50 protein-coding genes and 1 riboswitch (2 of these 51 only partly in view) are annotated in these 56951 nt (G+C 74.1%); of the genes, 30 read left to right on the top strand and 20 right to left on the bottom strand.

The window, feature by feature from the left end:
* Both N5875_RS29815 and N5875_RS29810 read left to right on the top strand, forming a co-directional pair.
* A protein-coding gene (locus N5875_RS29815; protein ID WP_318207109.1) for a neutral zinc metallopeptidase crosses the window boundary here: on the top strand, positions 1-242 show its end. 649 nt of this gene lie to the left of the window's left edge; only the last 242 of its 891 coding nucleotides appear in the window; the start codon falls outside the window, past its left edge; the stop codon is at positions 240-242.
* Between the two features lie 67 nt (positions 243-309).
* Positions 310-711 (top strand): VOC family protein, encoded by a 402-nt coding sequence (locus N5875_RS29810; protein WP_318207110.1) that lies wholly within the window; start codon positions 310-312, stop codon positions 709-711.
* 49 nt (positions 712-760) lie between these two features.
* Here N5875_RS29810 and N5875_RS29805 read toward each other — a convergent pair whose 3' ends face one another.
* Positions 761-2107 carry a hypothetical protein gene (locus N5875_RS29805; RefSeq protein ID WP_338499304.1) on the bottom strand — a complete coding sequence of 449 codons (1347 nt, stop codon included), beginning with the start codon at positions 2105-2107 and terminating at the stop codon, positions 761-763.
* 168 nt (positions 2108-2275) lie between these two features.
* Entirely contained in the window at positions 2276-3403 is a 1128-nt protein-coding gene (locus N5875_RS29800) for a hypothetical protein (RefSeq protein ID WP_318207111.1), read from the bottom strand.
* 443 nt (positions 3404-3846) lie between these two features.
* Between N5875_RS29800 and N5875_RS29795 the strand changes: the two genes are divergently transcribed.
* The 7 genes from N5875_RS29795 (at position 3847) to N5875_RS29765 (ending at position 12301) form a co-directional block, all read left to right on the top strand.
* A complete protein-coding gene (locus N5875_RS29795) occupies positions 3847-5127 on the top strand; it encodes an inorganic phosphate transporter (RefSeq protein ID WP_338497266.1) in 1281 nt (426 codons plus the stop codon).
* Between the two features lie 12 nt (positions 5128-5139).
* Positions 5140-5361: a hypothetical protein gene (locus tag N5875_RS29790; RefSeq protein ID WP_266890427.1), complete on the top strand. Its 222-nt coding sequence runs from the start codon at positions 5140-5142 to the stop codon at positions 5359-5361.
* 122 nt (positions 5362-5483) lie between these two features.
* A riboswitch (cobalamin riboswitch) is annotated at positions 5484-5616 on the top strand.
* 33 nt (positions 5617-5649) lie between these two features.
* A complete protein-coding gene (locus tag N5875_RS29785; RefSeq protein WP_338497261.1) occupies positions 5650-6624 on the top strand; it encodes a cobalamin biosynthesis protein in 975 nt (324 codons plus the stop codon).
* Positions 6621-8129 (top strand): cobyric acid synthase, encoded by a 1509-nt coding sequence (locus N5875_RS29780; protein WP_318207114.1) that lies wholly within the window; start codon positions 6621-6623, stop codon positions 8127-8129. The genes N5875_RS29785 and N5875_RS29780 overlap by 4 nt, the downstream gene beginning before the upstream one ends.
* 46 nt (positions 8130-8175) lie before the next feature.
* Positions 8176-10287: a putative cobaltochelatase gene (locus N5875_RS29775; RefSeq protein ID WP_318207115.1), complete on the top strand. Its 2112-nt coding sequence runs from the start codon at positions 8176-8178 to the stop codon at positions 10285-10287.
* Positions 10287-10895 (top strand): cob(I)yrinic acid a,c-diamide adenosyltransferase, encoded by a 609-nt coding sequence (gene cobO / locus N5875_RS29770; protein WP_318207116.1) that lies wholly within the window; start codon positions 10287-10289, stop codon positions 10893-10895. The genes N5875_RS29775 and cobO overlap by 1 nt, the downstream gene beginning before the upstream one ends.
* Entirely contained in the window at positions 10889-12301 is a 1413-nt protein-coding gene (locus N5875_RS29765) for a cobyrinate a,c-diamide synthase (protein ID WP_338497259.1), read from the top strand. Before cobO ends, N5875_RS29765 begins: the two co-directional genes overlap by 7 nt.
* 2 nt (positions 12302-12303) lie before the next feature.
* Here N5875_RS29765 and N5875_RS29760 read toward each other — a convergent pair whose 3' ends face one another.
* Entirely contained in the window at positions 12304-13032 is a 729-nt protein-coding gene (locus tag N5875_RS29760; RefSeq protein WP_318207118.1) for a ZIP family metal transporter, read from the bottom strand.
* A gap of 21 nt (positions 13033-13053) precedes the next feature.
* Here N5875_RS29760 and cobC point away from each other — a divergent pair, with 21 nt between their 5' ends.
* Positions 13054-14610, top strand: coding sequence for an Rv2231c family pyridoxal phosphate-dependent protein CobC (gene cobC, locus N5875_RS29755; RefSeq protein ID WP_338497257.1), 1557 nt, complete (start codon positions 13054-13056; stop codon positions 14608-14610).
* 138 nt (positions 14611-14748) lie between these two features.
* Here the strand turns inward: cobC and N5875_RS29750 are convergent, their stop codons facing one another.
* Both N5875_RS29750 and N5875_RS29745 read right to left on the bottom strand, forming a co-directional pair.
* Positions 14749-15759 carry an SCO1860 family LAETG-anchored protein gene (locus tag N5875_RS29750; RefSeq protein ID WP_318207120.1) on the bottom strand — a complete coding sequence of 337 codons (1011 nt, stop codon included), beginning with the start codon at positions 15757-15759 and terminating at the stop codon, positions 14749-14751.
* A 321-nt stretch (positions 15760-16080) separates the two neighbouring features.
* Positions 16081-16800: a siderophore-interacting protein gene (locus N5875_RS29745; protein WP_318207121.1), complete on the bottom strand. Its 720-nt coding sequence runs from the start codon at positions 16798-16800 to the stop codon at positions 16081-16083.
* 69 nt (positions 16801-16869) lie between these two features.
* On the opposite strand from N5875_RS29745, the gene N5875_RS29740 reads away from it, so the two are divergent.
* On the top strand, positions 16870-19140 hold the full coding sequence (locus N5875_RS29740; protein ID WP_338497255.1) for a penicillin acylase family protein: 2271 nt from the start codon (positions 16870-16872) through the stop codon (positions 19138-19140).
* Positions 19137-19706: a GNAT family N-acetyltransferase gene (locus tag N5875_RS29735; RefSeq protein ID WP_318207122.1), complete on the top strand. Its 570-nt coding sequence runs from the start codon at positions 19137-19139 to the stop codon at positions 19704-19706. Before N5875_RS29740 ends, N5875_RS29735 begins: the two co-directional genes overlap by 4 nt.
* Before the next feature lie 22 nt (positions 19707-19728).
* Here N5875_RS29735 and N5875_RS29730 read toward each other — a convergent pair whose 3' ends face one another.
* On the bottom strand, positions 19729-20814 hold the full coding sequence (locus N5875_RS29730) for an amidohydrolase family protein (protein ID WP_318207123.1): 1086 nt from the start codon (positions 20812-20814) through the stop codon (positions 19729-19731).
* A gap of 106 nt (positions 20815-20920) precedes the next feature.
* Here N5875_RS29730 and N5875_RS29725 point away from each other — a divergent pair, with 106 nt between their 5' ends.
* On the top strand, positions 20921-22024 hold the full coding sequence (locus N5875_RS29725) for an aminotransferase class V-fold PLP-dependent enzyme (protein ID WP_318207384.1): 1104 nt from the start codon (positions 20921-20923) through the stop codon (positions 22022-22024).
* A 136-nt stretch (positions 22025-22160) separates the two neighbouring features.
* On the opposite strand, the gene N5875_RS29720 is transcribed toward N5875_RS29725, so the two are convergent.
* From N5875_RS29720 to N5875_RS29705, 4 genes are all read right to left on the bottom strand, one after another.
* Positions 22161-23219 (bottom strand): aminotransferase class V-fold PLP-dependent enzyme, encoded by a 1059-nt coding sequence (locus N5875_RS29720; protein ID WP_318207124.1) that lies wholly within the window; start codon positions 23217-23219, stop codon positions 22161-22163.
* A gap of 102 nt (positions 23220-23321) precedes the next feature.
* Positions 23322-24029: a DsbA family oxidoreductase gene (locus N5875_RS29715; protein ID WP_338497254.1), complete on the bottom strand. Its 708-nt coding sequence runs from the start codon at positions 24027-24029 to the stop codon at positions 23322-23324.
* A gap of 73 nt (positions 24030-24102) precedes the next feature.
* Positions 24103-24579 carry a GNAT family N-acetyltransferase gene (locus N5875_RS29710; protein ID WP_318207126.1) on the bottom strand — a complete coding sequence of 159 codons (477 nt, stop codon included), beginning with the start codon at positions 24577-24579 and terminating at the stop codon, positions 24103-24105.
* Between the two features lie 6 nt (positions 24580-24585).
* Positions 24586-25665 (bottom strand): helix-turn-helix domain-containing protein, encoded by a 1080-nt coding sequence (locus tag N5875_RS29705; protein WP_338497253.1) that lies wholly within the window; start codon positions 25663-25665, stop codon positions 24586-24588.
* A gap of 72 nt (positions 25666-25737) precedes the next feature.
* On the opposite strand from N5875_RS29705, the gene N5875_RS29700 reads away from it, so the two are divergent.
* Positions 25738-27105, top strand: a complete 1368-nt coding sequence (locus N5875_RS29700) for an MFS transporter (RefSeq protein ID WP_338497251.1) — start codon at positions 25738-25740, stop codon at positions 27103-27105.
* 43 nt (positions 27106-27148) lie between these two features.
* Here the strand turns inward: N5875_RS29700 and N5875_RS29695 are convergent, their stop codons facing one another.
* Positions 27149-28063, bottom strand: coding sequence for an AraC family transcriptional regulator (locus tag N5875_RS29695; protein ID WP_338499303.1), 915 nt, complete (start codon positions 28061-28063; stop codon positions 27149-27151).
* A gap of 101 nt (positions 28064-28164) precedes the next feature.
* Between N5875_RS29695 and N5875_RS29690 the strand changes: the two genes are divergently transcribed.
* Positions 28165-29205 carry a zinc-dependent alcohol dehydrogenase family protein gene (locus N5875_RS29690; RefSeq protein WP_338497250.1) on the top strand — a complete coding sequence of 347 codons (1041 nt, stop codon included), beginning with the start codon at positions 28165-28167 and terminating at the stop codon, positions 29203-29205.
* Positions 29206-29217: 12 nt separating this feature from the next.
* Here N5875_RS29690 and N5875_RS29685 read toward each other — a convergent pair whose 3' ends face one another.
* A complete protein-coding gene (locus tag N5875_RS29685; protein WP_338499302.1) occupies positions 29218-30702 on the bottom strand; it encodes an aldehyde dehydrogenase (NADP(+)) in 1485 nt (494 codons plus the stop codon).
* A gap of 165 nt (positions 30703-30867) precedes the next feature.
* Between N5875_RS29685 and N5875_RS29680 the strand changes: the two genes are divergently transcribed.
* Positions 30868-31638 carry an IclR family transcriptional regulator gene (locus N5875_RS29680; protein WP_338497248.1) on the top strand — a complete coding sequence of 257 codons (771 nt, stop codon included), beginning with the start codon at positions 30868-30870 and terminating at the stop codon, positions 31636-31638.
* Positions 31639-31743: 105 nt separating this feature from the next.
* Here the strand turns inward: N5875_RS29680 and N5875_RS29675 are convergent, their stop codons facing one another.
* Positions 31744-32241: a cupin domain-containing protein gene (locus N5875_RS29675; RefSeq protein ID WP_338497247.1), complete on the bottom strand. Its 498-nt coding sequence runs from the start codon at positions 32239-32241 to the stop codon at positions 31744-31746.
* Positions 32242-32450: 209 nt separating this feature from the next.
* On the opposite strand from N5875_RS29675, the gene N5875_RS29670 reads away from it, so the two are divergent.
* The 10 genes from N5875_RS29670 to N5875_RS29625 all read left to right on the top strand — a co-directional run bounded on the left by N5875_RS29670 (position 32451) and on the right by N5875_RS29625 (position 45940).
* Positions 32451-33458: a hypothetical protein gene (locus tag N5875_RS29670; RefSeq protein ID WP_338497246.1), complete on the top strand. Its 1008-nt coding sequence runs from the start codon at positions 32451-32453 to the stop codon at positions 33456-33458.
* Positions 33455-34750: a histidine kinase gene (locus N5875_RS29665; RefSeq protein WP_338497243.1), complete on the top strand. Its 1296-nt coding sequence runs from the start codon at positions 33455-33457 to the stop codon at positions 34748-34750. Before N5875_RS29670 ends, N5875_RS29665 begins: the two co-directional genes overlap by 4 nt.
* Positions 34747-35406: a response regulator transcription factor gene (locus N5875_RS29660; protein ID WP_318207134.1), complete on the top strand. Its 660-nt coding sequence runs from the start codon at positions 34747-34749 to the stop codon at positions 35404-35406. Before N5875_RS29665 ends, N5875_RS29660 begins: the two co-directional genes overlap by 4 nt.
* Before the next feature lie 128 nt (positions 35407-35534).
* Positions 35535-36992 (top strand): penicillin-binding protein 2, encoded by a 1458-nt coding sequence (locus tag N5875_RS29655; protein ID WP_338497241.1) that lies wholly within the window; start codon positions 35535-35537, stop codon positions 36990-36992.
* 142 nt (positions 36993-37134) lie between these two features.
* Positions 37135-37566 (top strand): hypothetical protein, encoded by a 432-nt coding sequence (locus N5875_RS29650; protein ID WP_338497240.1) that lies wholly within the window; start codon positions 37135-37137, stop codon positions 37564-37566.
* Positions 37567-37632: 66 nt separating this feature from the next.
* Positions 37633-38829: an MFS transporter gene (locus tag N5875_RS29645; RefSeq protein WP_338497238.1), complete on the top strand. Its 1197-nt coding sequence runs from the start codon at positions 37633-37635 to the stop codon at positions 38827-38829.
* Positions 38830-38923: 94 nt separating this feature from the next.
* The gene (locus N5875_RS29640) at positions 38924-40990 is read left to right on the top strand and encodes a SpoIIE family protein phosphatase (protein WP_338497235.1); all 2067 of its coding nucleotides are present in this window, start codon (positions 38924-38926) and stop codon (positions 40988-40990) included.
* The gene (locus N5875_RS29635; RefSeq protein WP_318207139.1) at positions 40987-43797 is read left to right on the top strand and encodes a SpoIIE family protein phosphatase; all 2811 of its coding nucleotides are present in this window, start codon (positions 40987-40989) and stop codon (positions 43795-43797) included. Before N5875_RS29640 ends, N5875_RS29635 begins: the two co-directional genes overlap by 4 nt.
* Before the next feature lie 150 nt (positions 43798-43947).
* Positions 43948-45174 carry an amidohydrolase gene (locus N5875_RS29630; protein ID WP_338497233.1) on the top strand — a complete coding sequence of 409 codons (1227 nt, stop codon included), beginning with the start codon at positions 43948-43950 and terminating at the stop codon, positions 45172-45174.
* Between the two features lie 70 nt (positions 45175-45244).
* A complete protein-coding gene (locus tag N5875_RS29625; RefSeq protein ID WP_318207141.1) occupies positions 45245-45940 on the top strand; it encodes a GntR family transcriptional regulator in 696 nt (231 codons plus the stop codon).
* Positions 45941-46015: 75 nt separating this feature from the next.
* Here the strand turns inward: N5875_RS29625 and N5875_RS29620 are convergent, their stop codons facing one another.
* Both N5875_RS29620 and N5875_RS29615 read right to left on the bottom strand, forming a co-directional pair.
* Complete coding sequence (locus N5875_RS29620; protein WP_318207387.1) at positions 46016-47149, bottom strand: hypothetical protein; 1134 nt, start codon at positions 47147-47149, stop codon at positions 46016-46018.
* Between the two features lie 95 nt (positions 47150-47244).
* Positions 47245-48177, bottom strand: coding sequence for a 5-dehydro-4-deoxyglucarate dehydratase (locus N5875_RS29615; protein ID WP_318207142.1), 933 nt, complete (start codon positions 48175-48177; stop codon positions 47245-47247).
* Positions 48178-48474: 297 nt separating this feature from the next.
* On the opposite strand from N5875_RS29615, the gene N5875_RS29610 reads away from it, so the two are divergent.
* Positions 48475-49284 carry an NAD(P)-dependent oxidoreductase gene (locus tag N5875_RS29610; RefSeq protein WP_318207388.1) on the top strand — a complete coding sequence of 270 codons (810 nt, stop codon included), beginning with the start codon at positions 48475-48477 and terminating at the stop codon, positions 49282-49284.
* 20 nt (positions 49285-49304) lie between these two features.
* Positions 49305-50063: an SDR family oxidoreductase gene (locus N5875_RS29605; RefSeq protein WP_318207143.1), complete on the top strand. Its 759-nt coding sequence runs from the start codon at positions 49305-49307 to the stop codon at positions 50061-50063.
* 313 nt (positions 50064-50376) lie between these two features.
* Here N5875_RS29605 and N5875_RS29600 read toward each other — a convergent pair whose 3' ends face one another.
* Positions 50377-51312, bottom strand: coding sequence for an AraC family transcriptional regulator (locus tag N5875_RS29600; RefSeq protein ID WP_318207144.1), 936 nt, complete (start codon positions 51310-51312; stop codon positions 50377-50379).
* 148 nt (positions 51313-51460) lie between these two features.
* Between N5875_RS29600 and N5875_RS29595 the strand changes: the two genes are divergently transcribed.
* Together N5875_RS29595 and N5875_RS29590 are read left to right on the top strand one after the other, a co-directional pair.
* On the top strand, positions 51461-51688 hold the full coding sequence (locus N5875_RS29595) for a hypothetical protein (RefSeq protein WP_318207145.1): 228 nt from the start codon (positions 51461-51463) through the stop codon (positions 51686-51688).
* 64 nt (positions 51689-51752) lie between these two features.
* Positions 51753-53000: a TerD family protein gene (locus N5875_RS29590; protein WP_318207146.1), complete on the top strand. Its 1248-nt coding sequence runs from the start codon at positions 51753-51755 to the stop codon at positions 52998-53000.
* Positions 53001-53046: 46 nt separating this feature from the next.
* Here the strand turns inward: N5875_RS29590 and N5875_RS29585 are convergent, their stop codons facing one another.
* The 4 genes from N5875_RS29585 to N5875_RS29570 all read right to left on the bottom strand — a co-directional run.
* Positions 53047-54063, bottom strand: a complete 1017-nt coding sequence (locus tag N5875_RS29585; protein ID WP_318207147.1) for a 1-aminocyclopropane-1-carboxylate deaminase — start codon at positions 54061-54063, stop codon at positions 53047-53049.
* 123 nt (positions 54064-54186) lie between these two features.
* On the bottom strand, positions 54187-54894 hold the full coding sequence (locus N5875_RS29580) for a GntR family transcriptional regulator (protein WP_318207148.1): 708 nt from the start codon (positions 54892-54894) through the stop codon (positions 54187-54189).
* Between the two features lie 66 nt (positions 54895-54960).
* On the bottom strand, positions 54961-56427 hold the full coding sequence (locus tag N5875_RS29575) for an alkaline phosphatase PhoX (protein ID WP_338497229.1): 1467 nt from the start codon (positions 56425-56427) through the stop codon (positions 54961-54963).
* A gap of 252 nt (positions 56428-56679) precedes the next feature.
* Positions 56680-56951 carry the end of a hypothetical protein gene (locus tag N5875_RS29570; protein WP_338497228.1) on the bottom strand. The gene runs 1183 nt beyond the window's last position, so only the last 272 of its 1455 coding nucleotides appear in the window; the start codon falls outside the window, past its right edge; it ends in the stop codon at positions 56680-56682.

Genomic DNA, 56951 nt, shown 5'->3' with positions numbered 1-56951 from the left:
GGCACGCCACGACCACGCCCGACGACCGCACGGGCCGGCCGCTGCTCACCCGGCTGACGGACGCGGACATCCGGGACGGCCTGGACGCGGCGGCCGCGGTGGGCGACGACCGGATCCAGGAGAGGTTCCAGGGCCGGGTGACCCCGGAGGACTGGACCCATGGCTCCGCGGCCCAGCGCCAGCAGTGGTTCTACGAGGGCTACCGGACGGGCGACATGGCCCGGTGCAACACCTTCCGCTGATTGCCGGTGGGGACTGCCAGACTGAGACGCGGATCACGTTCGACCGGATCGAGAGGAAGTGATCGGGATGGCTGAGGCACCCCACATCTGTCCGACGCTGACGTACGAGGACGCGAAGGCGGCGATCAGCCTGCTCACGGAGGGCTTCGGCTTCCGTGCCGACGCCGTGTACGAGGCCGAGGACGGGCGCGTGGCGCACGCCGAGCTGTCGTACGGGAACGGCATGGTGATGCTGGGCAGCAAGGGCACCGGCAGCGAGTTCGACAAGCTGATGACCGACGCCGGCCCGGTCGGTGTGTTCGTGCACGTGGACGACGTCGACGAGCACCACGCGAGGGCGGTGGCCCACGGCGTGGAGATCGTGATGCCGCCCAAGGACCAGGAGTACGGCTCGCGGGACTACATGGCGCGCGACGCCGAGGGCAACATCTGGAGCTTCGGGACGTACACCCCCGGCGCCGCGGAGTAGCCGGGCGCCGGGGAGGTCTCCCCCTCGGGATCCCCGGGCGGGGATCCCGTCACGCGCCCCCGGTGTGGACCTGGAAGGCGGCCCGGCGGACGGCCTTGGCCAGAGCCGGGTCCGGGTGGGCGGCGGCGAGGGCGACCAGGACCTGGACGGTACGGGGGTGGCCGACGGCCCTGATCTCGTCGAGGAGCGCCGGGACGGTGCCCTGCACGGCGGAGTCGAGGTGCCGGACGAGCAGTTCGCTCTCCCCGTGGTCGGCGACGGCGGCGGCCGTGTCCACCCAGAGCCAGGTGGACTCCTCGCGGGTGAGGACCTCCTGGGCGTCGTCGGGGTCGGCGCCCTCGTACTCGGCGAGCCAGAGCAGTGCGTACGGCCGCAGGGAGGGTTCGGCGACGGTGGCCCGTACCTCGGCCTCGGCGGGGGCGCCGACGACCCGGAGCGCCTCGAAGGCGAGCCCGCGCAGCAGCGCGTCCTCGCCGCGGGCCACGGTGAGGAGTTCGGTCACCGCGCTGGAGAGGGTGCGGGCCGCGAGCCAGGCGCGGTATTCGGCGCGGGCGGGGCCGGGGGTGAGCCGGGCGCAGCCGCGGAGCATGTCCTCGGCGGACTGCTCGATGTTTCCGGCGGGGCTCTGCGCGGCGACGCAGATCTGCTCCAGCTTGACCCAGACCGCCCAGTTGCCGAGCGGGGTCAGGGTGGCGTGACGCCCCTCCGCTCCGGGGTCGAGGGTGAGCGCGCCGACGGCCGCCAGGCCTTCGAGCGCCCAGTCGAGCAGGGCCGGCAGCCCGTCGGTGCCGTGCACCACGGGTGCGTCGGAGGTCGCGGCGGCCTCCGTGGCCTCGGGGGCCTGCTCGGCGCCCGGGACCTCGCAGCGCTCCTCGCGCAGCTCCTCGACGCGCTGGCCGAGCAGATCGAGCAGGGCGGGGACGAGGACCGGGCCCTGGGAGAGCTGAAGCAGTGACAGGACCTGCGGGAGGGCCTCGACGACCTCGGCGACGGCGCTCGGCTCGACGCCCTCGGGGGCCGGGTGCACCAGGGACCAGGCGTCGAAGAGGGCGACCCAGCCGCGCAGTACGGCGGAGTCGTCACGGTCCCAGGCGTGCAGCCGCCAGCCGGGGCGGGCGGTGTCACCGTGCAGCTCGACGAGACCGGCGAGCCGGGCGCGGTCCCAGCCGGCCCGGATCTGGCCGGGCGTCAGGTTCAGTGCGGCGGCGGCCCGTTCCTGGGCGGGGGCGGCTCCGGGGCCGCTGCGGGGTGCGGCTGTGGCGCCGCTCTCGACGGCGGCCCAGCGGGCGATCCGTACGGCGTCGGCGAGGACGTGGCGGGCCTGGCGGGCGAGCTCCGCACGGGGCGGAGTGCCCTCGGGCGGCCGCGGCGCCGGCCGGGTGCGCCGGGTCGTCACGGCCCGTCGGGCGGTGGCCAGCGCCCGCGGGCGGACGAGTCGGAGTCTGGAGTTGCGCGCCAATGGTTCATCGGGCTTTCGAGACGTCACGGGGGCAGTCTTCCCGCTGACGGCCCGAAAGCCCAATCGGAATCGGCCGTGCCGTCCTCGCCGCCCGCTGCCGGGCCCCTAGAGGAGCGGGGTGAGGAAGCGGCGCAGGGCCTCCTCGTAGCGGACCGGGTCGGCGTTCCACATCGCCGCGTGCGGGGCGTACCGGACGGTCTGGAGGGTGACCAGATCGGGGCGGCGGGCGGCGAGTTCGACGGACGGCTCCCAGGGGGCGATGGTGTCGTCGGGGCCGTGGAAGAGGAGCACGGGGACGCGCAGCGCGCCCGGTTCGGCGGCGGCCTCCAGGAGGTCGCCGTGCGGCCCGGTCCTGCCCTGGGCGGCACGGACGGCGAGCGGGAGCAGGGGGGTGGGGACGTGGCGGGCCGCGGCGAGGTTGCGGAGGGTGGCCTCCCAGTCCAGGACGGGCGAGTCGAGGACGAGGCCGCTGATCCGGTCGCGTACGCCCGACTCGGCGGCGGCGCGCAGGGCCATCGAGGCCCCGGTCCCCCAGCCGTGCAGCACGATCTTGGAAGCGCCCCGGTGGACGGCGTAGCGGATGGCGGCGTCGACGTCGCGCCACTCGGAGTCGCCGAGGTGGGCGAGGCCGTCCGGGGAGGCGGGTGCCCCCTCGTCGCCGCGGTAGGCGGGGACGAGGACGGGGATCTTGCGGCGGTTGAAGAAGGGGACGACGTTCAGCGGGTGCTCGCGGGTGGTGCCGAGCCCGTGCAGGGCGATCACCCAGGTGGTGCGGGGCGCGGCCACCAGCCAGGCCGGCAGCGGGCCGAGCTCGCCGGGGATCTCGACGTCTTCGTGGGCGAGCCCGAGGGCGCTGATCGGCGTGCCGATGTGCAGCTGGGGGGTGAGGCGGACGCGGGAGCCGGGACCGAGCACCCCGCGTTCGACGCGTTCGAGGCGCCGGACGACGGTGTCCGCGGTGTGCGGGACCCGGTCGAGGACGGGGCCGACGACGGCGTGCTGGCCGTGCCCCTCCATTCCGTACGTCCCGGGGCGCAGCGAGGCGAGGCTGCGGGTGAGGGTGATCCGTTCGGGGCCCGTGGCGTGCACGGTGAGTTTGGGATCCCCGGGCAGGGGACGTCCGGACGGCGCCTTGAGGGCGACGTCGCTGGCGTACCGGCCGACCGCGAACGCGGCCGCGCCGACACCGAGCAGAGTGGTGACGGCCGCTGCCGTCGCTGTAGCCGGGCGCACGCTCCCAGTCTCGGCAGGGTGGGGGCGGACTGCCACCGGTGGGACCCGTACGGCCCCGGCCGGGGGGCCGGAGGGGAGGCCGGGAGGGGAGGTGCGGGCGGGGTCTTCGCGCACGGGGCGTGCCGTGGCCCGCCGGGGCCCGCGGGCCCTCCGGGAGAGTGACATGGGTCTCGTCCGCGGGGTCCCCCGGTCGGATGGTTCCGTCCAGGGGTCGGAACCGGGTGGCGGAGGAGGAACCGGGGCAGGTCGCATGTGCCCGGTGATAGCCGGTATTACCCGGGGTTGCGGGGTGACCGCATCGTGGACAGCCGACGGGCCGGAGCCGTAAACGGAATCCCTTGACGCCGGTTTGAGACACCACAACGCCCGACCCAGTTCACCTTCCGTTCACTCAGGTTGCTTACGTTCGTCCAGCCACTGACCTCAAACGATTGCCTGGGTAAATGGAACACATCACGCTGCTGCTCGCCATTGTGGTCGTGACAGCTCTCGTGTTCGATTTCACGAACGGTTTCCACGACACCGCGAACGCGATGGCGACGACCATCTCGACCGGTGCTCTCAAGCCGAAGACGGCGGTGGCCATGTCCGCCGTGCTGAACCTCGTCGGCGCGTTCCTGTCCGTGGAGGTCGCCAAGACGATCTCCGGCGGGATCATCAACGAAGAGGGCATTCGTACAGAGGTGATCTTCGCGGCGCTGGTCGGCGCGATCCTCTGGAATCTCCTGACCTGGCTGCTCGGACTTCCGTCCAGCTCCTCCCACGCCCTCTTCGGCGGTCTCATCGGTGCCGCGGTCATGTCGGCCGGCTGGTCGGCCGTGAACGGCTCCACCATCGTCACCAAGGTCCTCATCCCGGCCGTCGCCGCGCCGCTCGTCGCCGGCCTCGCCGCGATGCTGGCCACCCGGCTGACGTACAAGATCGGCGCCAAGACCGACGAGAAGCACACCGCCAAGGGCTACCGGGTCGGCCAGATCGCCTCCGCCGGTCTCGTCTCCCTCGCCCACGGCACCAACGACGCCCAGAAGACGATGGGCATCATCACCCTGGCCCTGGTCACCGGCGGCGTCCTCGCCCCCGGCTCCAACCCGCCGATGTGGGTCATCGTCTCCGCCGGTGTCGCGATCGCCCTGGGCACCTACCTCGGTGGCTGGCGCATCATCCGCACCATGGGCAAGGGCCTCACCGACCTCCGGCCGCAGCAGGGCTTCGCCGCCCAGACCAGCGCCGCCACGGTCATCCTGGCCTCCTCGAACCTCGGCTTCTCCCTCTCCACCACCCAGTCCTGCTCGGGTGCCGTGATGGGCGCCGGTCTCGGCCGCAAGGGCGGTGTCGTCCGCTGGTCGACCGCGACCCGGATGTTCGTCGCCTGGGGTCTGACCCTGCCCGCCGCGGGCCTGGTCGCCGCCGGTGCCGAGTTCCTCACCAAGCAGGGCCCCTGGGGCATCGCCGCCGTCGCGGTCCTGCTCGTCGCCGGCTCGGGCGTCATCTGGTCACTGTCCCGCCGCAAGCCGGTCGACCACAACAACGTGAACGCCGCCGCCGACGGCGACGACACTGCCGCCGAGCCCGCGGGTGTGGTGACCACCGCGATCGCGGCCGTCACCCCGCCGCCGGCCGCCGGTTCCGTCGCCGCCGTCGCGGACGAGGAGCTCAAGACCACCATCCCCGCACCGGCTCCCACCGACCCGGCCGCGCCCCCCGCCCCCGCCGCAGCGGTGTAAGGAACGAACGACATGAAGATCGACTGGGCAGCTCTCGGCTCCGTCTTCGGAGTCAGCCTCGTGGCGACCGTCGCCCTGGTGGGCCTCTTCACCCTCGGCATCATCGGCCTCTCCAAGCAGGAGCAGGCCGCCGCCCAGGGAGGCTCCGCCACCCTGGCCCGCACCGGCGCCTACGCCTGCTTCGCCCTGTGCCTCTCGGCCGTGGCGTACGGCATCTACCTGATCGTCGTCTGACGGTCCGAGCGTGACCGGCGGGGCGGTCCGTACCTTCGGGGTGCGGACCGCCCCGCCGCCGTGTTTGTGGTGCTTCGCACAGTGACCCGGTGCAGGTCAAGAGTGAGTTGACGGGTGTTCTCGGGCCGTGGTGGACTGCCGAGGCCATTACGGCGGCAGTAGAGGAAGTCCGGTGCGAATCCGGCGCGGTCCCGCCACTGTGACCGGATCCGAAGGGTCCGGGAGCCAGGAACTCTCGCCGCCGGTCACGTCGATCCAGGGCGCGGACCCTGAGTGAGGACATGCGCCATGCCCGGCCGCAGCAGTACCAGCCGCCTGTCCCCGGACGGATTCGCGTACGGAGCGGCCGCGGGTCTCGCCGTCGATCTGCTCGTCGGCGATCCACGCCGCGGACATCCCGTCGCCGCGTTCGGCCGGGCGGCCGCCGCGGTCGAGAACCGCCTCCACCACGACCACCGCGGCTGGGGTGCCCTGCACACCGCCGTCTGCGCCGGCTCCACCGTCGCCCTCGGAGCGCTCGCCGCCCGGGCCGTACGGAACCGGCCGGCCGCCGCCGTCGCCCTGACCGCCGCCTCCGTGTGGGCGGTCGTCGGCGGTACGACCCTGGGCCGGGAGGCCCGCGCGATCGGCGGCGCGCTCGCCGCCGGGGACCTGGACGTCGCCCGGGAGCGGCTGCCGCATCTCTGCGGGCGCGACCCGCAGTCCCTGGACGGACCCGCGATGGCCCGCGCGGTCGTCGAATCGGTCGCCGAGAACACCTCCGACGCCGTGGTCGGCGCCCTCTTCTGGGGCGCGGTCGCGGGCGTACCCGGCCTCGTCGGCTTCCGGGCCGTCAACACCCTCGACGCGATGGTCGGCCACAAGTCGCCGCGCCACCGCCGCTTCGGCTGGGCCTCGGCCCGGCTCGACGACGTGGCCGGCTGGCCCGGGGCCCGGCTGACGGCCGTCCTCGCGACCGTCGCCGGCGGAAACCCGCGCGGTGCGCTCAACGCCTGGCGAACCGACGCGGCGAAGCACCCCAGCCCCAACGCGGGCCCCGTCGAGGCCTCCTTCGCGGGCGCCCTCGGCGTACGCCTCGGGGGCACCCTGTCGTACGCCGGACGGGTCGAGCACCGGCCCGTGCTCAACGGGACCGGGCGGGCCGTCGAGGTGGCCGACATCGACCGGGCGGTCCGGCTCTCCCGCCGGATCACCGGACTGACCCTGGCCGCCTGCGTGGGCGGCCGGACCATCGTGAGCGCGCTGAAGCGGAGGAACGCATGAGGGGTGGGGGGCTGCTCGTCGCCGGGACCACGTCCGACGCCGGCAAGAGCGTCGTGACGGCCGGCATCTGCCGCTGGCTGGTCCGCAAGGGCCTGAAGGTGGCGCCGTTCAAGGGGCAGAACATGTCCCTCAACTCCTTCGTGACCCGCGAGGGCGCCGAGATCGGCCGCGCCCAGGCCATGCAGGCGCAGGCCGCGCGGGTGGAGCCGACCGCCCTGATGAACCCGGTGCTGCTCAAGCCGGGCAGCGACCGCTCCAGCCAGGTCGTCCTGATGGGCAAGCCGGTGGGCGAGCTGTCCGCCCGCGGCTACCACGGGGGGCGGCAGAAGGAACTCTTCGAGCCGGTGATGGCGTGCCTGGAGGAACTCCGGGGCATGTACGACGCCGTGATCTGCGAGGGGGCGGGCAGTCCGGCCGAGATCAACCTGCGGCGCACGGACATCGTGAACATGGGCATCGCGCGGGCCGCGCGGCTGCCGGTGGTCGTGGTCGGCGACATCGACCGGGGCGGGGTCTTCGCCCAGTTCTTCGGGACGACGGCGCTGCTGAGCCCCGAGGACCAGTCGCTGGTGGCCGGCTACCTCGTGAACAAGTTCCGGGGTGACGTGACCCTCCTCGAACCCGGCCTCGACATGCTCCACGGGCTGACCGGGAGACGGACCTTCGGCGTCCTGCCGTACGCCCACGGGCTCGGCATCGACGAGGAGGACGGGCTCCGGGTCTCGCTGCGCGGCGCGGTGCGCGAGTCGGTCGTCGCGCCGCCGTTCGGCGAGGACGTGCTGCGGGTCGCGGTCTGCGCCGTACCCCTGATGTCGAACTTCACGGACGTGGACGCGCTGGCCGCCGAGCCGGGCGTCGTCGTCCGGTTCGTGGACCGGGCCGAGGAACTCGTCGACGCGGACCTGGTCGTCGTGCCGGGCACCCGGGGGACGGTCAAGGCGCTGGCGTGGCTGCGGGAGCGCGGCCTCGCGGACGCGCTGGCCCGGCGGGCCGCCGAGGGGCGGCCGGTGCTCGGGATCTGCGGCGGCTACCAGGTGCTCGGCGAGCACATCGAGGACGAGGTCGAGTCGAAGGCCGGGACCGTCGACGGGCTCGGGCTGCTGCCCGTACGGGTGCGGTTCGCGCGCGAGAAGACCCTGGCGCGGCCCGTCGGCGAGGCACTCGGGGAGCGGGTCGAGGGGTACGAGATCCACCACGGCGTCGCGTCGGTGGACGGTGGGGAGTCGTTCTTGGACGGGTGCCGGGTCGGCTCCGTGTGGGGCACGCACTGGCACGGCTCCCTGGAGAGCGACGGGTTCCGGCGGGCCTTCCTGCGGGAGGTCGCGGCGGCGGCCGGGCGGCGGTTCGTGCCGGCTCCCGACACGTCGTTCGGGGCGCTGCGGGAGGAGCAGCTCGACCGGCTCGGCGACCTGATCGAGGAGCACGCGGACACGGACGCGCTGCTGCGGCTGATCGAGGAGGGGGCCCCGGCGGGGCTGCCGTTCGTGCCGCCGGGTGCGCCGTGAGCATGACGACCGCCGAACATCAACGAGTTGAAGGAGTGACCGACCGATGAGCACCCGGTACCCGTTCACCGCCGTCGTCGGTATGGACGACCTGCGGCTCGCGCTGCTGCTCAATGCCGTCAGCCCGGCCGTGGGCGGTGTGCTCGTCCGGGGGGAGAAGGGGACCGCCAAGTCCACGGCCGTGCGGGCGCTCGCCGAGCTGCTCCCCGCCGTGCCGGTCGTCGCCGGCTGCCGGTTCAGCTGTGATCCGGTCTCGCCCGACCCCGGCTGCCCGGACGGGCCGCACGAGGCAGGCGCCGGTGCCGAACGCGCCGCGCGGATGGTCGAGCTGCCCGTCGGCGCCTCCGAGGACCGGCTCGTCGGCGCGCTCGACATCGAGAAGGCGCTCGCCGACGGCGTGAAGGCCTTCGAGCCCGGGCTCCTCGCCGACGCGCACCGCGGCATCCTGTACGTCGACGAGGTCAACCTGCTCCACGACCACCTCATCGACCTCCTCCTCGACGCCGCCGCCATGGGCTCCTCGTACGTCGAGCGCGAAGGCGTCTCCGTGCGGCACGCCGCCCGGTTCCTGCTCGTCGGCACGATGAACCCCGAGGAGGGCGAGCTGCGGCCCCAGCTCCTCGACCGGTTCGGGCTGACCGTGGAGGTCGCCGCGTCGCGCGACCCGCAGCAGCGCGTCGAGGTCGTCCGGCGGCGGCTCGCCTTCGAGGACGACCCCGCCGCCTTCGCCGACCGCTGGGCCGGGGACGAGGCCGCGCTGCGCGAACGGATCGTCACCGCACGGGCGTTGCTGCCCCAGGTGAAGCTCGGCGACGCCGTGCTGCTCCAGATCGCCGCCACCTGCGCCGCCTTCGAGGTCGACGGCATGCGCGCCGACCTCGTCATGGCCCGCACCGCGACCGCGCTGGCCGCCTGGGCCGGCCGCACCGAGGTCACCTCCGAGGACGTACGGCAGGCCGCCCTCCTCGCCCTCCCGCACCGGCGGCGCCGCTCCCCCTTCGACGCTCCCGGCCTCGACGAGGACAAACTCGACGAGACCCTGGAGGAGTTCAAGGGCCAGGACCAGGACCAGGAGCCGGAGGTCGACCCGGACGAGGACCCCGAGCCCGACGGGCCCGGTGACGGTGGTCCCGGGGACGGTGGTCCCGGGGACGGCGGACCCGGTGGGGGTGTTCCGCCGCAGGGCGACGGGCCCGCCGCCGAGAACTCGCCCGCTCCCGAGGAGACGTCCGCGCCCGAGGAGACGTCCCCGCCCGCGCCTTCGCCCGAACCCGCCCCGCAGGGCGCCGGTTCCGGTGAGCGCGCCGCCGTCGCCGCCTCCGAGCCCTTCCGTACGAAGATGCTCAGCGTTCCCGGTCTGGGCGAGGGCGCGGCCGGGCGCCGCTCCCGGGCCCGTACCGAGCACGGCCGTACCACCGGATCCGTACGCCCCCGGGGCGCGCTGACCAAGCTGCACCTGGCGGCCACCGTGCAGGCCGCCGCCCCGCACCAGAAGGCCCGTGGCCGGAGCGGGCCCGGCCTGGTCGTCCGCCGGGACGACCTGCGGCAGGCGACCCGGGAGGGGCGCGAGGGGAACCTGGTGCTCTTCGCCGTCGACGCCTCCGGTTCGATGGCGGCCCGGCAGCGGATGAGCGCCGTGAAGGGAGCGGTGCTCTCGCTCCTGCTCGACGCCTACCAGCGGCGCGACAAGGTCGGCCTCATCACCTTCCGGGGCCGCGGCGCCGAGGTCGCGCTGCCGCCGACCTCGTCCGTCGACGCGGCCGCCGCCCGGCTGGAGAAGCTCCCGACCGGTGGCCGCACCCCGCTGTCGGCCGGTCTCCTCAAGGCCCATGACGTCCTGCGCGTCGAGCGGCTGCGGGACCCCTCGCGCCGCCCGCTGCTCGTCGTCGTCACCGACGGGCGGGCCACCGGCGGCGGCGCCGACCCGGTGGCGCTCGCCGCCCGCGCGGCGCGGCTGCACGCCGCCGACGGCACCGCCTCCGTCGTCGTGGACTGCGAGACCGGGCCGGTGCGGCTCGGGCTCGCCCGTGAACTCGCCCGTGAACTCGGCGGCACCGCCGTCACCCTGGACGAGCTGCGCGCCGACTCGATCGCCGGCCTCGTCAGGGACGTACAGGCAGCAGGACAGACACCGCAGACAGCATGGAGGGCCGCTTAATGCCGCAGGGACAGCCGACCGTCGTTCCCGACGACGGTCTCACCACCCGCCAGCGCCGCAACCGCGCACTGGTGATGGTGCACACGGGCGTCGGCAAGGGGAAGTCGACCGCCGCGTTCGGCATGGCGCTGCGCGCCTGGAACCAGGGCTGGCCGATCGGGGTGTTCCAGTTCGTCAAGTCCGCCAAGTGGAGGGTCGGCGAGGAGAACGCCCTCAAGGCGCTCGGCGAGACCGGCAAGGGCGGCACCGTCACCTGGAACAAGATGGGTGAGGGCTGGTCCTGGATCCAGCGCGAGGTCGCCGAGGGCGAGCAGTCGCACGAGGAGAAGGCCCGCGAGGGCTGGGAGCAGGTCAAGCGGGACCTCGCCGAGGAGAAGTACACCTTCTACGTCCTCGACGAGTTCGCGTACCTGCTGCACTGGGGCTGGATCGACGTCAAGGAGGTCGTCCAGGTGCTGCGCGACCGTCCCGGGCAGCAGCACGTCGTCATCACCGGCCGCAACGCCCCGCAGGAGCTCGTCGACTTCGCGGATCTCGTCACCGACATGTCCAAGGTCAAGCACCCGATGGACGCCGGTCAGAAGGGCCAGCGGGGCATCGAGTGGTAGCACGTCTCGTCATCGCCGCGCCTTCGTCGGGCGCGGGCAAGACCACGGTCGCGACCGGTCTGATGGCCGCGTTCGCCGGCCGTGGTCTGGCGGTCTCGCCGCACAAGGTCGGACCGGACTACATCGACCCCGGCTACCACGCGCTCGCCACGGGGCGGCCGGGCCGCAACCTCGACGCGTACATGTGCGGTACGGGGCTGATCGCGCCGCTCTTCGAGCACGGGGCGCGCGGGTGCGACCTGGCGGTCGTCGAGGGTGTCATGGGCCTGTACGACGGGGCCGCCGACCAGGGCGAACTCGCCTCCACCGCGCAGGTGTCGAAGCTGCTCAAGGCGCCGGTGGTGCTGGTCGTCGACGCGTCGTCGCAGTCGCGGTCGGTGGCGGCGCTCGTGCACGGGTTCGCGTCGTGGGATCCGGAGGTGCGGATCGGGGGCGTGATCCTGAACAAGGTCGCGACGGATCGGCACGAGCACTTGTTGCGGGAGGCGCTCGGGGAGTCGGGGGTGCCGGTGCTGGGTGTGTTGCGGCGGGCTCCTGCCGTTGCGACGCCTTCGCGGCACCTGGGCTTGGTGCCTGTTGCCGAGCGGCAGGCGGCTGCGGTGGAGGCGGTGGCCGCGCAGGCGGAGCAGGTTCTTGCCGGGTGCGATCTGGAAGGGCTGCTGGCCCTTGCGAGGTCGGCGCCGGAACTGCACGCCGAGCCGTGGGTGCCTGAGGTCGGGGAGCGGCTGCACGCCGGTGGTCCCGTTGTGCCCACCCGTCCCGCCCCGGCGGGACGCATGCCCACAACGGGCGGGGCGCGGACCACAACGGGGCCGGTCGTCGCCGTCGCCGGGGGTGCTGCGTTCACGTTCTCCTATGCCGAGCATGCCGAGTTGCTCACCGCTGCCGGGGCCGAGGTCGTGACCTTTGATCCGTTGCGGGACGAGAGTCTTCCCGAGGGGACGCGCGGGCTCGTCATAGGTGGCGGGTTCCCCGAGATGTACGGCGAGCAGCTGTCCGCCAACGAGCCGTTGCGGAAGGCCGTCGCCGCGCTCGCGGCCTCGGGCGCTCCCATCGCCGCCGAGTGCGCCGGGCTGCTGTATCTCGCGCGGTCGCTCGACGGCAACCCCATGTGCGGGGTGCTCGACGCTGACGCGCGGATGTCCGAGCGGCTCACCCTCGGTTACCGGGACGCCGTCGCCGTGAACGACAGCGTGCTCGCGCCCGCCGGGGCGCGGATGCGGGGGCACGAGTTCCACCGGACCGTCATCGAGCCGGGCGCCGGGGCGCGGGCCGCGTGGGGGCTGCGGCAGCCCGAGCGTCGCGTCGAGGGCTTCGTGCAGGGCGGGGTGCACGCCAGCTATGTCCACACCCACTGGGCGGGATCCCCGGAGGCCGCCGCGCGTTTCGTGGAGCACTGCACGTGAGCTCAGCCGCCGGAGACGCCCACCACGAGCCAGATGAAGCCGACGCCCCCCACCGTGCACAGCAGGGTGGAGCGGGCGGGGTGGTCGTGGTGGGCCTCCGGCAGGATCTCGGCGGCGGCGAGGTAGAGCAGGGCGCCGCCGAAGAACCCCAGATAGCTGCCGAGAAGTTCCACCGGAAGGGTGAACAGCAGGGTGGAGGCGGCGCCGACCAGCGGCGCGAGGGCGTCGGCGACGAGCATGCCGATGGCCTTGCGGCGGGCGTTCCCGTAGAGGCTGGTGATCGTGTACGTGTTGAAGCCGTCGGCGAAGTCATGGGTGATGACGGCGACGGCGACGGTGGCCCCCATGCCGCCGCCGACCTGGAAGGCCGCGCCCAGCGCGATGCCGTCCATGAGGCTGTGACCGACCATCGCGGCCGCCGCCGTCATGCCGACCTGCGGGACCCTCTCGTCGGCCGCGACGCCGTGTGCGGCCCGGCGTACGGCGAGGAGTCGCTCCACGACATGGGCGAGGAGGAAGCCGCCGACGAAGAGCAGCAGCGCCTCCGGGACTCCGAAGACCTCGTCGCCCGCCGCCTCCAGGGCCTCGGGCAGCAGGTCGAGTCCGACGACGCCGAGCATGAGTCCGCCGGCGAGGCCGAGGACGAGGTGGCGCCGGTCGGTGACGCGTCCCGCGACCCAGCCGCCGAAGAGCGTCATGAGGAACGCGCCGAGCGCGACGACTACAGCCATGGGCCTTTGGTATCGGATGGGGTGGCGTCCGCGCACCTCGGTGTCGGCGCCCGGGCCGGCGTCCCTGTGGACGAGGTCCTCGCCCTGGTCGAGTCGGTTCTGCGGGAGGCGGGGCTGACGCGTGCGGCCGTCCGTACGCTCGCCACGCTCGACGCGCGGGCGGCGGAGCCGGGCGTCACGGGGGCGGCGGAGGCGCTCGGCGTCCCGCTGCGGGCGTTCACGGCGGAGGAGCTCGCGGCCGTGCCCGTACCGCATCCGTCGGAGCTGCCGCTGGCCGCGACGGGCACGGCGTCGGTGGCGGAGGCTGCGGCGCTGCTCGCGGCGGGCGGGGGCAGCTCGGTCGTGCTGCTCGTACCGAAGCGGAAATCCCGGCGCGTAACGTGCGCTCTCGCCGCTTCCGTCCCGGTTCGTCCGAACGAAGACGCCCCAGGCGTACGGTTGTTGCCCCGAACTCACGGGTACATCGCTGGCGAGCCTGGCTCACCCCCCACCATCCCCACCCCCCACACGACGGCGGCCATGGACATGCATCTGCATACCGACGCCCACGACCTGCGCCACCACGGTGACGCCGAGGTACGGGACGAGAAACTCATCGATCTGGCGGTCAACGTCCGGACGAACACCCCACCGGACTGGCTGCGGGAGCGGATCGCCGACTCCCTGACCGGACTCGCCGCCTATCCCGACGGCCGGGCCGCGCGGGCGGCCGTGGCCGAGCGGCACGATCTGCCCTCGAACCGGGTCCTGCTCACGGCAGGCGCGGCGGAGGCCTTCGTGCTGCTCGCGCGGGCGCTTCCGGTGCGGCGGCCCGTCGTCGTGCATCCGCAGTTCACCGAGCCGGAGGCGGCGCTGCGCGATGTCGGCCACGAGGTGGGCCGGGTGCTGCTGCGCGAGGAGGACGGCTTCCGGCTGGATCCGGCGGCGGTCCCCGAGGACGCGGACCTGGTGGTGATCGGGAACCCCACGAACCCCACGTCCGTGCTGCACCCCGCCGCCTCGATCGCGGCGCTCGCGAGACCGTGGCGGACGCTGGTGGTCGACGAGGCGTTCCTGGACGCGGTGCCGGGCGAGCGCGAGTCACTGGCCGGGCGGACCGATGTGCCGGGGCTCGTGGTGCTGCGCAGCCTCACCAAGACGTGGGGGCTCGCCGGGCTGCGGATCGGGTACGTGCTGGCCGAGCCGGCGACGATCGCGGCCCTGGAGCGGACGCAGCCGCTGTGGCCGGTGTCGACGCCGGCCCTGGTGGCGGCGGAGGCGTGCATGTCGCGGGCGGCGCTCGCGGAGGCCGAGCACGCGGCGCACCGGATCGGGGTCGAGCGGGCCCATCTGCTCGCCGGGCTCGCGGAGTTCGACGAGGTGCGGACGGTGGAGGGGTCGGAGGGCCCGTTCGTGCTGCTGCGGATCGACGGGGCGGACGCGATCCGGGAGCGGCTGCGGTCGCTGGGCTTCGCGGCCCGCCGGGGCGACACCTTCCCGGGGCTCGACCGGAACTGGCTGCGGATCGCGGTCCGGGACCGCGTCACGACGAACCGCTTCCTCCAGGCCCTCGACCAGGCCCTGCTGATGGGCGGCTGAGCCGGGCGGGAACGGACAGGGGTCCGGGGAGGGCGACGTCGTCACCGTCGCCCTCCCCGGACCCCTGCTTCCCTCCCGAGGCTCCCCCCAGAGCCTCGGTCGCCCCCAGGCGCCCCCCTGCGCGTCCCCCTCGGGCCGTCAGCCTCGGGAGCGGGCGCGCGAGCGGGTCAGCGCGAGTGCGCCGCCGCCTGCCACGAGGAGAGCGAGCGCCCCGCCCGCGATGTACGGAGTGGTGGAGCTGCCGCCGGTCTCGGCGAGGTTCTGGGTGGGAGTGGTGCCGCCGTTGTTCGTCTTGATGCCACCGGCGTCGCTCGGCTCGGCCGAGGGCTGCTGCGTGGGCTGCTCCGAGGGCCGCTCGCTGGGCTCCTGGGTGGGCTGCTCGGTCGGCTTCCCGGTCGGCTGCTCCGTGGGCGGCTCCGTCGGGGCCGTGCCTTCGGGCGTCTCGCAGGTGGCCTCGGCGAGCGTCACGGTGCCGTCGACCTCGGCGACGCCGAGGTTCAGCGGGTTGACCTCCACCTTGAGTTCCAGGGCGGTCGCCGCCGCCGTCCGGGAGGTCGTGGACGTACGGGACAGGTCGAGGGTCACCTGTCCGACACCGGGCACGGCGACCTGGGTCCGGCCGCCGGTGGAGAGGGTGGTCTTCTTGCCGAAGACGGTGACGTGACCGAGGACGTTGGACTCGGCGACCGGCTTCTTCCCCACCTCGCACAGCGCCTTGGAGGTCACCTTCTCGACCTCGATGAGGGAGAGCAGCGGGATTCCGGGGACGTGGACCCGGGCCTTGACGAGGTTCACGTACCCCTCGGCCTTCTCCTCGTCCACGGTGGCCTTCGACGTGGCGACGTCGGCGGCGAGGATGTCGATCGGCTTGCCCTCCTCGGCCCCCTGCACCTTCACGGAGAGCGCCGTCTTGTTCTCGGTCTCCGGCGCCTCGACCTCGTTGAGGGAGACCCGCAGCGGCACGTCGACCGTCTTGTCGAGGAGGGAGACGTCGAGGCCGGTCCGCAGGACGACGGCGGTGGCGCGCCCTTCGCCGCCCGTCGCCTGTGCCGCCGGGGCCGCGAGGAGCACGGGGCCGACGGTCAGGGCGGCGACGGTCGCGGCGGCGGCGGTACGGCGTACGGGCATGCGGAAGGTGTTGCTGTTCAAGGTGGTGGAACCCCCACAAGAGACATGGCGTCGCCGGCCGCTCACCACGGGGACGGTGGGTCGGCGCGGCCTCGGCGACTTGAGACACCGGAATCTTTACGCACGGAGAGTGAACCGACAGTCGCCTGACGTGAGTTCACTCCAAAGGGGGGTTTCCGTGTTCATATTCGATTTTTTTCGACACAACCGTTCCCGGGTGTCCCGCGTCTTTCGCACGCGTGGACACACAGGGCGTCACAGCGGGTCCCATGGGAAAGGTGTGAACGAGCCGCCGAGCGCCGGGGTAACGGATCGTCAACCCGGCGCATCAGGAGAGGACGGTCAGCTCGCGCGCCAGTACCCGAGCGCGTGGACGCGCTCCTTGGGGAGGGCGAGTTCCTTGCGCGCGTACGTGGCGAGGGTCCGGGTGGTCGCGGTGTCGCAGGCGATCCAGACGTACGGGTCGGAGTCCGCGAGTCCGGGGAGCTCGGCCTTCACGCGGGCGACGAGGTCGGCCCCGTCGTTCCGGCGCGGCACCCGGCGCAGTTCGTGGTGCTCGGGGTCGAGCCGGACCGGGAGCTCCTCGTCGGAGGCGTGCTGGGTCTCGAACCAGACGGTGGCGGGGACTCCCGGGAGCGCGTCGAGCAGGGAGTTGACGGCGGGCAGCGAGGCCGGATCGCCGACCACGAGGAGCCGTCCGGGGCGCGGCTCCGGGGCGTCGAAGCCGGTCCCCTGGAGGGTCGCCTCGACGGTGTCGCCCGGGGCGCAGGTGCGGGCCCAGCGGCTGGCGACGCCGTCGTGGAGGGCGAACTCCAGACTGAAGGTGCCGCCCTCCTGGTCGGGGTCGACCAGGGTGTACGCGCGCTGGTGCGGCTTGCCCGCGTTCTCGAACCAGATCCGGACCCACATCGTGGGGTGGACCCCGGCGGCGGCGAGCAGTCCGCCGTCCGTGAAGTGCACCCTGCGGTAGTCCTCGGTGACCTGCTCGGCCCCCGTCACGGTGAACGTGAAGTCCTTGCCCCGCATCAGCTTGAGAACGGCACCCTGCCAACCGTGACCCACCGCAATCCCCTCCCCTGAACTCCTGTAGATTAATTTAGGTCAGCCTAACCTAAGAAAATCGCAGACGACATGGACGGGATCGGGGTCTCCGTGAGCATCGAGGTCTACCGGGACGCGTGGGGCGTCCCCCATCTGCGCGCCGCGGACCAGGACGAACTCGCCTTCGCGCAGGGCCGGGTCACCGCCCGCGACCGGGCCTGGCAGCTGGAGGTCGAGCGGCACCGCGCCCAGGGCACCACAGCCGCCTTCCTCGGCGCCGCCGAGCTCGGCTGGGACACCTTCGCCCGGCGCGCCCGGCTCGCCGACACCGCCCGCCGCTGCTTCGAGCGGCTGGAGCGCGACGACGCGCGGACGGCGGCGTGGGTACGCGCGTACGTGGACGGCGTCAACGACGGGCTGGCGGAAGGGGCCGGGCGGGCGCCCGAGTTCACCGAGACCGGCCTCGCGCCGGGCCGGTGGGAGCCGTGGACCCCGCTCGCCGTCTGGCTGACGACCCACATCCTGTTCGCCGGCTTCCCCACCAAGCTGTGGCGCGAGGAGGTCGCCCGGCGGCTCGGCGAGGAGTGGACGGAGCTCTTCGCGACCGACGGGCCGGGGACCTCGGGCTCCAACGGCTGGCTGGTCGCGGGCGGACGGACCGCGAGCGGGGCGGCCCTGGTGGCCGGCGACCCGCACCGCTTCATCGAGGCGCCCGGCGTCTACCAGCAGATCCGGCTCGCCTGCCCCGCGTACGACGTGGTGGGCATCGCCGTGCCCGGCATCCCCGGACTCGCCCACTTCGGCCACACCGGACCGGTGGCCTGGGCGATCACCAACGCGATGTCGGACTACCAGGACCTCTACCGGGAGCGGCTGCGGCGGCTCCCGGACGGCGGGGTGGAGGCGTACGGCCCCGAAGGCTGGCGCCCGGCGACGAGGCACACCGAGACGATCGAGGTCGCGGGCGGGGAGCCGGTCGTGGTCGAGGTGATCGAGACCGAGCGGGGCCCGGTGATCATCGGGGTGGACGACGAACCCGAGGACGGTACGTCGGATGACCCGGCCGCGGAGCGCGGTGCACCGGAGGACGCCTCGCGGGACGGGGCCGCGCAGGTCCGGACCTCGCAGGACCGGGGCCCGCGGGACGCTGCCGCGCAGGACCCGGCCTCGGGCTGGGAGGGCGTCGCTCTGCGGTACCCGCCGCGCGTCACCGGTCTGCTCGGGTTCGAGGTGCTGCCCGCGCTGCTGCGTGCCCGGACCGTCGCCGACGTGGACGCGGCCCTCGACGGCTGGGTCGAGCCGGTCAACGTCGTCCTGGCCGCCGACACCGAGGGCGGACTGCTGCACCGGGTCGCCGGCCGGGTGCCCGTACGCCACCGGGCCAACTCGCTGCGCATCGTGCCCGCCTGGGACCCGGCGCACGCGTGGGAGGCCGCTCCGGCGCCGCTGCCCCGCGCCGAGGTGGACGGCCACGCCGTGATGGCCAACGCCCGTGGCCTCGCCGCGCCGCTGGGCATCGAGTTCGCAGCACCGCACCGGGCGGACCGGATCGACGCGCTCCTCGGCGCCTCGGCGGACTGGACCCCGGAGAGCATCACCGCCGTCCACCGGGACACCGACAACCGCTCGGCGGCCCGCCTCCTGGCGGCCGTCGCGCGGGTGGGCGGGAGCGAGGGCGGGAGCGAGGGCGGGCAGGCCCTTGCCGGCCCCTCCCCTGCCGGTCTCTCCCCCGCCGCCTCCGCCGTACACGACCGGCTGCTCGCCTGGGACCGGCGGATGGACGCGGAGAGCACCGACGCCGGTCTCTACGCCGCCGTGCGCGGGGCCGTCGTCCGCCGGCTCGCCGCCCACGAGGCCTTCGCCTCGCTGCGTGAACCCGCCCCGTACCCCGAGGTGTTCCGGCCCTGGCTGGCCCTCGGGCCGCGCGTCGCCTACGCCCTGGAGACCCTGCTCGTGGCCGGGCCCGTGCCCGCCGGGGACGTCGACCGGATCGTGCGCGAGGCGCTCGACGAGGTCGCCGCCGGTGAGCCGCCGGCCGCCTGGGGCGTGACGCACCGGCTCGCGCCCTGGCAGGCGCTGCCCGACCCCGACGACGCGCAGTGGCCGGGGCTCGGCGGGGACCACGACTGCGTGCTCTCCACGTCCAGCGTGCCCGGCTGGACCGACCGCAGCGCCCGGGCCTCCGCCGCCCGGTACGTCTGGGACCTCGCCGACCGCGAACGGAGCGGCTGGATCGTGCCGTTCGGCGCGTCCGGCGTGCCCGGCGACCCGCACCACCGCGACCAGCTTCCGCTGTGGCTGAGGGGCGAACTCGCCCCCGTCACCACCGACTGGCAGAACCTCACCAAGGAGCAGGGATGACCACCGCCACCGCCGCCTACGTCCGGCGCATCGACGGCTTCGGCACCGTCACGGTCCGGCCCGTCGAGCCCGAGCGCGACGCCACGCTCCTGCACGCCTGGGTCAACGAGGAGCGGTCCCGTTTCTGGGGCATGGTCGGCACCACCGTCGAGCAGGTCCGGGACATCTACGCCCACCTCGACTCGCTCACCACCCACCACGGCTTCCTGGTGAGCCTGGACGAGGAGCCGGTCGCCCTCCTCCAGACGTACGACCCCGAGGCCGACCGCGTCAGCGAGTGCTACGAGGTGCTGCCCGGGGACATCGGCGCCCACTTCCTCATCGCGCCGCACTCGACCCCGCGGCCGGGCTTCACCGGCACGCTCCTGTCCGTGCTCATCGCCTTCTTGCTCCACGACCACACCCGTGTGGTCGTGGAGCCGGACGCCTCCAACGAGAAGGCGATCGCCCGCATGGTGCGGGCCGGGTTCGAGCTGGGACCGGAGGTCGTGCTGCCCGAGGTGGACCTGCCCGAGGTCTTCATCCCGGAGAAGAAGGCCCGACTGGCGTTCCTGACCCGCCGCTGATCATCCGACGGCGCGGCGGGGGCTACCCCACCACGCGGCCGTTGACGACGACCCGGCGCGGTGCCGCGAGGACGCGGACGTCCGCGCGCGGGTCCTCGCCGTAGACGACGAGGTCGGCCGGGGCGCCCTCCTCCAGGGAGGGACGCCCCAGCCACGCCCTGGCTCCCCAGGCGGTGGCCGCGAGCGCGTCGATCGGCGGGATGCCGGCCTTCGTCAGCTCCTCCACCTCCTCGGCGACCAGGCCGTGGGCGAGGGAGCCGCCCGCGTCGGTGCCGACGAAGACCGGGATGCCCGCGTCGAAGGCGGCGCGCACGGTGTCGTACCGGCGCTCGTGCAGCCGCCGCATATGGGCCGACCAGCGGGGGAACTTCTCCTGGCCGCCGTCGGCGAGGTGCGGGAAGGTCGCGATGTTGACCAGGGTCGGGACGATCGCGACGCCCCGCTCGGCGAAGAGCGGGATGGTGTCCTCGGTGAGGCCCGTGGCGTGCTCGATGCAGTCGATGCCGGCCTCGACGAGGTCGCGGAGCGAGTCCTCCGCGAAGCAGTGCGCGGTGACGCGGGCGCCGAGCCGGTGGGCCTCGGCGATGGCCGCCTCGACCTCGGCGCGCGGCCAGCAGGCGGTGAGGTCACCGGCCTCGCGGTCGATCCAGTCGCCGACGAGCTTGACCCAGCCGTCGCCGCGCCGGGCCTCGCGGCCGACGTACGCGACGAGGTCGGCGGGCTCGATCTCGTGGGCGTAGTTGCGGATGTAGCGGCGGGTGCGGGCGATGTGCCTCCCCGCGCGGATGATCTTCGGCAGGTCCTCCCGCTCGTCGATCCAGCGGGTGTCGGAGGGCGAGCCCGCGTCCCGGATCAGCAGGGTGCCCGCGTCCCGGTCGGTGAGGGCCTGCTTCTCGCTGGTCGCCTCGTCGACGGGGCCGTGCCGGTCGAGGCCGACGTGGCAGTGGGCGTCGACGAGTCCGGGCAGCACCCAGCCCTCGACGGTGACGGCCTCGGCGGCGGGCCGGTCGAAGGTGACCCGTCCGTCGACGCACCACAGCTCGTCCCGGACGTCCTCGGGGCCGACCAGCACCCGTCCCTTCACGTGCAGCACCGCGTGATCACTCATGTCTGCACTGTACGAGGACGGGACCCCGGCCGGGGAGGGCCCCTCGGTACCCTGATCCGGAGTTCCGCCCGCACGAATCCGAGTCGAAGAAGGCACCGCCGTGACCGTGACACATCCGCTCCTGGACCTGGCCCCGCTGACCGCCGCGCATTTCGCGTCGATCGAGCGGCGGGTGGCCGCGCTGCTCTCCACGGAGCAGGACGTGGTGATCACCCAGGGCGAGGCGCTGCTCCCCCTGGAGGGGTGCATCCGCAGCGGGGCGCGGGCCGGTTCGACCGCCCTGAATGTGGTCACGGGGCCGTACGGGCAGACCTTCGGCAACTGGCTGCGGGACTGCGGCGCGACCGTCGTCGACCTGGAGGTGCCCTTCCACACGGCGGTGACGGCCGCCCAGGTGGAGCAGGCGCTCGCCGCGCACCCGGAGATCGACTTCGTGTCCCTGGTGCACGCGGAGGCGGCGACCGGCAACACCAACCCGGTGGCGGAGATCGGTGAGGTCGTACGGGCCCACGGCGCCCTGTTCTACCTGGACGCGGTGGCGTCGATCGGCGCCGAGCCGGTGCTGCCGGACGCCTGGGGCGTGGACATGTGCATCATCGGCGCGCAGAAGGCGATGGGCGGGCCCGCGGGTGTGTCGGCGGTGTCGGTGAGCGCGCGGGCGTGGGAGCGGTTCGCCGCCAACCCTGCCGCGCCGCGCCGCTCGTACCTCTCCCTCCTGGACTGGAAGGAGCGCTGGATCGACGGCGGCCGGAAGGCGCTGCTGCACGCTCCCGCGCAGCTGGAGATGCTGGCCCTGGAGGCGTGTGTGGAGCGGATCGAGGCGGAGGGCCTGGGCGCCCTGATGGGGCGGCACGCCTCGGCCGCCGCCGCGACGCGGGCGGGCGCCGTGGCGCTCGGCGGCGGCCTTGAGCCGTATGTGTACGAGGCGAAGGACGCGGCGCCGGTCGCGACGACGCTGCGCGTACCGGCCGGGGTGGACGCCTCGGAGCTGGTGCGCGAGGCGCTGGCCGCCGATCCGTCGCTGCCGCTGATCGCGGGCGGCGGGGCGCTCGCGAAGGAGATGATCCGGGTCAACCACTACGGGGTGGACGCGACGCCGGGCGCCGTGCAGTCCTCGCTGGCCGCCCTGGGCGCCGCGCTCGGCGAGACGGGCCGCGCGGTGGACCTGGAGGGCGCGCGCCGGGCGGTCACGGAGGCGTGGGCGGTCTGATCGGTCCGCGTACGCCGAGCCGCGTACGGGAGGGGGAGGGGGAGGGGCGGGGTCCGATGTCGGACCCCGCCCTTCCCTGCGTTTCCGGGTGCTGCGGTACTCCGGTGCGTACATCCTCCGCCGACGCGGTAGGGGGTCAGCCCGCCAGGACCTCCAGGGCGCGGTCCACGTCCGCCGCCGTGTTGTAGAGGTGGAAGGACGCGCGCAGATTGCCCGCGCGGGCGGCGAGCAGGACGTCCGCCTCGCGCAGCGCCTCCGCGTGGTCCCCGAGGCCGGGGACGGCGACGACCGTCGAGTCGTCCATGACCGGCGCGTGGCCGAGGGCGAGGAGTCCGGAGCGGAAGCGGGCAGCGAGCCCCTTGTTGTGGGCCTCGATCCGCTCGATGCCGATCTCCTCCAGGAGCGCGAGCGAGCGGGCCGCCCCGTGGTACGAGAGGAACGCCGGGGGCTCGTCGAAACGGCGTGCGCTGCGGGCCAGTTCGCGGACCGGGCCGTAGCTGTTCACCCACAGCTCCTCGCCGGTGACCCAGTTGGCGTGGATCGGGACCAGCGCGTCCTGCGCCTCCTCGGTCACGGTGAGGAAGGACGCCCCGCGCGGGCAGAGCAGGTACTTGTAGCCGCCGGCGACCGTGTAGTCCCACTCCCCCGCGCGCAGCGGCAGCCAGCCGGCCGACTGGGTGGCGTCCAGGAGCGTACGGGCGCCGTGCGCGGCGGCCGCGGCCCGGATCGCGGTGAAGTCCGCGGTCCGGCCGTCCGCCGACTGCACGGCCGAGAAGGCGACGAGCGCGGTGTCGGGGCCGACGGACTCGGCAAGCCGGTCCAGGGGCACGAACCGGGTCCTGAGGTCGCCGCGGATCGTGAAGGGGGTGATGACGGAGGAGAAGTCGCCCTCGGGGAAGAGGATCTCGGAGCCCGCGGGCATCGACTGGGCGATCATGCCGCAGTGCACGGCGACCGAGCTGCCGACGGCGACGCGCTCGTGCGGGACGCCGACGAGCCGGCCGTACGTGGCGCGGGCCTCGGCCACGGTCTCGAAGTCCCCGGCGCCGCCCGGACGGCCGGCTGCCGTCTCCTCGGCGAGAAGCGTGATCGCGTCGATGGTCCGGCGGGGCAGCAGCCCGCAGGTCGAGGTGTTGAGATAGGTGTGGTTGGGCGCGAACTCGGCACCGCCGAGCGGCTTTTCCAGGGGTTCCATGAGCCCACCCTGAGGTTCCCCGCGATCACCCGTCAATGGGGGCCGATCGTGGGGAATCTCCAAGCGCCTCTTATCGCCGCAGGTGAGAGGGGTGCGGGCCGGTCAGGCGCCCGGGACCTCGCAGCTGCCGTCGGTGTCGCAGACCGCCGCGTCGCCTCCGACGGTCTGCAGGGTCCGGCCCTGCCAGGCCTGCTCGAGAGCCTGGGTGAAGACCTCGGCGGGCTGGCCGCCGGAGATGCCGTAGCGGCGGTCGAGGACGAAGAACGGCACGCCGTTCGCACCGAGTTCGGCGGCCTCGCGCTCGTCCTCGCGTACGGCGTCGGCGTAGGCGGAGTCGTCGGCGAGGACGGCCCGCACCTCGGCCTCGTCGAGACCGGCCTCGACACCCAGCGTCACCAGGGTCTCGGCGTCGAAGACGGAGCGCTCCTCGGCGAAGTTGGCGCGGTAGGCCAGGTCCAGGAGCTCGTTCTGCCGTCCGCGGTCCTTGGCGAGGTGGAGCAGCCGGTGGATGTCGAAGGTGTTGCCGTGGTCGCGGCCCTCGGTGCGGTAGCCGAGGCCCTCGGCGTGCGCGTTGGTCGCGACGTGCGCCTCCATGGCGCGGGCCTCGTCGAGGGTGCGGCCGTACTTCGTGGCGAGCATCTCCAGGACGGGGCCGGTGTCACCCTTGGCGCGGTTGGGGTCGAGCTCGAAGGAGCGGTGCACGACCTCGATGTCGTCGCGGTGGGCGAAGGCCTCGAGTCCCTTCTCGAAGCGGGCCTTGCCGATGTAGCACCAGGGGCAGGCGATGTCGCTCCAGATCTCGACGCGCATGTGACTTCTCTCCGGGGTGGGGCGGCGGGGTGTTCGGGGTGTTCCGTCGCGACAACGATCCCGGCGGCGGATTTCATTCCGTTTCCGGCCGGAGTGTGAGCCGGAGCACGAGGTGGTCGCCGTCGCGCGGGGTCTCCGGGTCGGGGGTCCAGCCGTGGGCGGCGTAGAAGGCCTGGGCGCGCTCGTTCTTCTCGAACACCTCCAGGCGCGCCTCGGTCGCCCCGGCGGCCCGCCAGATGTCGACGCAGGCCGCGTGGAGCTCGGCGCCGACGCCCGAACGCCAGCGGGCGGGGAGGACGTGGAGCTGGGTGAGGTGGGTGAGGCCGTCGCGCTCCCCGTACGCCGCGATGCCCGCGAGCTCCCCGTCCCGTACGGCGCAGAGCACGGCCCCGCGGTCGACGGCGGCCGCCCAGCCGGCCCGGGAGCGGGCGATCTCCTCGGGGCCCAGGAAGTCGGCGTCGGGGATGTGGCCGCGGTAGTAGGTGGCGCGGGCCTCGGTGTGGAGGGCGACGACGGCGTCGAGATCGGCGGGGCCGGCGGGTCGGATCATGGTTGTTCAGGACGCGCGGGAGGGCGGGGCGGTTGCGGCCGGGACGGTTGCGGCGGTCGCGGCTGCGGTTGCGGTTGCGGCCCGGGTGGCCCCGCCTGCGGCCGGCAGACGGCTGAAGGCGGACCGGTAGGCGCTCGGGGTGAGGCCCGTGCGCCCCAGGACGTGCCGGCGCAGGGAGTCCCCCGTACCGAGGCCGCTCGCGCGGGCCACCCCGTCCATGGCGAACGAGGTGGTCTCCAGGAGCTCCTTCGCCCGCTCCACGCGCTGGTGCAGCAGCCACTGGAGCGGGCTGACGCCGGTCTCGGCGTGGAAGCGGCGGGAGAGCGTGCGGACCGAGACGCCGGCGTGCCGCGCGAGGTCGGTGAGGCCGAGCGGTTCGTCGAGGTGTTCCATCGCCCACGCGCGCGTGGCGGCGAAAGAGACCCCGCGCTCGGGCGGCAGCGGGGTCTGGGTGAACTGGGTCTGACCGCCGGGCCGTACGGGTGCGACGAGGGCGAGCCGGGCGACCCTGTTGGCGACAGCGGCGCCGTAGTCGGTGCGGATGACGTGCAGGCAGAGATCGATGCCCGCCGCGTATCCGGAGGACGTGAGCACGGACCCGTCCTGCACGAACAGCACGTCGTCCTGGAGGTCGACCGCGGGGTGGCGGGCGGCGAGCAGTGAGCGGTACGCCCAGTACGTCGTCGCGGCCCGGCCGTCGAGCAGTCCGGCCTCGGCGAGCGCGAAGGCACCGGTGCAGATGGAGGCGATCCGGCTGCCGGCCGTGGCGGCGCCGCGCAGTGCGGCGAGGATGCGCGGGTCGGGGTCGGTGTACGAGCCGCTGCCCGCGAGGACCACCGTGTCGGCCCCGGCGACGGCGTCGAGGCCGTGCGGGACTACCAGGTCGAGACCGCCGGTGGTGGTGACGGGCCCGGGGTCGGGGGCGCAGATGACCGTCTCGTACCCGGGAGCGCCGTCGATCTCGACCTTGCCGAACAGCATCTCGGGGATGGCCAGGTTGAACATCGAGACGGGCGGGGCGGCGATCACGGCGACGCGGCGGACGCGGGACGCGGCCGCGGACTCGGCCGCGGACTCGGCTGTCATGTGGCCAGAACCTCCGGGCATATGGCATTCGGGCCACTACTGTACGACTCCGCCGATCATGAAGCTGGGGGCATGTCATCGACCGAACGCGCAGAAGCCCCTGTCGCCTCCTCTACTTCCTCCGGTGTCCCCTCCCCGGGCCCGGCCCTGGCCGCCGCGATGCTCGGCTTCGCGCTGATCACGCTGGACACCTCCGTCGTGAACGTCGCCCTGCCGGCGATCGGCGCCGATCTGCGGGCCGGGATGTCGGGGCTCCAGTGGGTGGTCGACGCGTACACCCTGGCCTTCGCGGCGCTACTGCTCTCCAGCGGGGCGCTCGCCGACCGGGTCGGGGCGAGCCGGGCGTACGGGATCGGGGCCGTCGTCTTCGTCCTCGCCTCGGCGGCCTGCGGCCTCGCCCCGGGCCTTCCGGCGCTCCTGGCGGCGCGGGCGGTACAGGGTGCGGCGGCGGCCGTGATGCTGCCGGCCTCGCTCGCGCTCGTACGGGAGGCGTACGGCGATCCGGGGCGGCGGGCGCGGGCGGTGTCGCTGTGGGCGGCGGGCGGCACGGTCGCGGTGGCGCTCGGGCCGGTCGCGGGCGGGGCGCTGACCACGGCGTGGAGCTGGCGGGGCATCTTCTTCGTCAACCTGCCGCTGGGGCTGCTCGCGCTGGCGCTGCTGAGCCGGGTGGCGCGTTCGGAGCGCAGGCCCGCCCCACTGGACCTGCCGGGGCAGCTGACGGCGATGACCGCGCTCGGGGCGCTGACCTTCGCCGCCATCGAGCGCGGTACGGAGGGGTGGTGGGCGCTGGGGCTCGCGGGGGTCTCGTTCGCCGCCTTCCTCCTGATCGAGACGCGGCGGCGGCACCCGGTGGTGCCGCTGGGTCTGTTCCGGAACACCACGGTGGCGGTCGCGGTGGCGGCGGGCTCGGCGAACAGCGTGGCCTTCTACGGGATGCTGTTCGTCTTCAGCCTCTTCTTCCAGCAGGTGCTGGGGCTCTCGGCGCTGGCGGCGGGGCTGATGTTCCTGCCGATGACGGGGCTGCTCGCCGGGGTGAACATCCTGTCGGGGAGGGCGGCGGCGCGGTACGGGGCGAGGCTGCCGATCGTCCTCGGCCAGACCGTCGCGGTGGTGGGCCTGCTCGGCCTGCTCACGGTCGACGCGCACACCTCACGGACGGCCCAGGCCCTCCTTCTGGTCCCCCTCGCCCTGGGCGCGGGCTTCTCGCTGCCGCCGCTGATCGCCTCGATGATGGAGGCCGTACCGGCGGACCGCGCGGGCACGGCGGCGGGTCTTCTGAACGCGGCCCGGCAGACGGCGGGCGCGCTCGCCATCGCGGTCTTCGGCTCCCTGGCGGCCACGTCGATGGAATCGGCCCTCCGCGCGAGCCTCCTGATCAGCGCGTCCCTCCTGACCCTGACGACCCTGGCGTCCCTCCGCCTGCCGGGCCACCGCACCTGAACGGACGGCCCGGCCGGCATGCGGCCCGGCCGGCCGGGCGGCCTCAGGCCCCCTTGCGGTACTGGCCCGGGGCCAGCCCGTACTCCCGCTTGAAGGCCTTGGCGAAGGCGAACTCCGAGGAGTAGCCGGAGCGCTGGGCGACCGCGCGGAGGGGGAGGTCGGCGGTGCGGAGGAGGCGGCCCGCCGTGGTCATTCGCCACCAGGTGAGGTACGCGAGGGGGGCGCGGCCGACCAGGGTGGTGAAGCGGCGGGCGAAGGCGGCGCGGGAGAGGCCGGTCAGGGCGCCGAGCTCTTCGACCGTCCACGCGCGCGCGGGGTCGCCGTGCAGGGCCCGGAGGGCGACCGCGACCGCCGGGTCGGCGAGGGCGGCCGACCAGCCGGTGGAGCGGTCGGCGCGTTCGGTGAGCCACCAGGTGCGCAGCAGGTACAGCAGGAGCGTGTCGAGCAGGGCGGGGACGATCGCGTCGGATCCCGGCTGGGGTTCGGCGAGTTCTGCGCCCAGCAGGTCGACGGCGGCGCGCAGCCGGGGATGGCCGCCGGCCCGCGCGGGGATGTGCACGTACGGCGGCAGCTCGGTGAGGAGCGGGTGGGCGCGGGCGCGGCTGAGCTGGTAGGAGCCGCACAGGAGGAGGGTCTCGTCGCTGCCGATCGGGCCTCGGTCGGGCGAGGTGGGCCAGGAGCCGTCGGGGGCGGGCAGGGCCTCCAGGAGCGGGGTGTCGGGGCTGTCGGCGAGGCCGTGCCCGGTGCCGTGGGCGAGGAAGACGACGTCGCCGGGGCCGAGCCCGACGGGGGCGGCGCCGTCCGGGGGCAGCAGCCAGGCGGTGCCCTGGACGACGACGTGGAATCCGGCGCCCTTGCCGGCCGGGAAGCGGAAGCCCCAGGGGGCGAAGCGGACGGTGCGGGAGGAGTGGGGCCGTCCGGTGCGCATGGCGGCGATGGCATCGCTCAGTACGTCCATCCCGGCACCGTACTCCGCGTCGACGCGCGCGAGACGATCGGACATCAGGGAGAGTCACGGGGACATGGATCGTCTTCCGTCCTGCTTCTAGCGTCGTCTCCATGACGACAACAGACATGACAACAGGCACGACAACAGGCATGACGACCAAGGCAGTTCTGTTCCATGAGACCGGCGGGCCCGAGGTCCTCTCCGTGGAGGAGGTCGCGCTGCCCGCTCCCGGTCCCGGCGAGGTGCTCGTGCGGGTCGAGGCGATCGGGCTCAACCGCGCCGAGGCGCTGTTCCGCGCGGGCACCTACTACTACCCGGCGACCCTGCCGGGTTCGCGGCTCGGCTACGAGGCGGCGGGGGTTGTCGAGGCGGTCGGGGCGGGAGTCACCGCGTACGCGCCGGGTGATCCGGTCATGGCGGCGGCCAACTTCGAATTCGGGACGCACGGGGTGTACGCGGAGCGGGTCGTGCTGCCGGAGGAGTACCTGGTGGCCCGGCCCGAGGGGGTGGACGCGGTGACGGCCGCGGCGGTCTGGCTGACGTACTCCACCGCGTACGGCGGCATGGTGCTGACCGGTGGTCTCGGCGCCGGCGACCATGTGGTGATCACGGGGGCGTCCAGCGGGGTGGGGACGGCCGCGATCCAGACGGCGCTGCGGGTCGGAGCCGTACCGGTCGCGACCACGCGCGGTGAGGACAAGCGGAAGCGGCTCCTGGAGCTCGGGGCCGCGCAGGTGATCACGACGGAGAGCGGGGACGCCGATGCCCTGGTCGAGGAGGTACGGCGGATCACCGGCGGAGCGGGCGCGGACCTGGCCTTCGACGCGATCGGCGGGCCCGGGTTCGCCCGGCTCGGCGACGCGCTGCGGCCCGGTGGCACGGCCGTGCTGTACGGCTGGCTCGACCCTCGGCCGGTGGCCCTGTCGATGAACTGGCCGCAGACGGTCCACACGTACGCCAACGGGGCGTTCGTCGGGACCGAGGAGGGGCGTCGCCGCGCGGCCGGGTTCATCGGCTCGGGGCTGCGCGACGGCTCCCTGGCGCCGGTGATCGCCGAGACCTTCGACGGTCTGGAGCGGATCGCCGACGCCCATCGGCTGATGGAGTCCGACGCGCACCTCGGGAAGATCGTGGTGCGCGTCGGAGGGTGAGGCGGTGCCGGCTCAGTGGCGGGGCAGGCCCAGCGGGTTGCCGTCGCGGAGTTCCGGCGGGAGCAGGTGGTCGGGGGTCGACTGGTAGGTGACCGGGCGCAGCCAGCGCTCGATCGCGGTCGCGCCGACCGACGTGCCGGTGGAGGTGGTGGCCGGGTAGGGGCCGCCGTGGTGCTGGGCGGCGGCGACGGCGACGCCGGTGGGCCAGCCGTTGACGAGGACGCGGCCCGCGAGCGGGGTGAGTTCGGCGAGGAGCGGGGCCGCGTCCTCGTCCTGGTCCCGCTCACCGATGTGCAGGGTGGCGGTGAGGTTTCCGGGCACCTGGGAGAGGACCTCGGTGATCTCGGTACGGGAGTCGTAGCGGGCGACGACGGTGACCGGGCCGAAGACCTCCTGCACGAGGCTGGGGTGCTCGCCGTCGAGCAGGGTCTTGGCGTCGACGGTCAGGAAGCCCGCCCTGACGGTGTGCGGCCCCCCGGCGGCGGGGGTCACCGGCGCGGTGACGCCGGGGATCCGGGTCATCTCGTCGGTGCCGGTGACGAAGTGGTCGCGCATCCGGTGGTCGAGCATCACGGCCGGCTCGATGTCGCTCAGGGCCTCCGTCAGCGCCCCCACGAAGCGGTCGCCCGCCTCGCCCGAAGGGGCCAGGACGAAGCCGGGCTTGGTGCAGAACTGGCCCGCGCCCATGGTCATGGAGCCGGCGAGTCCGGCGCCGATCTCCTCGGCCCGCTCGTCGACGGCGGCGGGGGTGAGCACCACCGGGTTGAGGGAGCCGAGTTCGCCGTGGAAGGGGATGGGGACGGGCCGGGCGGCGGCCGCGTCGAAGAGGGCCCGTCCGCCGCGCACCGAGCCGGTGAAGCCGGCGGCCGCGACGAGCGGGTGGCGGACGAGTGCGACGCCCGCGTCGAAGCCGTGGACGAGGACGACGACGTCCTCGGGGAGACCCACCTGGGCGGCGGCCTCGCGCAGCAGCGAGGCGCAGAGTTCGGAGGTGGCCGGGTGGTCGGGGTGGGCCTTGATCACCACGGGGCAGCCGGCCGCGAGGGCGCTCGCGGTGTCTCCGCCGGGGACGGAGAAGGCGAGCGGGAAGTTGCTGGCGGCGTAGACGGCGACGACGCCGAGCGGAATCTTCCAGCGGCGCAGGTCGGGCCGGGGCGGGATGGCTCCGGCGTCGGGCAGGTCGATCCGGATGTCCAGGAAGGAGCCCTCGTCGACGACCTCGGCGAACGCCCTCAACTGAGCTGCTGTACGGGCGAGTTCGCCGTTGAGGCGGACCGGACCGAGGGCGGTCTCGACGTCCGCGGTCTCGACGATCCGCTCGCCGGCCCCCTGGAGGAGGTCGGCCGCGGTGCGGAGGAAGGCGGCCCGTACGGACCGGTCGGCGAGGGCCCCGCGGACCTCGTGCGCGGCCCGTACGGCCCGGTCGACGTCCTCCGTCGTGGCCTCCACCCCGACCTGCTCGCGCGGCTTCCCCGTCCGGGGGTCCACACTCCACACTGGTTCTGCCGCCACTGCCACGCCCCTGTTCGCTATTCTGAACACAGTTCCCGTAGATGAACGCCATCCGTACGGGACTCTAGGGACGGCCCGGCCGTCTCCACAAGGGGCTCTGTCCGGCCACCGGGCAGGGGAAGACCGCAGGACGGAAAAGGGGCGAGGGTCATGGCGACTGCCGACGCGGGCGGAGCGCAGGTGAAGTCCGCGGTGCGGACCGTGGAGCTGCTCGAGTACTTCGCCGGACGCCCGGGGATGCATTCGCTCGCCGCCGTCCAGGAGGCCGTCGGCTACCCCAAGTCCAGCCTGTACATGCTGCTGCGCACCCTGGTCGAGCTGGGCTGGGTGGAGACCGACGCGACCGGCACGCGGTACGGCATCGGCGTACGGGCGCTGCTCGTCGGCACCTCGTACATCGACGGCGACGAGGTGGTGGCCGCCTCCCGGCCCACCCTGGACCGGCTCTCCGACGACACCACCGAGACCATCCACCTGGCACGGCTCGACGGGACCAACGTGGTCTATCTGGCGACCCGTCAGTCCCAGCACTACCTGCGGCCGTTCACCCGCGTCGGGCGCCGGCTGCCCGCGCACTCGACCTCGCTGGGCAAGGCGCTGCTCGCCACCCACACCGACGACCAGGTGCGCAAGCTGCTCCCGGAGACCCTCCCGGCGCTGACCGAGCACACCATCACCGACCGCGAGCAGCTCATCGAGGAACTGCGCGTCATCCGCGAGCAGGGCATCTCGGTGGACCGCGAGGAGAACACGCTGGGGCTGCGCTGCTTCGGCGTCGCCATCCCCTACCGGACCCCGGCGAGGGACGCGATCAGCTGCTCGGTGCCGGTGGCGCGGCTCACCCCGGCCCACGAGCAGATGATCAAGGACGCGCTCTTCGACGCGCGGGACCGGCTGACGCTGGCGACCCGCCGCCTCTGAGCCCCGGGAAGGGGTCAGCCCGCCACCTCCGAGCCACGGGAAGGGGTCAGCCCGCCACCTCTGAGCCACGGGAGGGGTCAGCCACCACCTCTGGGGCCCGGAGGGTCAGCCGCGCTCGGCGAGCGCCTGCTGCCAGACCGGGCTGTCCACGTAGTGGTTGTCGTACTGCTCCGAGGACGCCTTGATCTCCTCGAAGCTCGCCTCGCCCCGCATGACCCGGCCGAGCAGACGCAGGTAGTCGAAGCGGGCCATGCCGGGCGTGAAGACGAAGAGGACGTCGGCCTCGGCGCCGGGCGCGGCCGCGAAGGCGTGCGCGGTGCGCGGCGGGACGAGCAGGAAATCGCCCTTCTCCAGGACGGACAGCTCCTCGCCGACGAGGACCTGGAGCGAGCCGTCGAGCACGTAGAACATCTCCGACGCCTTGGTGTGGAAGTGCGCCGGGGCACCGACGGCTCCCTCGGCGAAGGTGGAGCGGTAGCTGGTGAGCTGACCGCCGGTGGTGTCGGAGTCGGCGAGGAGGGTCATGACGCTGCTGGGGTCCGCCGTGGTCTCGGCGGTGGCGGCGCGGGTCAGGAGCGGGGCGAAGGGCGCGTTCTCGTTCATGATCACTACCCTAGAGGGCCATTGACCCCCGCGAAGGGTGCAATTTATCCAGAAGAACGTGGGTCAATTCTTGCGCCCGACGCGCGCGCCCCTCGGCCGGCCTCCGCCTCCCACGGCCCTTTCGGCCGACCCCGTCTCCCCCGTGCGGCGGAGGCGGATCACCGGTGGGCAGGACGTGGCTCCCGCCCTCCCCGTACGAGCCTGGAGCCATGACCGAGACCGAGCTCCTCCGCTCCCCCGCGCCCTCTCCCGCGCCCCGCACCGAGGGCCGCGCCGGCCCCGCCCGTCGGGCCCTGCGCCTGCTCGCGATCCTCGCGTGCGTCCCGTACATCTCGATCAAGATCGCCTGGGTGGCGGGCAGCGAGATCGGCATCCCCGCCGGGAGCGTGCTCCTGGAACACCGGCAGCTGCTGATCGTCGGCAACTCCGTCTCGGTGGTGGCCGACGCCCTCGTGGTCGTCCTCGCCCTGCTCCTCACCCAGCCCTGGGGCCGGCGGGTGCCCGCCTGGCTCCTGGCGCTCCCGATGTGGGCGGCGACCGGGCTGCTCGCCCCGATCATGACCGGTTACCCGATCCAGCTGGCGGTCGCGGCCCTCAGCGGCGACGAGGCGGCCGCGGCGCCCTCCGAACCCTTCCTGCACTCCTGGGTGTTCGCCGTCGTCTACGGCGGCTTCATCCTCCAGGGCCTCTCCCTCGGAACCCTTTTCGCGCTGTACGCGCGCGACCGTTGGGGCCGGCTCCTGCGCGGCCGCCTCGGTGACCTGTCCGCCCGTACCGCCGGGCGGGGCGTACGGGCCACCGCCCTGGCCGCCGGCGCGGTCGCGCTCGTCCCCCTCACGGTCCACACGATGTGGCTGTCCGGCGGGACCGAGGGCCTGTCTCCCCGGCAGATCGCCGACCGCGACGCCGACTTCACCGTCCTGGAAGCCCAGTGGATCGTCTTCCTCGTCCTCGCCGTGACCGCCACCCTCCTCCTCGTCCTGCGCCGGCCCGCCGCACTGAAGACCCGTACCGTCGCCGCCCTGGCCTGGACCGGCTCGGGCATGGCGGGCTGCTGGGGCGCCTACATGTCGCTGGTCGCGCTGATGCCGGACACGGATCCCGCCAAGCGGCTCACGGGCCTGTCGCAGCTGACCTACGCTGGCGAAATGATCACCGGTCTCCTCCTCGCCGCCTGTCTGGCCGCGGTCCTGCGGCGGCGGAGCACCGAGGCGTGAGGCGGTACGCGCCCTCCCGTCCCGCGGTCGCCGGCCTCGCGGTCGCCCTCCTCGGGCAGCGGGCCCGGCGGCGCTGGCTCCATCTGATCGTGGGCGGCGCGCTGTTCATGCCGTTCTGGATGGTCGGTTCCGTGGTCGTGGCGATGTTGTTCGGCGCGGGCGGCCTGTTCACCGGGAGCCTCGCGGTGCAGTTCGGGGCGTACGCGGTGGGGCTGCCGCTGGTCGCGGTCGCCGCGCTGTTCCCGCTGGCCCGGCCGATGTCGGTGGCGGCGGCGCGGGCGCTGTGCGGGGTGCCGGCGGACCGGTTCGCGGACGGCCCCGCCCAGGGCCGGGAGGCGAAGGCCCGGACGGCCGGCTGGTTCACGCTGCACCTGGGCGCCGGGGCGCTGATCAGCGGGGCGACCCTGGCGCTTCCGCCGTTCGCGGTGACCGTGCTGGCGCTGCCGTTCTCCCCGTCGCTGCGGGAGTCGGAACTCGGCCGGCTCTGGGGACTCGACCGGCCCTGGTGGAGCTGGGCCGCGATCCCGGCGGGGCTCCTGATGCTGCTCGCGCTCGCCGCCGTGGCCGCCGCGACCGGGGCTCTGCTCGCCCGGGAGGCGCCGCGGCTGCTCGGGCCGAGCCCGGCGGACCGGCTCGCCGCGGCCGAGCGGCGCGCGGCGGAGGCGGAGTCCCGCAACCGGCTGGCCCGGGAGCTGCACGACTCGGTCGGTCACGCGCTGAGCGCGGTCACCCTCCAGGCGGGCGCCGCCCGCCGGGTCCTGGACGGTGGCGAGGGGGCGGACCTGGCGTTCGTCCGGGAGGCGCTGACCGCGATCGAGGAGACCACCCGGCGCACGGTCGGCGAGCTGGACTGGGTCCTCGGGCTGCTGCGGCACGACGAGGACGCCCGCGACGGGGCCGGGGCGGGCTCGGCGCCCGGCCCGGGGCCGGGGCTCGACGCCCTGGAGGCCCTGGTGCGGGGCGCGGGACCGAAGGTGGCGCTGACCGTCTCCGGCGACCTGGCCCCCGTACGGGAGGCGCTGTCCCGCGAGGCGTACCGGATCGTTCAGGAAGGGCTGACGAACGCGGCCCGGCACGCGGGCGGGGAGCCCGTGACCGTACGGCTCGATGCCCGTACCGAGGAGTTGGAGATCACCATGGAGAACCCCCTGCCCGCGCGGCCGCCGGTCGTCCGCCCGAACGGCGGGCGCGGCCTGCGCGGGATCGCGGAACGGGCCCGGCTGCTCGGCGGCACCGCCGAGGCCGGCGCGGCGGACGGCGTCTGGCGCCTCGTGGTCAGGATCCCCCGATGAGCGCCCCCCTGAGGATCGTGCTCGCCGACGACGAGCGGATGGTGCGGACGGCCCTGCGGGTCATCCTCGACGCGGAGCCCGACCTGGAGGTCGTCGGCGAGGCGTCCACCGGGGCCGAGGCGGTGTCGGTGGTGCGGGCCGAGCGGCCGGACGTCGTCCTCATGGACGTCCGGATGCCGGAGATCGACGGGATCCGGGCCACCGAGCAGATCCTCGCGGGGATGGCGGAACCGCCCCGGATCGTGGTGGTGACCACCTTCGAGAACGACGCGTACGTGTACGACGCGCTGCGCGTCGGCGCGGCCGGCTTCGTCCTCAAGCGGGCGGCGGCGGAGGAGCTGGTGAGCGCGGTCCGGCTGGTCGCCCGGAGCGACTCGCTGCTCTACCCGGCGGCGGTACGGGGCCTGGCCGCCGAGCACGCCCGCAACCGCCCGCCGGTGGCGCCGCCCTGGGTGGCGCGGCTCACCGAGCGGGAGGCGGAGGTGCTGCGCCTGGTGGCGACGGGCCTCACGAACGCGGAGATCGCGGGCCGGATGGGCGTCGGCGCGGCGACGGTCAAGACGCACGTGGCGTCGGTCCTGGCGAAGTCGGGCGCCCGCGACCGCACGCAGGCGGTGATCCTGGCGTACGAGTCGGGGTTCGTACGGACGGGGTGACGGCGGCCGGCGCGTTTCGTCCGGCGGGTGACGGCGGCCACACGACGGTCCGCCCCGCATGAAGGTTCGCTGAGAAACCGGCCACCTCTGGAACGTCCCCCATCGGCTCGTTCGTCCCCCCAAGTGCGATGAACAAGACGATCAGGCGCACCTCGGTCTTCGTGCTGCTCCTGGTGCTCGCCCTGCTGGGCCGGGCCACCTGGGTGCAGGCGTACGAGGGGAAGGCGCTCGCGGACGACAAGAAGAACCGGCGGAAGACGATCGCGCAGTACGCGCAGCCGCTCGGGAACATCGTCGTGGCCGGTTCGCCGGTCACCGGCTCGAAGAAGACGGAGGGAACGGACCTCGAGTACCGCCGTACGTACACGGACGGCGAGCTGTACGCGGCGGTGACCGGATACAGCTCGCAGGCGTACGGGGCCACCCAGCTGGAGGGCATCTACTCCGACGTCCTCGACGGCACCGACGACCGGCTGAAGAACCCGCTCGACGCCCTCACCCGCAAGCAGCAGCAGCCGGGCACGGTCGTCACCACGATCGACCCGGCCGTGCAGAAGGCCGCCTACCGGGCGCTCGGGGACACGAAGGGCGCGGCCGTCGCCGTCGACCCGGCCACCGGCCGGATCCTCGCGATGGTCTCCACCCCGTCCTACGACCCGTCGAGGATCGCCGGGACCTCGGACGGCGACGCCTGGCAGGCGCTGACCACCGACGAGGACAAGCCGCTGGTCAACCGGGCCCTACGGCAGCCGCTGCCGCCCGGCTCCACCTTCAAGCTGGTGGTCGCGGCGGCGGCCCTGGAGGACGGTCTGTACGGCTCGGTGGACACGGCGACGGAGAGCCCCGACCCGTACACCCTGCCGAACACCCGGACCGTGCTGAAGAACGAGAACGCCTCCGCGCCCTGCGAGAACGCCACGATCCGCACCGCCCTCCGCTACTCCTGCAACAACGTCTTCGCCAAGATGGCGGCCGACCTGGGGCAGGACAAGGTGAAGGCGATGGCGGAGAAGTTCGGCTTCAACGACGCCGAGCTCGACGTCCCGGTCCGCGCCTACGCGAGCGTCTACCCGTCCAACATGGACAAGGCGCAGACGGCGCTGACCGGCATCGGCCAGTTCGACGTGACCGCCACCCCGCTGCAGATGGCGATGGTGTCGGCGGCGATCGCCAACGACGGCCTGCTGGCCGCGCCGCACATGGTGTCGGAGGTCGTCGACTCCGACGGCGACCCGCTCACGACCTTCGAGGACGGCGACAGCGAGCGGATCGTCTCCTCGTCGACGGCCGAGCAGCTGCGCAGCGCGATGCGGACCGTGGTCGAGGAGGGCACCGGCACCAACGCGGCCATCAGCGGGGCCGAGGTCGGTGGCAAGACGGGTACCGCGCAGCACGGTGAGAACAACAGCAAGACGCCGTACGCCTGGTTCACCTCGTACGCGAAGGCCCCCTCCGACGGGACGCCCGGGAAGCAGGTCGCCGTCGCGGTGCTGATCGAGGACTCGGGCGCGGCCCGCTCCGAGGTCAGCGGCAACGGTCTGGCGGCGCCGGTGGCGCAGAAGATGATGGCCGCGGCGCTGAAGTGAGGCGGTGAAGTGATGCGGCGGGGGCCCCGATTGGCCGTCGGGGCCCGTCACACGATATGCAGGGTCACGCTCGCGACCGAGCGCGCATTCGAATCTCGTTCAGTGATCCGCTGATCCTGCTCTCACCTCGCGGAGGACCGCCGTGCGCCTGCCCCGTTCCCTGTCCGGCTGGACGATCGCGGTCTTCGGCGTGCTCGCCGCCGCTCTGGGCGTGGTGGGGCTGGTCGTACCGGACGCGCTGCTCACGGTGATGGGCTTCGAGCCGGTGCCCGACGGCGGGCGCGCGGACGGCGACCACACGCTCGTCTTCCTCACCGCCTCCTCGATGGCGGCGCTCAACATGGGCGTCTACTACGTCCTGGCCGCGCTGGCCGACTGGAAGCCCTTCTTCCGGTGGACAGTGCCCTTCCGGCTCCTCACCTGCGCCGTCTTCACCCTCGCCGTCGTCACCGGCCGCGCCCCGGCCGGCTTCCTGGGCGTGGGCCTCTGGGAGGGCCTGGGCGCGGTGGTGACGGGGGCCGCGCTGCGGTACGAGAAGCGGGGAGCCGTGCCGGACGCCGCGAGCCCGGCCTGATCGACACGACACCCCTAGGGCATGTGACCGATCCGCCGGAGGCCCCTCAGACGCCAGCCTGAGCCCATGCGCTGGTATCTGACAGGTGTCGTCGTGTCCGGATTCGGTACGACGGCGATGTGGCTGGTCTCCGGGATATGGGTCAAGTCGCTGACGGGCTCCGACAGTCTCGCGGCCCTGACCGCCTTCGCCCTCTGGGCGCCCGTCCTCCTCGGGCCGCTGCTCGGCACGCTCGCGGACCGGGTGCGGCGGCGGCCGCTCCTGGTCGGCCTCGACCTGGCGATGGCCGCGCTCCTCCCGGTCCTGCTGTGGGTGGACTCGGCGGACCGGGTGTGGCTGCTCTTCGCCGTCCTCGTCGTGTACGGGGCGCAGGGCGCCGTCCACGAGGCGGCGGAACAGGCCCTGGTCGCCACCGCCTTGGACGAGAAGCGGCTCGGCACGTTCAACGGGCTGCGGATGACCGCGAACGAGTCGATGAAGCTGATCGCCCCGCTCATGGCGGCCGGCCTCTTCGCCGCGTACGGCGGCGGGACCGTCGCCCTGCTCGACGCGGCGAGCTTCGCCCTCGCGGCGGGGCTCTTCGCGCTGATGCCCGTACGGGAGGAGCGCCCGGCGCGGCCGGGGTCCGGGCACTGGTGGCGGGAGACCACCGAGGGCGCCCGCCTGCTCCGCGCCTCGCCGGTGCTGCGGCCACTGGTCGCGACGGGCGCGTTCACGATGCTGCTCGCCGGGGTGAACGGGGCCGCGATCTACGCGGTCGTCGACCGGGGGCTCGGGCACGCGCCCGCGTACGCCGGTGTGCTCTACGCGGTGCAGGGCGGGGGCTCGGTCCTCGCGGGCCTGGTCACCGGCCCGCTGCTGCGCCGGATGCCGGAGCGGACGCTCGCCGCGGCCGGTCTCGCGCTGTTCGCGGTGGCGGTGGGCGTACGGGCGCTGCCGTACGAGGCGACGGCTCTGGCGGCGAGCGCGGCGATCGGACTGGGGATGCCGTGGGTCCTCGTGGCGGTCGCGACGGCCGTGCAGCGGGAGGCGCCGGCGACAGCGGTGGGCCGAATGGCGGCGACGGCGCACACCCTGGTCATGGCACCGAACGCGCTGGCCCTCGCCCTCGGCGCGGGCCTGGTCGCCCTGGTCGACGTCCGCGTCCTGCCCCCGCTGCTCGCGCTCGCGGGGACGGGATGGGCGGCGGCGGTCGCGGTACGGGGGCGGCGCGGGCGCGACCGGGCGACGGGCACGCCGGACGCGTCCGTACCGGTCCGCTGAGGGCCCGGCTCCGCCCGCGCCCCGGGGGCGCTCGCGGTGCGGGGCGACCGGCGGGCGGCGAGCATGGAAGGAGGCGCGGCGGGAGGAGGGCAGCGTGACGGCCGGTTCCTTCCCGGGGACGACGGGGCAGGTCGGTGTGCCCCTGGACGGCAAGGGCCTTCTCGACGTGCTGGGGGTCGCGGCCGTCGTCATCGACGCCCACGGCCGGATCGTGCTCTGGAGCCCGCAGGCCGAGGACCTCTTCGGCTTCAGCGCCGAGGAGGCCCTGGGCCGGTACATGGCCCGGCTGGTCGTCGACGCGGACCACCGCGAGGAGGCGATGCGCCTCTTCGGCGAGGTGCTGCGCGAGGGCATGACCTGGGCCGGCACCTTCCCCGTACGGCACAAGGACGGAAGCGTACGGCCCGTGGAGTTCCGCAACATGCGGCTCACCGACGACCTCGGGGGGCTCTACGCGCTCGGGATCGCCGCCGACCGCGGCGCCGTCGAACGGGTCGAGACCGAGCTGGCGCTCTCCGACCGGCTGGTCTCCCAGTCCCCCATCGGCCTCGCCGTACTCGACACCGACCTGCGCTACGTCCTGGTGAACCCGGCCCTGGAGCGGATCAACGGCGTACCGGCCGCGCTGCACATCGGGCGGCGGATCGGCGACATGCTGCCGCGGATCGACGCGGAGGCCCTGGAGACCGCGCTGCGCACCGTACTGGCCACGGGGACGCCGCTGCTCGACCATCCCACCGTCGGGCGGACCCCGGCCGACCCTGACCGCGACCACTCCTGGTCGGTGTCCTTCTACCGTCTCGAAGGGGCCGAGGACCGGGTCCTGGGGGTGGCGGCCTCGGTGATCGACGTGACCGAGCGGCATCTGGCGGACGCGGACGCCGACCGGTCCCGGCGGCGGCTCGCGCTCATCGCGGACGCCTCGGCCCGGGTCGGCACCACCCTGGAGGTGGAGAAGACCGCCGACGAGCTGGCCTCGGTGGTGGTACCGGAGCTCGCCGACATCGCCGCCGTCGACGTCCTCGACTCCGTCCTCGCACTGCGCAGACCGGGCGCGCCCGACGAGGGGCCCGAGCTGTTCCGGGCGCTCGCGGTGAAGGCCGGGGCCAGGACGGAGGCGCTGCCCGCGGCGGACCCGCCCGGGGCGATCACCATGTACGGGGCGGACCGGCTCGTCACCCGGTGTGTGCACACCGGGCTGCCGGTCCTGGTGGAACACGTCGGCCCCGGTGACCTGGCCCGGATCGCGCGGAGTCCCGAGGCGGCGGAGCTGCTCGCCCGTGCGGGGGTGCACTCGTATCTGGCGGTGCCGCTGATCGCGCGCGGCGAGGTGCTCGGCGCGCTCGACCTCAAACGGGACCGCAACGAGCTGCCCTTCGACGGCGACGACGTGCTGCTCGCGACGGAGCTCGCGGCCCGCGCGGCGGTGAGCATCGACAACGCGCGCTGGTACCAGAGCGTGCGGAACTCGGCGGTGACCCTCCAGCGCAGTCTGCTGCCGGGCTCGCCGCCGGATCGGGCGGGTCTGGAGGTCGCGGCCCGCTACCAGCCCGCGCAGGCGTCGAGCGAGGTCGGGGGCGACTGGTACGACGTGATCCCGCTGCCCGACGACAAGACGGCGCTGGTGGTCGGGGACGTGATGGGCAGCGGGATCGACGCGGCGGCGACGATGGGGCGGCTGCGGACGGCCACCTGCGCGTTCGCCGACCTCGATCTCCCGCCCGCCCAGGTCCTGCGGCACCTGGACCGGATCACGGCGGGCCTGGAGCACTACATCGCGACCTGTCTCTTCGCCGTGCACGACCCCGCCCTCGGCCGGTGCCGGATCTCGAACGCGGGGCATCTGCCGCCGGTACGGGTCCCGGCGGACGGCCCGGCCGAGCTGGTGACCGTACCGCCGGGGGTGCCGCTCGGGGTGGGCGGCGGCACGTTCCGTACGACGCGGGTGGCCTTCCGGCCCGGGGACCGGCTCGTGCTCTACACGGACGGTCTGATCGAGACCCGCCACGAGGCGATCGACGAGCGGCTCGCGCTGCTCGTGGGCCTCCTCGACGACATGCGCGGGCCTCTGGAGGAGACCTGCGACCAACTCCTTCGGGCGCTGCGCCGCCCGGGTGCGCCGGACGACGTGGCGCTGCTCATCGCCCGGAGCACGGGATGACGGCCCGGGGCGGGGCACGCGCGACGGGCCCCGGGGCGCGGGGGAAGCGCTCCGGGGCGCGGGAGAAGCGCTCCGGTGAGCGCGACGGGACGGGTCTGCGGAGCGTGGCCGGGCAGGTGTTCGCCCTGGAGGCGCTGATCGCGCTCCTGGTGATCGCGGCGGCCGTGTTCGTGACGTTCTACCAGGCGCGCAGCGACACCGAGCGGGACGCCAGGGTCCGCTCTCTCGCGGTCGCGGAGGCCTTCGCGAAGGCGCCCGGCGTCGACGCGGCGCTCGTCGCGCCCGACCCGACGGCCGAGCTCCAGAAACGGGCGGAAGAGACGCGGCGGGCGACGGGGGTGGACTTCATCGCGGTCCTGAGCCCGGACGGCGTGCGGTACACCGACTCGGAGCCGGAGCTGATCGGCCTCAAGGCGACCGGCGACCTCAACCGGGCGGTGGTGGACGGCGAGTCCTACACGGAGCTGTTCCGTGGAGAGCCCAACGACGCCGTACGGGCCGTGGTCCCGGTCGTGAACGACCAGGGCAAGATCGTCGGCATGGTCACCAGCGGCGTCGAGGTGGAGAACATCACGGACGCGGTGCGGGACCGGCTGCCGATGCTCATCGGCGCGGCCGGCGGCGCGCTCGTGCTCGCCGTGGGCGGGGCCGCCCTGGTGAGCCGGCGGCTGCGGCGGCAGACGCACGGACTCGGTCCGGCCGAGATGACCCGGATGAAGGAGCACCACGAGGCGGTCCTGCACGCGGTGCGCGAAGGGGTCCTGATCGTGGGCCCGGACCGCCGGCTGCTGCTCGCCAACGACGAGGCGCGCCGGCTGCTCGGCCTCACGGTGGACATGGAGCGGCGGCACGTCTCGGAGCTCGGACTCGATGCCCGGACGGTCGAACTCCTGGAGTCGGGCCGGTCGGCGACGGACGAGGTGCACCGGGCGGGCGACCGTCTCCTCGCGGTGAGCGTACGGCCCACGCTCCCGGCGGGGCGGGAGTCCGGATGCGTGATGACGATGCGGGACACCACCGAGCTGGCCGCCCTGACCGGCCGGGCCGCGGTGGCCCGCGGCCGGCTGCAGCTGCTCTACGAGGCGGGGGTACGGATCGGGACGACCCTGGAGGTCGTACGGACGGCGGAGGAGCTGGCGGAGGTCGCGGTGCCCCGGTTCGCGGACTTCGCGACGGTGGAGCTGCTCGAACCGGTGCTGCGCGGCGAGGAGCCGCCGTCGTCCGCGCCGGCGACCACGGAGATGCGGCGGACGGCGCTGAGCGGGCTACGGCCCGACCAGCCGCTCCAGCCGGTCGGGGACACCATTCGGTTCGACGTGCCCAGTACCCCGATGGCGACGGCCCTGAGCGCGGGGCACGCGATGGCGCAGGCGGAGCTGGCCTCGGCGGAGGGCTGGCGGGAGCAGGACCCGGAGGGGGCGGCGCAGGCCCTCGCCTACGGGATGCACTCGCTGCTCACGGTGCCGCTGCTGGCCCGTGGGGTGGTCCTGGGGATGGCGAACTTCTGGCGCGCGGACACGCCGGAGCCGTTCGGGGAGGAGGACCTGTCGTTCGCGGAGGAGCTGGCGGCGCGGGCGGCGGTCGCCATCGACAACGCGCGCCGGTTCACCCGGGAGCACGCGATGGCGGTGACGCTCCAGCGGAGCCTGCTGCCCCGGGTGCTGCCGGAGCAGAGCGCGGTGGACGTGGCGTACCGCTATCTCCCGGCGAAGGCGGGCGTGGGCGGCGACTGGTTCGACGTGATCCCGCTGCCGGGCGCGCGGGTGGCGCTCGTCGTCGGGGACGTCGTCGGGCACGGGCTGCACGCGGCGGCCACCATGGGGCGGCTGCGGACGGCGGTGCACAACTTCTCGACGCTCGACGTGCCGCCGGACGAGCTGCTCGGGCACCTCGACGAGCTGACGGGCCGGATCGACGACCGGGAGTCGGAGGGGCAGGACGGCGAGGGGCGGCGGCGGGAGGAGGGCATCACCGGCGCGACCTGCCTGTACGCGATCTACGACCCGGCGTCGGGGAGGTGCACGGTGGCGAGCGCGGGGCATCCGGGGCCGGCGCTCGTGTGGCCCGACGGGCGGGTGGAGTTCCCCGAGCTGTCGCCGGGTCTGCCGCTGGGTCTCGGCCTGGGTGACGCGCCGTTCGAGGCGACGGAGCTGCTGCTGCCGGAGGGCAGCAAGCTGGTGCTGTTCACGGACGGGCTCCTGGAGGACCGGGGCCGGGACCTCGACACGGGTCTGGGCATGCTGAAGTCCACGCTCGCCCGCCCCGACCGGAGCCCGGAGCAGACCTGCGCGGACGCCCTCGCGACGCTCCTGTCGCCCACGCCGCGCGATGACATCGCGCTCCTTGTGGCCCGCACCCGGCTGCTCGACCGCGAGCGGATCGCCGAGTGGGAGGTGGCGCGTGACCCGTCGGCGGTCTCGCCGGTGCGCAACGCGGCGGCGGAGAAGCTGTCGGAGTGGGGGCTCAACGGGCTCGCGTTCACGGCGGAGCTGGTCCTCAGCGAACTGATCACGAACGCGGTGCGGTACGGGGCCGACCCGGTCCGGGTACGGCTGCTCCACGACCGGACGCTGATCTGCGAGGTGTCGGACGGCAGCAGCACCTCGCCGCACCTGCGGCACGCGGCGGCGACGGACGAGGGCGGGCGCGGTCTGTACCTGGTGGCGCAGTACGCGGAGCGCTGGGGCACCCGCTACGGCCGACGCGGCAAGACGATCTGGGCCGAACTGCGGGTGGGCGCGGACGACGCGGAACCGACCGTGACGGCGGTGCCGGACCTGGACGCGCTGGAGGACCTGGCCTGGTGACGGGGCGAGGGGCGGCGGGGGCGGGGGCCGGCCGGGGATCGGCCGGGGACGAGGATTCGGCCGGGCGGGGCCAGGAGCTTGCAGAACCCCCGTGGTATACCAGATCGCGGCATCGCCTTCCGTACCGTCGACCGCTCCGAGGAGACTCCCGTGACCCCGCCGGCACCCCGCACCGCGACCCTGTTCCACGACGTTCGGCCCTTCGGCGGGCCTGCCGGCGACCTGATCGCCGTGGACGGCGTACTGGTGCCGGAGGTCCCGGAGGGCGCCGTCGTCGAGCGGGTCGACGGCGGCGGGCGGCTCGCGCTGCCGACCCTGGTCGACGCGCACATCCACCCCGACAAGACGTCCTGGGGCGAGCCCTGGCGCAGCAGGCGCCCGGCGGACGGCATCGCCGAGTACGTCGCCGGGGACGTGGAGCTCGCCCGCGCGCTGCCGACACCGGTGGGCGAGCGGGCGCTGCGGCTGATGTCGCACGCGGCGGCCCAGGGCACGCGCGCGATGCGCGCCCACGCGGACGTCGCCCCGGCGTACGGCCTCTCCGGGATCGAGGGGGTGGCGGAGGCGGCGGCGCGGCTGGCCGGGATCGTGGACGTGGAGCTGGTCGCCTTCCCGCAGCACGGCGTGGTCCGTACGCCGGGGGTGGCCGAGCTGCTCGCGGAGGCGGCGGCGAGCGGTCTGGTGACGCACATCGGCGGCATCGACCCGGCGGGCTTCGACGCGGCAGGCAACGCGGGCGACGGCACGGGCGACGGCGCGGGCGACCAGCTGGGCACGGTCTTCGCGCTCGCGGAGAAGCACGGCCTGGGGCTCGACATCCACCTGCACGACCGGGGCGAGCGGGGCCTGGCCCCGCTGCGGGACATCGCGGCCCGCACGCGCGCGCTGGGCCTCCAGGGCCGGGTGAGCGTGGCGCACGCGTTCGCGGTGGCCGGTCTGTCGGCCGATGCCCTGGACGAGACGGCGGACCTGCTCGCGGAGGCGGACATCACCGTCACGACGGTCGCCCTGTCGGCGACGACGATCCTGCCGTTCCGGCGGCTCGCCGAGCGCGGGGTACGGGTCGGGCTCGGCTCGGACGGGGTCAGGGACAACTGGAGCCCGTTCGGCAACGCGGACATGCTGCACCGCGCCTGGCTCGCGGCCTGGGCCCTGGACCTGCGGCTCGACGAAGAACTGGAGGCCTGCTTCCGGCTGGCGGCCGACGGCGGCGCGGCCCTCCTGGGCCTCCCGAAGGCGGACCTCCGCCCCGGCTCTCCGGCCGACTTCATGCTCGTCGACGGCGAATGCCTCCCCCAGGCGGTGGTGGACCTCCCGCGCCGCGACGTGGTGGTCCGAGCCGGCCGGGTGGTGGCGAGGGACGGCCGGCTGGTCTGACAGTCGGCCGTTCCGCCGCCCCCTGCGAAGATCGAGGGAACACGACATCCACCCGACTGGAGCCGCCCCCATGACCGTCCACCGCCCCGCCGCCGCCCCCGGCACCGCCATCGGGGACGGTCACCGGTCCCTGCGGGAGCAGGTCTATGTGGAGCTGCGCGAGCGGATCATCGAGGCGGAGTACCCCGCGGGCCGGCGGCTCGTGGAGCGGGAGATCGCCGACGAGCTGCGGGTCTCCCGGGTGCCCGTGCGCGAGGCGATGCAGCGCCTGGAGTCGGAAGGCTTCCTCTCGGTGCAGCCGCGCCGGGGGTCGGTGGTGGCGGACTTCGGCCCGGAGGACGCCGAGCACCTCTTCGACGTACGGGAGAACCTGGAGGGCCTGGCCGCGCGGCTCGCCGCCCGGCACGCGAGTCCCGCTCAACTGCGGGACCTGGAGCGGATGTTGGCGAGGGCCAGGAAGGCGGCGGAGTCCGGTCGGCTCCGCGAGGCCGTCTCCCTCAACGCCGACTTCCACCGGCGGATCGTCGAACTCTCCGGCAACCCGCTCCTGGTGGACCTGATGGCCCCGCTCGACTCCCGGCTGCGCCGGCTCTTCCGGCTCACCTCGGCGCAGTCGGACGGCGAGCCGATGTGCGGGGCCCACGAGCGGCTCTACGAGGCCGTCCGCGACCGCGACGAGGACGGCGCGGAGGCACTGGCCCGCGCCCATGTCGCGGACACCCGCGCCTCCGCCGCCCGTCTGCTGGCCACGCCCCCGGGAATCTAGCCCCGCCCCGGGGGTCTGGCCCCCGGGATCTGGCCCCGCGGGATCCGGCCCCGCGGGATCCGGCCCCGCGGGGATCTAGCCCAGCTTCCGCAGGGCCGTCCGGACGGCGGCCAGGTCCTCGTCCGAGGCCAGCCCGGCGTGGTAGAGCCGCAGTTCGGTGGCGCCCGCGTCGCGGGCCCGCTCGGCCTCCTCGGCCAGCCGGTCGGGCGCGCCGCCCATGCCGGTGACGACGGACAGGTTCGCCGCGAGGACGGTGTCCACGCGCGCGTGGGCCGCGAATTCGGCGACCCGGTGCGGCCGGGCGACCACCCCGTCCGCGAGGCCCAGGACGTGCGCCGGGTCGGTGCCGGCGTCGGCGCCGCAGCGGTACGGGTCGGGGTCGGCGTGCAGCAGGACCCGGAAGCCGGGCGGGGCCTCGGCGCGTACGGCGGCCACGGCGGCCTCCTGGAAGGTACGGGCGGTCCCGGCGCGCCAGGCCAGGGCCGGGGCCTCCAGGGCGCCGAGCCCGCCCGGCGGACCCGATCCGGCCCATACGGGTTCCAGTGCGCCCCGCACGGCGGCGGCCAGCTCGTCGGGATCGGCGCCCTCGCCCCCGTACCCCTCCCGGCAGGAGGGGCAGAAGCAGAGCGACATCAGGTACTGCTCGCGCTCGCCGAGGGCGACGCCGCCGGTCTTGTCGTGGGCGTGGAGATGGGCGAGGCCGTACCAGCCGCAGGACTCCAGCTCCGTGCCGACGGCGCCGGGCCGTACGGCGGCCTCGGCGGCCAGGTCCACGAGGAGGGCGCGGACCTCGGGGCGGGCGACGCAGGGCGCCCAGGGGTAGCGGTCGCCGTAGGCGTTGACGACGGAGGTCTCCGGGTGTTCGGCGCCGAGGCGGGAGTTGTGCGCGAGCACGACCCAGCTGTGCACCTCCAGGCCGGTGGGGGCGAGGGCCTCGGCGGCCCGCCCGAAGGCGTCGCCGGGGGCCCACTCCCCCGCCGGGTACGGGCGGAGCGGGCGGCCGGCCCAGCGGTCCGGGTCCGGCGGGTAGAGCACGGCGGCGTGCTCGGCGGTGACGATCCGGTGGGCGGGGTGCCGGGGGGTCAGGGCCCGGGTGGAGTGGTAGGCGGCGGCGAGGGTGACCTGCGCGAGGCCGAGCTCGGCGAGCAGCGCGGGCGCGGCGGGGTCGCCGTCGACGTCCCAGGGGTAGACGAAGGCACCGGCCCGCACGCCACCGCCCCCGCCGACACCCGAGGCCCCGTCGGTCCTGGAGGCCTCGGCAGCCCCGCCGCCCCCGACAGCCCCTGCGCCCGCCGTCTCCCCGCTCACGCGCCGAGCTCCTTCAGGGCGGCCCGTCCCTGCTCGACGAGGAGCATGAGGGCGTCGACGTGCTCGGGTGCGGGCTCGCTCAGCGGAGGCCGTACGAGTCCCACGTCCAGGCCTCCTCGCCGTACCGCCGCCTTGACGAGCGAGACGGCGTATCCCCGGCCCTGGGCGCGGAGTTCGACGAGCGGTCGGTAGAAGTCGTCGACGAGCCGGTTCACGGTGGTGTCGTCGCCGCCGGTGAGCGCGCGGTGGAAGGCGAGGGCGATGTCGGGTGCGAAGCAGAAGACGGCGGAGGAGTAGAGGGTGACGCCGATGCCCCGGTAGGCGGGGCCGGTGAGTTCGGCGGTCGGCAGGCCGTTGAAGTAGAGCAGGTCGAGGCCCTCGGCGCGGACGGCGCTGACGATCCGCTGCATGAGGTCGAGGTCGCCGAGGCCGTCCTTGAGGCCGATGATCCCGTCCGTGCGGGCGAGGGCGACGGCGGTGGCCGGGGTGAGGATCGCGTTGTCGCGCTGGTAGACGATGACGTCGAGCGAGGTGGCGGCGGCGAGTTCGGTGTAGTGGCGGAGCAGTCCGGCCTGGTCGGCGACGACGAGGTACGGCGGCATGGCGAGGAGTCCGTCGGCGCCGGCCTCCTCGGCGAGCCGGGCGTACCGGACGGCGAGGGCGGTGCCGTAGCCCGCGCCCGCGACGACGGGGACGCGGCCGGCGGTCTCCTCGACGGCGGCGGCGACGCAGTCCCGGAACTCCTCGGGGGTGAGGGCGTGGAATTCGCCGGTGCCGCAGCAGGCGAACACGGCGGCGGCACCCGCGTCGACGCCCGCGCGCACATGGGCGCGGAAGGTGTCGAGGTCGACGGAGCCGTCCGGCGCGAAGGCGGTGACGGGAAAGAACAGCAGGCCGTCGAGCCGGCCGGCGAGCGGGGCAGTGGTCACGGTCGCTCCCAGGGAAGTCCGTCGTGCAGGGCCATCTCGTGCACAGTTATGACTGTCATCCATATTCTTGAACGATGACGTCTCGCACGCTAGAACAGCGCGGAAGGGCCGGTCAAGGAGAGAACGCGCCCTGTCGCACACTCTTGACGCTCCGTCGGGCCGCTCCCTAGCGTGTCCACGGTTGTGAATGCCACTCAGGTGGCAACTCAGATGACTGCTCAGGTGACTACTCAGACGCCTGCCACGGGCACGCGGATGAACGCCATCACGTGCCGCTCGACGGAGGAGATCCGCTCCATGGCCGCACCCCGCACCGTCCTGCTCACCGGCGCCGCCGGAGGCGTCGGCACGCTGATGCGGGAGCTCCTGCCCCCGTACGGCTACGAGCTCCGCCTCCTGGACGTCGCCCCCGTGCCGGGAGCGCCGGACGCGATCGTCGCCGACCTCGCGGACCGCGCGGCGCTGCGCGAGGCCGTCCGGGGCGTCGACGCGATCGTGCACCTGGCGGGCATCTCCCTGGAGTCGACCTTCGACAAGATCATGGCCGCCAACATCGCCGGCACGTACAACCTCTACGAGGCCGCCCGCGAGGAGGGCGTCCCGCGCGTGGTGTTCGCCTCCAGCAACCACGCCGTCGGCTTCACCCGGCAGCCGCGCGAGGGCGACCCGCTCGTGCCGGTCGACACCCCGCACCGCCCGGACACCTTCTACGGCCTGTCCAAGTGCTTCGGCGAGGACCTGGCACAGCTCTACTGGGACCTGCACGGCGTCGAGACCGTCTCGGTCCGCATCGGCTCCTGCTTCCCCGAGCCCACCTCGGTCCGGATGCTGTCGATGTGGCTCAGCCCGGCCGACTGCGCCCGCCTGCTGCACGCCACGCTCACCGCCGAGGACGTGGCCCACACGGTCGTGTACGGCTCGTCCGCCAACACGCGCGCGTGGTGGGACCTCTCCTCGGCCCGGGCGCTCGGCTTCGCCCCGCAGGACGACTCGGAGGTCTACGCGGAGAAGCTCATCGCCGACAAGGGCTTCCCGCCGGAGGACAGCGCCGACGCCCTCTACCTGGGCGGCCACTTCTGCGTGGCCCCGCCCCGGTGGCCGCACTGAACGACGACAGGAGCACCCCCATGGACCACCGTCCGCTCGCCCTCGTGACCGGCGTCGGCCGCACGGTCGGCATCGGCGCGGGCATCGCCGACCGTCTCGCCGCGTCCGGCTGGGACGTCGCGTTCACGTACTGGACCGCGTACGACCGGCGCATGGAGTGGGGCGAGGAGCGGGGCGCGGCCGCGGCCGTCGCCGGGCGGCTCGCCGAGCGGGGTGCCGCCTGCACGGCCGTCGAGGCCGACCTCGCCGACCCCGAGGCGCCCGCACGCGTCTTCGACACGGTCGAGCAGCGGCTCGGGCGCCCGGTCAGGGCCCTCGTCATGTGCCACTGCGAGTCGGTCGACTCGGGGCTCCTCGACACCACCGTCGAGAGCTTCGACCGCCATTTCGCGGTCAACGCGCGCGCGTCCTGGCTGCTGATCCGGGAGTACGGCCGGCGGTTCACCGGCCCTCCGGGGACCGGCCGCGTCATCGCCCTGACGAGCGACCACACCGTGGGGAACCTCCCGTACGGGGCGAGCAAGGGCGCTCTCGACCGCATCACCCTGGCCGCCGCGCGCGAGCTCGCACACCTCGGGGTCACCGCCAACGTCGTCAATCCGGGCCCGGTGGACACCGGCTGGATGACGGAGCCGCTCCGGGAGGAGATGGCGCGACAGACGCCGCTGGGCCGCCTCGGCACCCCTCGGGACACCGCGCACCTGGTCGACTTCCTCTGCTCGCCCGAGGGGCAGTGGATCAACGGGCAGCTGCTGATGAGCAACGGAGGGCTCGCGTGAGACTCCCGGCATGAGGGCCCGGGGCAGCGGGAGCAGTGGGAGGAGTACGCAGGAGTACGCAGGACCCGGCCGGACTGATACGGGGGAGCCGGCCGGGGCCCGGGTCACGGCGCACGCTGGCGGCCGGACCTGCTCACCGTAGGCCCGGACGAAGATCATCGCGAGCCGCGGAACGCGACCTCTGTCCGGAATGCGCGGTGGATTGAGGCATGGAAGTCCGCCGGTCAGCGAATTGCGCGCCCCCTTGCGCGCCCCGGCGCACGCCTGGGCCCCGGCAAGGGCGGACACCCTCGGCGCGGGTGCGGCCGAACCCTCAGCGGCGGCCGCGCAAGGTCTCCGACGGCGACTCGCCGAACTTCTCCCGGTAGCGCGCCGCGAAGCGGCCCTGATGGGCGAAGCCCCAGCGCCAGGCCACCTCGCTCACGCCCACCTCGTCCGGCGCGGCCGCCCGCAGCTCCTCGCGGACCCGGTCGAGCCGGACCTCGCGTACGTACGCCATCGGCGACATCCCCACGTACTCACGGAACGACTCCTGGAGGCGGCGCACGCTCACCCGGGCGAGGGCGGCCAGCTCGGTGGTCGTGAACGGATGCTCGGGGCGCTCCCGCACCGCGTCCATCACCCGCTTGACCGGCGCCGGCCGCCGCGGCTCCCCCGGGTGCGCGAGCGCCTCGCGCCAGGGGTGCTCGGCGGCCAGCAGCAGCCCGTTCAGCAGGGCCTCCTGCAAGGGGCGCGCCACCAGCTCGTGCCGGGCGAGGCCCTCGCCGGCGAGCGCCTCCGCGGCGACCTGCCGGGCGAAGCGCACCCAGCTCAGACCGGGACCCCGGGTGATGTCCAGGCCCGGCGCGAAGACGAGCGGGCCCCGCGGCGGGCGGCCGATCAGCTGCTCCAGGCGGTCACGCAGCTCGGCCGCCCCCACCTTCACCGACAGGGTCCGGCAGTCCCCGCTCCAGCGGTCGAGGAAGGTGTCGCCCGCCGGGTCGAGCAGCACGGCCTCGGTGTCCGTCGCGACGATCGAGGCCCCGCCCTGGCGCATCTCCATCCGCCCGCTGAGCGGCGCGTTCAGGTGGTACGCGCCCAGCTCCCCGAAGCTCATCCGCACATCGGCCCCGCAGCTCAGGTCGCCGATGACCAGCGGGCCGAGCGCGACCGTGTCGAAGCGCGCCGCGAAGGGCCGCCGCTCGCGGTCGACGAGGTCCATCCGGTTCGCGTAGTAACGGGCGTCGAGCTCCACGCGCGCCTCGTCCACGTCCTGTGTCCGAAAACAGTTGCCATCGACCGTGCCCACAGCGCCCGCCACCCCCGCCGGTCCCACCGGCCCCTCCGCCCCCACTGCACCCATGGGTCGAAAGAATATTCATATGACGGATCTGACCGGGAACGGCAGGATGCCCGGCATGCCACGACCCCATGGATTCACGTACGAACAGCGCCGGGACGGTTCGGTGGTCCTCACCCACCTGGGCCGCGCCGCGGGCGTGCTGCGCGGCGCCCGCGCGGAGAAGTTCCTCGCCGAGGTCGGGTCGGGCGACGCCCAGCTCGTCATGGCCCGGTGGACGGGCTCGTACCGCTTCGGCAACGAGCGGCAGGCCAGGAACCACCCGCGCAATCAAGGTGGCCGGTAATCAAGGTGGCCGAACCGGCCGAGGGTAAGGGAACGGCAAAGGTACCCGGTTCGTTAGCTCAGGCATGACCGCTATGACCCCCGGCTCGAACATCCCTCTCACCGCCGCGCGCGTGGCGGTGGACGTCGCCGCCCCGGTGCGGCTCGACGTCTCGGGCCTGCTGCTCGGCGCCAACGGCAAGGTGCGCTCGGACGACGACTTCATCTTCTACAACCAGCCCTCCGGCGCCGGTGTCACCTACCGCTCCGGCGGCGGTGCCGCCCCCGACGCGATCCTGGTGGACACCGGCGCCGTCCCGGCCGGCATCGAGAGGATCGTCGTCACCGCGAGCCCCGACGCCGCGGGCCAGACCTTCCAGGGCATCGAGCCCACCGCCACCCTTCGCAACGCGGACGACGGCACCGTCCTCGCCACCTTCACCCCGCCGCAGCTGGCCACCGAGACGGCCCTCGTGGTCGTCGAGATCTATCTGCGCAACGGCGCGTGGAAGGCCCGCGCCGTCGGCCAGGGCTATGCGAACGGCCTGGCCGGCATCGCCACCGACTTCGGCGTCTCGGTGGACGACGAGCCCGCCGCCCCGGCCGCGGCCGCGCCGGTCGCGCCCGCCCCCGTCGCCCCGCCCGCCCCCGTCGCGCCGCCGGTGGCGCCCCCGGTCCCGCCGGCGCCGCCCGTCGCCCCGGTGGACCCCCGGATCGCGGCCGGCACGCCCGCTCCCCCGGCCCCCGCCCCCTCCGGCAAGATCAACCTCGACAAGGGCCGGGTCAGCCTCCAGAAGAACCAGACGGTGTCCCTGGTCAAGGGCGGCCGTCCGCTGCTCTCGCAGGTCAAGATGGGCCTCGGCTGGGAGCCCGCGTACCGGGGCAAGGACATCGACCTGGACGCCTCCGTCATCGCGTACGGCCCGCAGCGCAACCACCTGGACAGCTGCTACTTCGGCAAACTGTCCATCCTCAACGGCTCGGTGAAGCACTCCGGCGACAACCTCACGGGTGAGGGCGCGGGCGACGACGAGGTGATCGTCGTCGACCTCGGCCGGCTGCCCGCCGACGCGACCGGTCTGGTCTTCACGGTGAACTCGTTCTCCGGCCAGAAGTTCACCGAGGTCGCCAAGGCCTACTGCCGGCTGATCGACGCGGCGACGGGCGAGGAGCTGGTCCGCTTCGACCTGACCACCGCCGAGCCGCAGACCGGCGTGATGATGGCCAAGCTGATCAAGCAGTTCACCGGCGAGTGGGAGATGACGGCGATGGGCGAGTTCGTGAAGTCGCGGACCGTCCGCGGCATGGTGAAGCCGGCCGCCCAGGCACTCTGAGCAGCCGGGTCCCCCGCCCTGGCTGGAACGTCGGCTGGAACGCCGACTAGAACAGGGCGCTGTAGGCGTTGAGGGCGGGCTGGCCGCCGAGGTGGGCGTAGAGCACGGTCGAGTCCCGGCCGATCTCTCCCCGGTCCACCAGATCGATCAGTCCCGCCATCGACTTCCCCTCGTACACGGGGTCGGTGACCATGCCCTCGGTGCGGGCGGCGAGCCGCATCGCGTCGAGGGTCGTCTCGTCCGGGACGCCGTACACCCCGGCGTGGTAGCGCTCGTCCAGCTCGACGTCGGCCGCCGTCACCGGGCGCTCGACCCCGATGAGGGCGGCGGTGTCCCGGGCGATCCGGGTGATCTGCTCGTGCGTCGGACCGGGCTTCGCGGAGGCGTCGACGCCGATGATCCGGCGGGCCGGGCCGCCCTCCTCGGCGAGCGCGGCGAAGCCCGCGACCATGCCGGCCTGGGTGGAGCCGGTCACCGAGCAGACGACCACCGTGTCGAAGAGGACGCCGAGCTCGCGCTCCTGCTCCGCCACCTCGTACGCCCAGTTTGCGAAGCCGAGCCCGCCGAGCCGGTGGTCGGAGGCGCCCGCCGGGATCGCGTACGGCTTGCCGCCGCTCTCCTCGACCTCGCGCAGGGCAAGCTCCCAGCTCTCCTTGAAGCCGATGCCGAAGCCCGCCCGCACCAGGCGCACGTCGGCGCCCGCGAGACGGCTGATCAGGATGTTGCCGACCTTGTCGTAGACGGAGTCGGGCCAGTCGACCCAGCTCTCCTGGACGAGGACGCAGCGCAGCCCGGCGCGGGCGGCGACGGCGGCGACCTGGCGGGTGTGGTTGGACTGGACGCCGCCGATGGAGACCAGGGTGTCGCAGCCCTGGGCGAGGGCGTCGGCGACCAGGTACTCCAGCTTGCGGGTCTTGTTCCCGCCGTACGCCACCCCGGAGTTGCAGTCCTCGCGCTTGGCCCAGATCGTGGCGCCGCCGAGGTGGTGGGTGAGCCGTTCGAGGGGGTGGACCGGCGAGGGCCCGAAGAGGAGCGGGTAGCGGTCGAAGTCGGTGATCGGCAAAGCGGCTCCCGGTGAGTGACGGCTGCTGGTCGACGTTCCTGGACGCGGAGACGGACGCGCAGAGGGACGCGGAGAAGGACGCGCGGTGACGGACGCGGAGAGGGGCGCGCGGTGACGGACGCGCTACGGAGCCGCGGATCCCGACGACGTGGGCGCCGGAATGCCCGTCACCTCCGCCACCTCGATGGCGTCGTCCGCGAGCTGCTCCAGGGCCGCCCAGATCTCCGTGGTGACCCGCACCGCCTCCGACGCGTCCCCCGCCGCGCACGCGTCGATGAGCCGCGCGTGCAGCTCGGCCGAGCCGCAGCTCCCGGCGTCGCCGAAGAGGCGCCGCTCGACACGGCGGATCAGGGGGGTGTACCGGGCGATCGTGGCGGCGGCGGCGTGGTTGCCGCTGGCGACGACGAGGACCTGGTGCAGCTCGTCGTCGGCGTCGAGCGCCGCCTCGACGTCGGAGGCGCGGACGGCCGCGGCGAAGCGCTCGTTGGCCTCGCGCATGGCCCGGATGCCCTCGGGCCCCAGCAGGGGCACGCCCGTCCTGGCGGCGAGTTCGTGCATCACCCGGACCACCGAGGCGGCGTCCCGGACGACCCGGCTGACCGGCCGGGTGACCCGGGTGTAGCTCTGCGGTTTGGACTCGACGAGCCCCTCGTCGCCGAGCCGGGCCAGGGCCTCGCGCACGGGTGCGCGCGAGAGCCCCAGCCGGTCGGCGAGGTCGGCGTCCTTGAGCGGGGCGCCGGGGGCGAGGTCGCCGCGCACGATGGCCTCGCGCAGCGCCTCGTAGGCCCGGTCACGCAGCAGGGTCCGGCCCACGGGCCGTAATGCGTCCATGGACTGACATGTTAGATGTCAGTCCATGGAGCTGACCAGAGGTCAGAGGTGAAGGTCGGGTGCGGGTCAGCGGCGCGGCTGGCGGCGCCACGGGCCGGTGATCGCCACCATGATGCCCGGGGTCTGGATGCAGGCGAACAACGTGTCCCCGTCGGGCGAGAAGGTCACGCCGGTGAACTCGCTGCCGTTGAGGTCGTTGCGGGCGATCGGGTAGGTGCGGCCCGAGTCGGTGGCGCCGAAGAGGTGCTGGACGCCCTCACCGTCCTCGGCGATGACGAGCCCGCCGTACGGGGAGACGGTGATGTTGTCGGGGCCGTCGTAGGCGCCGTCCACGTCCGGGTTCGCGTTCACGCCGAGCAGCACCTTGAGGGTGAGGGTGCGACGCTTGGGGTCGTAGAACCAGACCTGTCCGTCGTGGGCGGCGCCGGGGCTCTCGTCGCGCGCGTAGGAGGAGACGACGTACGCGCCGCCGTCGGCCCACCACATGCCCTCCAGCTTGCGGGCGCGGGTGACCTGGCCGGCCGTGAACTGCTTGCGGACGGAGGTGGTACGGCCGTCACGGTCGGGGACGTCGACCCAGTCCACGCCGTAGACGGTGCCGATCCGGCTCGCCCGGGAGAGGTCGTCCACGAAGCGGCCCGCGGAGTCGATGCACTTGGCGGCCTGGAGGACACCGGCGTCGTCGGCGAGGGTACGGAGCTTGCCGCGGCCGTGCTCGAAGCCCTTCGGCGGCACCCAGCGGAAGAGCAGTCCGTTGGGGTTGGAGGCGTCCTCGGTGAGGTAGGCGTGGCCGCGCTTGGGGTCGATGACGACGGCCTCGTGGTCGTACCGGCCGAAGGCCTTGATCGGCTTCGGGGCGCGGTTGGCGCGGCGGTCGTGCGGGTCGACCTCGAAGATGTAGCCGTGGTCCTTGGTCATGCCGTTGACGCCGGCGCGGTCCGAGTTCTCCTCGCCCGTCAGCCAGGTGCCCCAGGCGGTACTGCCGCCCGCGCAGTTGGTGGAGGTGCCGGCGATGCCGACCCACTCGGCGACGGTGCCGTCACGGTGCACCTCGACGACCGTGCAGCCGCCGGACGCGGCCGGGTCGTAGACGAGCCCCTCGGTGAGCGGGACCGGGTGCGCCCACTTGTCGCGGGTGCCCTTGAGCTCGTGGTTGTTGACGAGGTACGTGGTGCCGCGCGGCCCGGCGAAGGCGGCGGTGCCGTCGTGGTTGGAGGGCGTGAACTCGCCGGACTCCAGCCGGGTCACCCCGCTGTGGGTGATGACGCGGTACGAGAACCCGGCGGGCAGGGCGAGCATCCCCTCGGGGTCGGCGACGAGCTCTCCGTACCCGAGCCGGTGGCCGTGACCGTGCCCGTGACCGTGGTCGTGGTCGTGGTCCTGGTCGTGGCCGTGCCCGGCTCCGTACGTCTCCAGGTCGTCGGAGGCGAGGGCCTCGGGCGCGGTGGCGAGAGCACCGACGACACCGGTGAGGGCGAGGCCCGCACCGGCGACGGCGGACTGCTTCGTGAACTCTCTGCGGTTGAGGGGCATGTGTGGCGTTCTCCCTGTGCTGGCCCGGCTGTCGCGGGCCACCCTCCCGCGCCGCCACGAACACCGCCTGAACGCCGTGGGAACACCGCCGGGCGCACAGCCCGGCGCCCCCGGCCGCCGCCGGACCGGACGCCCCGACGACCGCCCGCCCGGCGCCCCGGCCGCCGCTCCCCCGGCCGCCGCTCCCCCTCGACCGTCGCCCGGCCCCTCCGGCCCCTCCGGCCGCTACGACCCCTCCGGCCGCTACGGCCGCTACGACCCCGACCGCGACCGGGCCTTGAAGGCCGCCTTGCGGGCCTCCTTCGCCGCGCTCTTGTCGCGGTGCAGCCGTCCCATCGCCTCCAGGACCTCCGCGGTCGCCGGGTGCTCCACCCGCCAGGCCGCCTCGAAGAAGCCGCTGTGGCGCCCCGTGAGCCCCTCGATCAGCTCCTGGAGCTCCTCCAGGTCGCCGTCCGCGTCGAGCTGGGCCGCGATCGTGTCGATCGCCAGCCAGAAGATCATCGACTCCGGCGGGGCGGGCACGT

Source organism: Streptomyces sp. SJL17-4 (assembly GCF_036826855.1).
Taxonomy (GTDB): Bacteria; Actinomycetota; Actinomycetes; order Streptomycetales; family Streptomycetaceae; genus Streptomyces.
This window is presented reverse-complemented; position numbering and strand designations above follow the sequence as displayed.

What these genes read in the sequence shown, in the direction of transcription:
- N5875_RS29810 (WP_318207110.1), top strand. Translation starts at nt 310, where the DNA reads ATGGCTGAGGCACCCCACATCTGTCCGACGCTGACGTACGAGGACGCG.
- N5875_RS29795 (WP_338497266.1), top strand. Translation starts at nt 3,847, where the DNA reads ATGGAACACATCACGCTGCTGCTCGCCATTGTGGTCGTGACAGCTCTC.
- N5875_RS29790 (WP_266890427.1), top strand. Translation starts at nt 5,140, where the DNA reads ATGAAGATCGACTGGGCAGCTCTCGGCTCCGTCTTCGGAGTCAGCCTC.
- N5875_RS29785 (WP_338497261.1), top strand. Translation starts at nt 5,650, where the DNA reads ATGCCCGGCCGCAGCAGTACCAGCCGCCTGTCCCCGGACGGATTCGCG.
- N5875_RS29780 (WP_318207114.1), top strand. Translation starts at nt 6,621, where the DNA reads ATGAGGGGTGGGGGGCTGCTCGTCGCCGGGACCACGTCCGACGCCGGC.
- N5875_RS29775 (WP_318207115.1), top strand. Translation starts at nt 8,176, where the DNA reads ATGAGCACCCGGTACCCGTTCACCGCCGTCGTCGGTATGGACGACCTG.
- cobO (WP_318207116.1), top strand. Translation starts at nt 10,287, where the DNA reads ATGCCGCAGGGACAGCCGACCGTCGTTCCCGACGACGGTCTCACCACC.
- N5875_RS29760 (WP_318207118.1), bottom strand. Translation starts at nt 13,032, where the DNA reads ATGGCTGTAGTCGTCGCGCTCGGCGCGTTCCTCATGACGCTCTTCGGC.
- N5875_RS29740 (WP_338497255.1), top strand. Translation starts at nt 16,870, where the DNA reads ATGGACGGGATCGGGGTCTCCGTGAGCATCGAGGTCTACCGGGACGCG.
- N5875_RS29735 (WP_318207122.1), top strand. Translation starts at nt 19,137, where the DNA reads ATGACCACCGCCACCGCCGCCTACGTCCGGCGCATCGACGGCTTCGGC.
- N5875_RS29730 (WP_318207123.1), bottom strand. Translation starts at nt 20,814, where the DNA reads ATGAGTGATCACGCGGTGCTGCACGTGAAGGGACGGGTGCTGGTCGGC.
- N5875_RS29720 (WP_318207124.1), bottom strand. Translation starts at nt 23,219, where the DNA reads ATGGAACCCCTGGAAAAGCCGCTCGGCGGTGCCGAGTTCGCGCCCAAC.
- N5875_RS29715 (WP_338497254.1), bottom strand. Translation starts at nt 24,029, where the DNA reads ATGCGCGTCGAGATCTGGAGCGACATCGCCTGCCCCTGGTGCTACATC.
- N5875_RS29710 (WP_318207126.1), bottom strand. Translation starts at nt 24,579, where the DNA reads ATGATCCGACCCGCCGGCCCCGCCGATCTCGACGCCGTCGTCGCCCTC.
- N5875_RS29705 (WP_338497253.1), bottom strand. Translation starts at nt 25,665, where the DNA reads ATGACAGCCGAGTCCGCGGCCGAGTCCGCGGCCGCGTCCCGCGTCCGC.
- N5875_RS29700 (WP_338497251.1), top strand. Translation starts at nt 25,738, where the DNA reads ATGTCATCGACCGAACGCGCAGAAGCCCCTGTCGCCTCCTCTACTTCC.
- N5875_RS29695 (WP_338499303.1), bottom strand. Translation starts at nt 28,063, where the DNA reads ATGGACGTACTGAGCGATGCCATCGCCGCCATGCGCACCGGACGGCCC.
- N5875_RS29690 (WP_338497250.1), top strand. Translation starts at nt 28,165, where the DNA reads ATGACGACAACAGACATGACAACAGGCACGACAACAGGCATGACGACC.
- N5875_RS29680 (WP_338497248.1), top strand. Translation starts at nt 30,868, where the DNA reads ATGGCGACTGCCGACGCGGGCGGAGCGCAGGTGAAGTCCGCGGTGCGG.
- N5875_RS29675 (WP_338497247.1), bottom strand. Translation starts at nt 32,241, where the DNA reads ATGAACGAGAACGCGCCCTTCGCCCCGCTCCTGACCCGCGCCGCCACC.
- N5875_RS29670 (WP_338497246.1), top strand. Translation starts at nt 32,451, where the DNA reads ATGACCGAGACCGAGCTCCTCCGCTCCCCCGCGCCCTCTCCCGCGCCC.
- N5875_RS29660 (WP_318207134.1), top strand. Translation starts at nt 34,747, where the DNA reads ATGAGCGCCCCCCTGAGGATCGTGCTCGCCGACGACGAGCGGATGGTG.
- N5875_RS29655 (WP_338497241.1), top strand. Translation starts at nt 35,535, where the DNA reads ATGAACAAGACGATCAGGCGCACCTCGGTCTTCGTGCTGCTCCTGGTG.
- N5875_RS29645 (WP_338497238.1), top strand. Translation starts at nt 37,633, where the DNA reads ATGCGCTGGTATCTGACAGGTGTCGTCGTGTCCGGATTCGGTACGACG.
- N5875_RS29635 (WP_318207139.1), top strand. Translation starts at nt 40,987, where the DNA reads ATGACGGCCCGGGGCGGGGCACGCGCGACGGGCCCCGGGGCGCGGGGG.
- N5875_RS29625 (WP_318207141.1), top strand. Translation starts at nt 45,245, where the DNA reads ATGACCGTCCACCGCCCCGCCGCCGCCCCCGGCACCGCCATCGGGGAC.
- N5875_RS29610 (WP_318207388.1), top strand. Translation starts at nt 48,475, where the DNA reads ATGGCCGCACCCCGCACCGTCCTGCTCACCGGCGCCGCCGGAGGCGTC.
- N5875_RS29605 (WP_318207143.1), top strand. Translation starts at nt 49,305, where the DNA reads ATGGACCACCGTCCGCTCGCCCTCGTGACCGGCGTCGGCCGCACGGTC.
- N5875_RS29595 (WP_318207145.1), top strand. Translation starts at nt 51,461, where the DNA reads ATGCCACGACCCCATGGATTCACGTACGAACAGCGCCGGGACGGTTCG.
- N5875_RS29590 (WP_318207146.1), top strand. Translation starts at nt 51,753, where the DNA reads ATGACCGCTATGACCCCCGGCTCGAACATCCCTCTCACCGCCGCGCGC.
- N5875_RS29580 (WP_318207148.1), bottom strand. Translation starts at nt 54,894, where the DNA reads ATGGACGCATTACGGCCCGTGGGCCGGACCCTGCTGCGTGACCGGGCC.
- N5875_RS29575 (WP_338497229.1), bottom strand. Translation starts at nt 56,427, where the DNA reads ATGCCCCTCAACCGCAGAGAGTTCACGAAGCAGTCCGCCGTCGCCGGT.